This window comes from Microbacterium sp. NPDC055665 (genome assembly GCF_053618035.1).
This window is the reverse complement of record NZ_JBSHGY010000001.1, coordinates 732660-787921: the sequence shown is the minus strand read 5'-3', so window position 1 is coordinate 787921 and position 55262 is coordinate 732660. Positions and strand designations below refer to the sequence as shown.

At 68.1% G+C, this 55262-nt stretch carries 57 protein-coding genes and 2 riboswitches (2 of these 59 cut by a window edge); of the genes, 34 read left to right on the top strand and 23 right to left on the bottom strand.

Annotation, left to right across the window (positions count from 1 at the left end):
* The 3 genes from ACWGO6_RS03785 to ACWGO6_RS03775 all read left to right on the top strand — a co-directional run.
* Nucleotides 1-22, top strand: the 3' portion of a protein-coding gene (locus tag ACWGO6_RS03785) for an isoprenyl transferase (protein ID WP_452326108.1). It extends 758 nt beyond the left edge of the window; 22 of the gene's 780 nt are visible here — the last part of the coding sequence; the start codon falls outside the window, past its left edge; it ends in the stop codon at nt 20-22.
* A 39-nt stretch (nt 23-61) separates the two neighbouring features.
* Nucleotides 62-1192: an aminotransferase class V-fold PLP-dependent enzyme gene (locus ACWGO6_RS03780; RefSeq protein WP_136043519.1), complete on the top strand. Its 1131-nt coding sequence runs from the start codon at nt 62-64 to the stop codon at nt 1190-1192.
* 157 nt (nt 1193-1349) lie between these two features.
* A complete protein-coding gene (locus ACWGO6_RS03775) occupies nt 1350-2732 on the top strand; it encodes a PhoH family protein (protein ID WP_452325870.1) in 1383 nt (460 codons plus the stop codon).
* Between the two features lie 69 nt (nt 2733-2801).
* On the opposite strand, the gene ACWGO6_RS03770 is transcribed toward ACWGO6_RS03775, so the two are convergent.
* From ACWGO6_RS03770 to xseA, 5 genes are read right to left on the bottom strand one after another with little or no spacing between them, the layout of a single operon-like run.
* A complete protein-coding gene (locus ACWGO6_RS03770; RefSeq protein ID WP_452325869.1) occupies nt 2802-4223 on the bottom strand; it encodes a class II fumarate hydratase in 1422 nt (473 codons plus the stop codon).
* Nucleotides 4220-4906 carry a carbonic anhydrase gene (locus tag ACWGO6_RS03765; protein ID WP_136043522.1) on the bottom strand — a complete coding sequence of 229 codons (687 nt, stop codon included), beginning with the start codon at nt 4904-4906 and terminating at the stop codon, nt 4220-4222. The genes ACWGO6_RS03770 and ACWGO6_RS03765 overlap by 4 nt, the downstream gene beginning before the upstream one ends.
* Entirely contained in the window at nt 4903-5547 is a 645-nt protein-coding gene (locus tag ACWGO6_RS03760; RefSeq protein ID WP_136043523.1) for a DUF4245 family protein, read from the bottom strand. Before ACWGO6_RS03760 ends, ACWGO6_RS03765 begins: the two co-directional genes overlap by 4 nt.
* On the bottom strand, nt 5544-5783 hold the full coding sequence (locus ACWGO6_RS03755; RefSeq protein ID WP_205820411.1) for an exodeoxyribonuclease VII small subunit: 240 nt from the start codon (nt 5781-5783) through the stop codon (nt 5544-5546). The genes ACWGO6_RS03760 and ACWGO6_RS03755 overlap by 4 nt, the downstream gene beginning before the upstream one ends.
* Nucleotides 5784-5819: 36 nt before the next feature.
* A complete protein-coding gene (gene xseA, locus ACWGO6_RS03750; RefSeq protein ID WP_136043524.1) occupies nt 5820-7097 on the bottom strand; it encodes an exodeoxyribonuclease VII large subunit in 1278 nt (425 codons plus the stop codon).
* Nucleotides 7098-7161: 64 nt separating this feature from the next.
* On the opposite strand from xseA, the gene ACWGO6_RS03745 reads away from it, so the two are divergent.
* The 4 genes from ACWGO6_RS03745 to ACWGO6_RS03730 all read left to right on the top strand — a co-directional run bounded on the left by ACWGO6_RS03745 (nt 7162) and on the right by ACWGO6_RS03730 (nt 11108).
* Entirely contained in the window at nt 7162-8241 is a 1080-nt protein-coding gene (locus tag ACWGO6_RS03745) for a 4-hydroxy-3-methylbut-2-enyl diphosphate reductase (RefSeq protein ID WP_205820412.1), read from the top strand.
* 2 nt (nt 8242-8243) lie between these two features.
* The gene (locus tag ACWGO6_RS03740; RefSeq protein WP_136043525.1) at nt 8244-9035 is read left to right on the top strand and encodes an IclR family transcriptional regulator; all 792 of its coding nucleotides are present in this window, start codon (nt 8244-8246) and stop codon (nt 9033-9035) included.
* 235 nt (nt 9036-9270) lie between these two features.
* Nucleotides 9271-9804: a DUF6264 family protein gene (locus ACWGO6_RS03735; protein ID WP_452325868.1), complete on the top strand. Its 534-nt coding sequence runs from the start codon at nt 9271-9273 to the stop codon at nt 9802-9804.
* A 29-nt stretch (nt 9805-9833) separates the two neighbouring features.
* Nucleotides 9834-11108, top strand: a complete 1275-nt coding sequence (locus tag ACWGO6_RS03730) for a hypothetical protein (protein WP_452325867.1) — start codon at nt 9834-9836, stop codon at nt 11106-11108.
* Nucleotides 11109-11193: 85 nt separating this feature from the next.
* Here the strand turns inward: ACWGO6_RS03730 and fbaA are convergent, their stop codons facing one another.
* Nucleotides 11194-12222: a class II fructose-bisphosphate aldolase gene (gene fbaA, locus ACWGO6_RS03725; RefSeq protein ID WP_136043528.1), complete on the bottom strand. Its 1029-nt coding sequence runs from the start codon at nt 12220-12222 to the stop codon at nt 11194-11196.
* 184 nt (nt 12223-12406) lie between these two features.
* Between fbaA and glpX the strand changes: the two genes are divergently transcribed.
* Both glpX and ACWGO6_RS03715 read left to right on the top strand, forming a co-directional pair.
* Nucleotides 12407-13393: a class II fructose-bisphosphatase gene (gene glpX / locus ACWGO6_RS03720; protein ID WP_136043529.1), complete on the top strand. Its 987-nt coding sequence runs from the start codon at nt 12407-12409 to the stop codon at nt 13391-13393.
* 198 nt (nt 13394-13591) lie between these two features.
* A complete protein-coding gene (locus ACWGO6_RS03715) occupies nt 13592-13882 on the top strand; it encodes a hypothetical protein (protein ID WP_452325866.1) in 291 nt (96 codons plus the stop codon).
* Nucleotides 13883-13978: 96 nt separating this feature from the next.
* Here the strand turns inward: ACWGO6_RS03715 and ACWGO6_RS03710 are convergent, their stop codons facing one another.
* Both ACWGO6_RS03710 and ACWGO6_RS03705 read right to left on the bottom strand, forming a co-directional pair.
* Nucleotides 13979-15265 (bottom strand): DNA recombination protein RmuC, encoded by a 1287-nt coding sequence (locus tag ACWGO6_RS03710; protein WP_452325865.1) that lies wholly within the window; start codon nt 15263-15265, stop codon nt 13979-13981.
* A 64-nt stretch (nt 15266-15329) separates the two neighbouring features.
* Nucleotides 15330-15932, bottom strand: a complete 603-nt coding sequence (locus ACWGO6_RS03705) for an exonuclease domain-containing protein (RefSeq protein ID WP_452325864.1) — start codon at nt 15930-15932, stop codon at nt 15330-15332.
* 59 nt (nt 15933-15991) lie between these two features.
* Between ACWGO6_RS03705 and ACWGO6_RS03700 the strand changes: the two genes are divergently transcribed.
* Both ACWGO6_RS03700 and ychF read left to right on the top strand, forming a co-directional pair.
* Nucleotides 15992-16732, top strand: coding sequence for a class I SAM-dependent methyltransferase (locus tag ACWGO6_RS03700; RefSeq protein WP_452325863.1), 741 nt, complete (start codon nt 15992-15994; stop codon nt 16730-16732).
* A gap of 150 nt (nt 16733-16882) precedes the next feature.
* A complete protein-coding gene (ychF, locus tag ACWGO6_RS03695; protein ID WP_136043534.1) occupies nt 16883-17956 on the top strand; it encodes a redox-regulated ATPase YchF in 1074 nt (357 codons plus the stop codon).
* Here the strand turns inward: ychF and ACWGO6_RS03690 are convergent.
* Complete coding sequence (locus tag ACWGO6_RS03690; RefSeq protein WP_452325862.1) at nt 17953-18888, bottom strand: NAD-dependent epimerase/dehydratase family protein; 936 nt, start codon at nt 18886-18888, stop codon at nt 17953-17955. The genes ychF and ACWGO6_RS03690 overlap by 4 nt on opposite strands.
* A 110-nt stretch (nt 18889-18998) precedes the next feature.
* Between ACWGO6_RS03690 and ACWGO6_RS03685 the strand changes: the two genes are divergently transcribed.
* The 6 genes from ACWGO6_RS03685 (at nt 18999) to ACWGO6_RS03660 (ending at nt 23278) form a co-directional block, all read left to right on the top strand.
* Entirely contained in the window at nt 18999-19616 is a 618-nt protein-coding gene (locus ACWGO6_RS03685) for a TetR-like C-terminal domain-containing protein (protein WP_205820427.1), read from the top strand.
* Nucleotides 19613-20296 carry a type 1 glutamine amidotransferase domain-containing protein gene (locus ACWGO6_RS03680; protein WP_136043537.1) on the top strand — a complete coding sequence of 228 codons (684 nt, stop codon included), beginning with the start codon at nt 19613-19615 and terminating at the stop codon, nt 20294-20296. Before ACWGO6_RS03685 ends, ACWGO6_RS03680 begins: the two co-directional genes overlap by 4 nt.
* A 40-nt stretch (nt 20297-20336) precedes the next feature.
* A complete protein-coding gene (locus ACWGO6_RS03675; RefSeq protein ID WP_136043538.1) occupies nt 20337-21998 on the top strand; it encodes an ABC-F family ATP-binding cassette domain-containing protein in 1662 nt (553 codons plus the stop codon).
* Nucleotides 21995-22123 (top strand): hypothetical protein, encoded by a 129-nt coding sequence (locus tag ACWGO6_RS03670; RefSeq protein WP_275087544.1) that lies wholly within the window; start codon nt 21995-21997, stop codon nt 22121-22123. The genes ACWGO6_RS03675 and ACWGO6_RS03670 overlap by 4 nt, the downstream gene beginning before the upstream one ends.
* Before the next feature lie 104 nt (nt 22124-22227).
* Entirely contained in the window at nt 22228-22548 is a 321-nt protein-coding gene (locus ACWGO6_RS03665; RefSeq protein ID WP_240745167.1) for a GNAT family N-acetyltransferase, read from the top strand.
* A gap of 154 nt (nt 22549-22702) precedes the next feature.
* Nucleotides 22703-23278, top strand: coding sequence for an alpha/beta fold hydrolase (locus ACWGO6_RS03660; protein WP_136043539.1), 576 nt, complete (start codon nt 22703-22705; stop codon nt 23276-23278).
* A 5-nt stretch (nt 23279-23283) separates the two neighbouring features.
* Here the strand turns inward: ACWGO6_RS03660 and ACWGO6_RS03655 are convergent, their stop codons facing one another.
* The 4 genes from ACWGO6_RS03655 to ACWGO6_RS03640 all read right to left on the bottom strand — a co-directional run bounded on the left by ACWGO6_RS03655 (nt 23284) and on the right by ACWGO6_RS03640 (nt 25381).
* Entirely contained in the window at nt 23284-23628 is a 345-nt protein-coding gene (locus ACWGO6_RS03655) for a LysR family transcriptional regulator (protein ID WP_136043540.1), read from the bottom strand.
* Between the two features lie 65 nt (nt 23629-23693).
* Complete coding sequence (locus tag ACWGO6_RS03650) at nt 23694-24359, bottom strand: hypothetical protein (protein ID WP_452325861.1); 666 nt, start codon at nt 24357-24359, stop codon at nt 23694-23696.
* Between the two features lie 123 nt (nt 24360-24482).
* Complete coding sequence (locus ACWGO6_RS03645) at nt 24483-24782, bottom strand: Fe-S cluster assembly protein HesB (RefSeq protein ID WP_029262936.1); 300 nt, start codon at nt 24780-24782, stop codon at nt 24483-24485.
* Nucleotides 24783-24889: 107 nt separating this feature from the next.
* Nucleotides 24890-25381, bottom strand: a complete 492-nt coding sequence (locus ACWGO6_RS03640) for a GNAT family N-acetyltransferase (protein ID WP_205820415.1) — start codon at nt 25379-25381, stop codon at nt 24890-24892.
* Nucleotides 25382-25510: 129 nt separating this feature from the next.
* Here ACWGO6_RS03640 and ACWGO6_RS03635 point away from each other — a divergent pair, with 129 nt between their 5' ends.
* Nucleotides 25511-26053 carry a Dps family protein gene (locus tag ACWGO6_RS03635; protein WP_136043542.1) on the top strand — a complete coding sequence of 181 codons (543 nt, stop codon included), beginning with the start codon at nt 25511-25513 and terminating at the stop codon, nt 26051-26053.
* Nucleotides 26054-26079: 26 nt separating this feature from the next.
* On the opposite strand, the gene ACWGO6_RS03630 is transcribed toward ACWGO6_RS03635, so the two are convergent.
* Nucleotides 26080-26607 carry a DUF6328 family protein gene (locus ACWGO6_RS03630; protein WP_136043543.1) on the bottom strand — a complete coding sequence of 176 codons (528 nt, stop codon included), beginning with the start codon at nt 26605-26607 and terminating at the stop codon, nt 26080-26082.
* Between the two features lie 69 nt (nt 26608-26676).
* Here ACWGO6_RS03630 and ACWGO6_RS03625 point away from each other — a divergent pair, with 69 nt between their 5' ends.
* On the top strand, nt 26677-26883 hold the full coding sequence (locus ACWGO6_RS03625; protein ID WP_136043544.1) for a hypothetical protein: 207 nt from the start codon (nt 26677-26679) through the stop codon (nt 26881-26883).
* A 45-nt stretch (nt 26884-26928) separates the two neighbouring features.
* Here ACWGO6_RS03625 and ACWGO6_RS03620 read toward each other — a convergent pair whose 3' ends face one another.
* Complete coding sequence (locus ACWGO6_RS03620; protein ID WP_136043545.1) at nt 26929-27522, bottom strand: 1-acyl-sn-glycerol-3-phosphate acyltransferase; 594 nt, start codon at nt 27520-27522, stop codon at nt 26929-26931.
* A 95-nt stretch (nt 27523-27617) separates the two neighbouring features.
* On the opposite strand from ACWGO6_RS03620, the gene ACWGO6_RS03615 reads away from it, so the two are divergent.
* On the top strand, nt 27618-27767 hold the full coding sequence (locus tag ACWGO6_RS03615) for a hypothetical protein (RefSeq protein ID WP_168429550.1): 150 nt from the start codon (nt 27618-27620) through the stop codon (nt 27765-27767).
* 33 nt (nt 27768-27800) lie between these two features.
* Here ACWGO6_RS03615 and ACWGO6_RS03610 read toward each other — a convergent pair whose 3' ends face one another.
* On the bottom strand, nt 27801-29279 hold the full coding sequence (locus tag ACWGO6_RS03610) for an MDR family MFS transporter (protein WP_136043546.1): 1479 nt from the start codon (nt 29277-29279) through the stop codon (nt 27801-27803).
* A gap of 167 nt (nt 29280-29446) precedes the next feature.
* On the opposite strand from ACWGO6_RS03610, the gene ACWGO6_RS03605 reads away from it, so the two are divergent.
* On the top strand, nt 29447-31495 hold the full coding sequence (locus ACWGO6_RS03605; RefSeq protein ID WP_136043656.1) for an ABC transporter ATP-binding protein: 2049 nt from the start codon (nt 29447-29449) through the stop codon (nt 31493-31495).
* Nucleotides 31496-31508: 13 nt separating this feature from the next.
* Here the strand turns inward: ACWGO6_RS03605 and ACWGO6_RS03600 are convergent, their stop codons facing one another.
* The 7 genes from ACWGO6_RS03600 to ACWGO6_RS03570 are packed head-to-tail and all read right to left on the bottom strand — an operon-like array spanning nt 31509 to nt 38870.
* A complete protein-coding gene (locus ACWGO6_RS03600; RefSeq protein ID WP_136043547.1) occupies nt 31509-32282 on the bottom strand; it encodes an SDR family NAD(P)-dependent oxidoreductase in 774 nt (257 codons plus the stop codon).
* A 52-nt stretch (nt 32283-32334) separates the two neighbouring features.
* Nucleotides 32335-33282, bottom strand: coding sequence for a glycosyltransferase family 2 protein (locus ACWGO6_RS03595; protein WP_136043548.1), 948 nt, complete (start codon nt 33280-33282; stop codon nt 32335-32337).
* 21 nt (nt 33283-33303) lie between these two features.
* A complete protein-coding gene (locus ACWGO6_RS03590; RefSeq protein ID WP_136043549.1) occupies nt 33304-34440 on the bottom strand; it encodes a cysteine desulfurase family protein in 1137 nt (378 codons plus the stop codon).
* A 5-nt stretch (nt 34441-34445) separates the two neighbouring features.
* Nucleotides 34446-35297, bottom strand: coding sequence for a carboxylating nicotinate-nucleotide diphosphorylase (gene nadC / locus ACWGO6_RS03585; protein ID WP_136043550.1), 852 nt, complete (start codon nt 35295-35297; stop codon nt 34446-34448).
* A complete protein-coding gene (nadB, locus tag ACWGO6_RS03580; RefSeq protein ID WP_452325860.1) occupies nt 35297-36823 on the bottom strand; it encodes an L-aspartate oxidase in 1527 nt (508 codons plus the stop codon). The genes nadC and nadB overlap by 1 nt, the downstream gene beginning before the upstream one ends.
* Complete coding sequence (gene nadA, locus ACWGO6_RS03575) at nt 36820-38157, bottom strand: quinolinate synthase NadA (RefSeq protein ID WP_136043552.1); 1338 nt, start codon at nt 38155-38157, stop codon at nt 36820-36822. The genes nadB and nadA overlap by 4 nt, the downstream gene beginning before the upstream one ends.
* On the bottom strand, nt 38154-38870 hold the full coding sequence (locus ACWGO6_RS03570; RefSeq protein ID WP_136043553.1) for an NUDIX hydrolase: 717 nt from the start codon (nt 38868-38870) through the stop codon (nt 38154-38156). Before ACWGO6_RS03570 ends, nadA begins: the two co-directional genes overlap by 4 nt.
* A gap of 271 nt (nt 38871-39141) precedes the next feature.
* On the opposite strand from ACWGO6_RS03570, the gene ACWGO6_RS03565 reads away from it, so the two are divergent.
* The 13 genes from ACWGO6_RS03565 to ACWGO6_RS03505 form a co-directional block, all read left to right on the top strand.
* Nucleotides 39142-40830, top strand: coding sequence for an ABC transporter substrate-binding protein (locus ACWGO6_RS03565; RefSeq protein WP_136043554.1), 1689 nt, complete (start codon nt 39142-39144; stop codon nt 40828-40830).
* A gap of 40 nt (nt 40831-40870) precedes the next feature.
* Nucleotides 40871-41866 (top strand): ABC transporter permease, encoded by a 996-nt coding sequence (locus ACWGO6_RS03560; protein WP_136043555.1) that lies wholly within the window; start codon nt 40871-40873, stop codon nt 41864-41866.
* The gene (locus ACWGO6_RS03555) at nt 41859-42845 is read left to right on the top strand and encodes an ABC transporter permease (RefSeq protein WP_105709582.1); all 987 of its coding nucleotides are present in this window, start codon (nt 41859-41861) and stop codon (nt 42843-42845) included. The genes ACWGO6_RS03560 and ACWGO6_RS03555 overlap by 8 nt, the downstream gene beginning before the upstream one ends.
* Complete coding sequence (locus tag ACWGO6_RS03550) at nt 42842-43693, top strand: ABC transporter ATP-binding protein (protein ID WP_452325859.1); 852 nt, start codon at nt 42842-42844, stop codon at nt 43691-43693. Before ACWGO6_RS03555 ends, ACWGO6_RS03550 begins: the two co-directional genes overlap by 4 nt.
* Nucleotides 43690-44568 (top strand): ABC transporter ATP-binding protein, encoded by an 879-nt coding sequence (locus ACWGO6_RS03545; RefSeq protein ID WP_452325858.1) that lies wholly within the window; start codon nt 43690-43692, stop codon nt 44566-44568. The genes ACWGO6_RS03550 and ACWGO6_RS03545 overlap by 4 nt, the downstream gene beginning before the upstream one ends.
* Nucleotides 44569-44705: 137 nt before the next feature.
* Nucleotides 44706-44800, top strand: a riboswitch (glycine riboswitch).
* A 1-nt stretch (nt 44801) separates the two neighbouring features.
* A riboswitch (glycine riboswitch) is annotated at nt 44802-44900 on the top strand.
* A gap of 54 nt (nt 44901-44954) precedes the next feature.
* Nucleotides 44955-46154 carry a glycine cleavage system aminomethyltransferase GcvT gene (locus tag ACWGO6_RS03540; RefSeq protein ID WP_452325857.1) on the top strand — a complete coding sequence of 400 codons (1200 nt, stop codon included), beginning with the start codon at nt 44955-44957 and terminating at the stop codon, nt 46152-46154.
* Nucleotides 46151-46528: a glycine cleavage system protein GcvH gene (gcvH, locus tag ACWGO6_RS03535; RefSeq protein ID WP_452325856.1), complete on the top strand. Its 378-nt coding sequence runs from the start codon at nt 46151-46153 to the stop codon at nt 46526-46528. The genes ACWGO6_RS03540 and gcvH overlap by 4 nt, the downstream gene beginning before the upstream one ends.
* A gap of 61 nt (nt 46529-46589) precedes the next feature.
* Nucleotides 46590-49445: an aminomethyl-transferring glycine dehydrogenase gene (gene gcvP, locus ACWGO6_RS03530; protein ID WP_452326107.1), complete on the top strand. Its 2856-nt coding sequence runs from the start codon at nt 46590-46592 to the stop codon at nt 49443-49445.
* Nucleotides 49446-49664: 219 nt separating this feature from the next.
* Nucleotides 49665-51299: a peptide ABC transporter substrate-binding protein gene (locus tag ACWGO6_RS03525; RefSeq protein ID WP_452325855.1), complete on the top strand. Its 1635-nt coding sequence runs from the start codon at nt 49665-49667 to the stop codon at nt 51297-51299.
* A 99-nt stretch (nt 51300-51398) separates the two neighbouring features.
* Complete coding sequence (locus ACWGO6_RS03520) at nt 51399-52325, top strand: ABC transporter permease (RefSeq protein ID WP_452325854.1); 927 nt, start codon at nt 51399-51401, stop codon at nt 52323-52325.
* Nucleotides 52318-53262: an ABC transporter permease gene (locus ACWGO6_RS03515; RefSeq protein ID WP_452325853.1), complete on the top strand. Its 945-nt coding sequence runs from the start codon at nt 52318-52320 to the stop codon at nt 53260-53262. Before ACWGO6_RS03520 ends, ACWGO6_RS03515 begins: the two co-directional genes overlap by 8 nt.
* Nucleotides 53259-54932, top strand: a complete 1674-nt coding sequence (locus tag ACWGO6_RS03510) for a dipeptide ABC transporter ATP-binding protein (RefSeq protein WP_452325852.1) — start codon at nt 53259-53261, stop codon at nt 54930-54932. The genes ACWGO6_RS03515 and ACWGO6_RS03510 overlap by 4 nt, the downstream gene beginning before the upstream one ends.
* A gap of 2 nt (nt 54933-54934) precedes the next feature.
* Nucleotides 54935-55262: the 5' portion of a PH domain-containing protein gene (locus ACWGO6_RS03505; protein ID WP_452325851.1), read on the top strand. Its footprint extends 239 nt past the window's final position; only the first 328 of its 567 coding nucleotides appear in the window; it begins with the start codon at nt 54935-54937; the stop codon falls past the right edge of the window.

The window sequence follows — 55262 nt, the reverse complement described above, 5'->3', positions numbered from 1 at the left end:
CGAACGTCGGTTCGGCCGCTGACCAGGGGCGGCGCGCGGGGCACCGTGCCACAATGACGCAGTGAGCACTTTCCAGGACTACGTCGACACCTTCGGCAATGAGTCCGGCTACCTGAACTGGGCGGCTTTCGGCCCGTTGTCTCCGTCGGTACGCGAAGAGATCTTCGCCGATGCCGACCTCCTGGGGAGCGGACGCCCGTCCTCCCTGTCCCTGGTCGCCGAGCGCGTCAGACAGGCCCAGGAGCTCGTCGCGGAGCTGCTCGGGGGCGACGCGGACGACGTCACGCTGCAGCCCTCGTCGACGCACGGACTCATGCACGCTCTGTACGGCATCTCCGGGTCGGTGATAGCGAGCACGGCGGAGTTCCCCAGCGTCAGCTTGACGCTCGACCGGGCTGCGACGGCATCGGACCGCGCGGTCACGCCGCGGTGGATCACCCCCGACGACGGGCGGGTGACCCCGGACGCGGTCGCCGAGGCGCTCGACGACGAGGTCGTCGCACTGGCGGTGAGTCACGTCGACTTCCGCACCGGCTACCGTGCCGACCTCGCCGCACTGCGTGAGGTCATCGGCCCCGACCGCCTGCTCGTCGTCGACGCGGTGCAGTCGTTCGGCGTGATCGATACCGACTACACGGCCGCCGACGTCGTGGTCGGGCACGGCTACAAATGGCTGCGCGCGGGACGAGGCAGCGCGTTCGCCTGGTTCGCACCGCGTGCACGAGAGCGGATCGTCCCCGTGCTCTCCGGGATCACCGGGACCACGGCGACCGACCTGGTCGTCGATGAGCTGCCCCCACCGGCCGCATCCGCCAGGGCCTTCACGGTCAGCCAGCCGGACACCCTCGCTGCGGGACGGCTCGCGATCGGCGTGCGCGATGTCCGCGACGCCGGCGTCGCACACATCGAGGAGCAACTCGCCGAGCGCGTCGACACCGTGATCGAGATCGCTGATCGCCACGGCATCGACGTGACCTCGCCACGCGAGCGCTCCCAGCGTGCCGGCATCGTGGCGCTGGCGCCGGAAGAACCCGCCCGGCTCGCGGCGGCGCTGGCGAACGCGGGAATCGTCGTGACGGCACGCGGATCCTCGGTGCGCATCGCCCCGCACGCGGGCACGGACGCGGCGACCCTCGAACGACTGGATGAGACGCTGCACGCATTCGGCAACGAGACGTTCATCAGCGTGTAACGAATCCTGGCGTGTCGAATTCGGGTTAATCCACTCAGCGGTCGTACGTTCTAGGCATCGGGCAAGGCGCCCGCTCGAGTCGGCCTCAGGTTCGCGGCTCGTGACCCCCTGGTCGACTCGTTCGAATAGCCGGGATTCCCCGGGTCGGGAGTGGGTCGTGACCACACGTACAGCGCAGCAGGCCACCAGCACCGCGCAGCAGTCCACCCGTAAGACGTCGAGCCGGGCATCGTCCGCCGATCCGGATCAGGATCTGCGCACGTATGTGCTCGACACCTCCGTTCTGCTGAGCGATCCGCAGGCGTTCTTCCGGTTCGCCGAGCACTCGGTCGTCGTCCCGGTCGGCGTGATCACGGAGCTGGAGGGAAAGCGCCACGACCCCGAGATCGGCTACTTCGCACGCCAGGCGCTGCGGCACCTCGACGACCTGCGCATCGAGCACGGACGCCTGGACTTCCCGGTCGAGGTCGGGGAGGGCGGCACGCTCCGTGTCGAACTCGCGAACACCGACTCCTCGGTGCTCCCGGCCGGAATCCGGCTCAGCGACAACGACACCCGCATCCTCTCCGTCGCGATGCACCTCGCACAGGACGGCCAGGACGTCACGATCGTCTCGAAGGACCTCCCGATGCGTGTGAAGGCCGCATCGCTGGGACTCCGCGCCGAGGAGTACCTCGCTGAGCAGGCGGTGGACTCCGGATGGACCGGCATCTCGACCCTCGACCTCTCCGGCGACGACATCAGCGACCTCTACGAGAGCGAAGTCGGCATCAGCGAGCAGGCCCGAGGCCTTCCGGTGAACACTGGTCTGATCATCCACTCCGAGCGCGGTTCCGCTCTCGGGAGGGTCACGGGTGACGGCGAGTACCGCCTGGTTCGCGGCGACCGCGACATCTTCGGGATGCACGGACGCTCGGCCGAGCAGCGGATCGCGATCGACCTGCTGCTCGACCCGGAGGTCGGTATCGTCTCGCTCGGCGGTCGCGCGGGAACCGGCAAGTCGGCGCTCGCCCTGTGCGCGGGGCTCGAGGCCGTACTGGAGCGCCAGCAGCAGAAGAAGATCATCGTGTTCCGGCCGCTGTTCGCGGTCGGCGGCCAGGAGCTCGGCTACCTCCCCGGCGACCAGGGCGAGAAGATGGGCCCCTGGGGTCAAGCGGTGTTCGACACGCTCGGCTCGGTCGTCTCCGGCAACGTCATCGAAGAGGTCGTCGAGCGCGGACTGCTCGAAGTCCTTCCGCTCACGCACATCCGCGGACGCTCTCTGCACGATGCCTTCGTGATCGTCGACGAGGCGCAATCGCTCGAGCGGAACGTGCTGCTCACGGTGCTGAGCCGCATGGGGCAGAACTCGCGCGTCATCCTCACGCACGACGTCGGTCAGCGGGACAACCTCCGCGTCGGCCGGCACGACGGGATCGCCAGCGTGATCGAGACGCTGAAGGGGCACGACCTGTTCGGTCACGTCACCCTGACGCGCTCCGAGCGCTCGGCCATCGCGGCCCTCGTCACCGAGCTCCTGGAGGGCGGAGAGCTCAGCTGACGGCGGAAACACCGGATGCCGCGAGGAACGAGTCCCCGCGGCATCCGGTCGTCGGTCGGCCCGTGTGGGTCAGCCCGGGTGGGTCATCGACAGCAGGTCGAGCTTCTCGTCCAGCTGCTCCAGCGTGAGGTCACCGCGCTCGACGTAGCCGAGGTCGATGACGGCGTCGCGTACGGTGATGCCCTTGGCGACCGAGTACTTGGCGATCTTCGCCGCCGCCTCGTAGCCGATGAGCTTGTTCAGCGGCGTCACGATCGACGGGCTCATGCCCGCGAACGCGGCAGCGCGCTCGACGTTGGCCTGGAGGCCATCGATCGTCTTGTCGGCGAGCACGCGCGAGGCGTTCGACAGCAGACGGATCGACTCGAGCACGGCAGTGCCCATCACCGGGATGGCGACGTTCAGCTCGAAGGAACCGGATGCTCCGGCCCAGGCGACCGTCGCGTCGTTGCCGATCACGCGTGCGCACACCATCAGCACGGCCTCGGGGACGACCGGGTTGACCTTGCCGGGCATGATCGAGGAGCCGGGCTGGAGGTCGGGGATGTGCAGCTCGCCGAGGCCCGTGTTGGGGCCGGAGCCCATCCACCGCAGATCGTTGTTGATCTTGGTGAGCGAGACCGCGATCGTGCGCAGTGCGCCGGACGCCTCGACGAGGCCGTCGCGGTTGGCCTGTGCCTCGAAGTGATCCTTCGCCTCGGTGATGGGCAGCTCGGTCTCGGCCGCGAGGAGCGCGATGACCTTCTGCGGGAAGCCGAGGGGCGTGTTGATTCCGGTGCCGACGGCGGTGCCGCCCAGCGGAACCTCAGCGACGCGGGGGAGGGCCGACTGCACGCGCTCGATGCCCAGGCGCACCTGACGGGCGTAGCCGCCGAACTCCTGGCCGAGGGTCACGGGCGTGGCATCCATGAGGTGCGTGCGGCCGGACTTGACCGCGTCCTTCCACAGCTCGGCCTTCGCCTCGAGGGCGACGGCGAGGTGGTCGAGCGCCGGGATGAGGGTGTCGATGAGGGCCTGCGTCACGGCGATGTGCACCGACGTCGGGAACACGTCGTTCGACGACTGCGACGCGTTCACGTGGTCGTTGGGGTGAACGGTCGAGCCGAGGATGCCGGTCGCGAGCGTCGCGAGCACCTCGTTCATGTTCATGTTCGACGAGGTGCCGGAGCCGGTCTGGTAGGTGTCGACCGGGAACTCGCCGTCGTGCGCACCCGAGGCAACCTGGTCGGCGGCCTGGGCGATCGCGTCGGCGATGGCGCCGTCGAGGGTGCCGAGCTCCTTGTTGGCGAGTGCTGCCGCCTTCTTGATCCGCGCGAGGGCGGCGATCTGCGTCGACTCCAGCCCCTTGCCCGAGATCGGGAAGTTCTCCACGGCGCGCTGCGTCTGCGCTCCGTAGAGCGCGTTCACGGGCACCCGCACCTCACCCATGGTGTCGTGCTCGATCCGGTAGCCCTGCGCATTTTCGCCGCTGCGCTGGTCGGTGTCGGTCATTCAGAACCCTCCTTGGTTTCGGGGTCGATCCCCTTGGTGACGTCCTCGGTGTCGATTCCGACCGTGATGACGGGCACCGCCACGCCCTCGGCCAGACGGTAGTTGGCGCCGACGATGCCGAGACGGCCCTCGGCGACGGCGTTGCTGATGATCTCGGACGACTGCAGCAGGTCGCGCACCGTGTTGCGCAGGTGCTCGATGCCGACCAGCTCGGAGTCGATGTCGGCGACCGTGCCGCCGCCGTTCTCTGCCAGCACCTTCCGGGCGGCGGGGACGATCGGGGCGATCAGCTTCCAGATGTGCGGCGGCAGAGGAGCGGCGTCGATCGCTGTGCCGTCGATCGCCGCGCGGACCGCGCCGCAGGAGTCGTGGGCGAGGACCACGATCAGAGGAACCTCGAGCACCGCCACCGCATACTCGAGGCTCGCGACGATCGACTCGCCCATCACCTGACCGGCGTTGCGGACGACGAACAGGTCACCGAGCCCGAGGTCGAAGATGATCTCCGCGGCGAGGCGCGAGTCCGAGCAGCCGAACAGCGTCGCGACGGGATGCTGCGCCGCGGCCAGGTCCTTGCGTCGGGCCACGTCCTGGTTCGGATGCAGTGGCTCGTCGGCGACGAAACGGCGGTTCCCCTCCTGCATCTGCTGCCAGGCTGCGGAGGGGGACAGGGGGTGCGTCATGAGGCCTCCGAGATGTCGCGGATCTGCGGGATGAGGGATTCGGCGAGCTCCGCGGTGGAGTCCGCCGAGCGTGCGCCGTAGAGCAGGATGTAGTCGTCGCCCGCCTGAGTGCCGATGGCGTAGGTGACGTTCGCGTTCGACTCGGCGCTGGCGGGCTTGTAGACGTCCCACTCGAGTCCGCCGATGCGCACCGTGTCCGTGGGAGCGATGCCGTTCAGGCGCTGCGGAGCCCAGGACGCGTCGGCGTCGAAGGCCTGCGCGACCTTGACGAACCCGCGTTCGGTGTCGGATTTCGGGGCGAGTGTCACTTCCCAGACCACCGTGGCGCCGCCCTGCATCTCTGCGTCGTTCGCGCGCCAGAAGGTGCCGAGCTCGGGGATCAGGACGGGGCGTTCCATCGAGGACTCCACGCCTTCGGCCACGGCCGCGACGTCGAGCGGCTTGCGCTCCACCGGCTCGCCCCGCGGCACGGCGAAGATGATGACGGCGACGACGGCCACCGTGACCAGCAGGGCTGCGATGAGATTGCGGAAGGTCTGACTGGATCGATAGGCCTTGCTGGAGGCCGCCTTGCGGGCGGCGGTCTCTTCGGGCGTCTCCGGGCGACCGAGCTCGGCGATGATCGGAGGCTGCTTGCTCATGCGTCTCCGCCAGGCGTCTCGTCGGATGCGGCGGCACGTGCGGCGTCCAGTCGGCGCTTCGCACCGAGCAGCCACTCCTCGCAGCGGGCGGCCAGCGCCTCGCCACGCTCCCAGAGGGCGAGCGAGTGCTCGAGCGTCGGAGAGCCCTGCTCGAGCTCGGCGACGACCTTCACCAGCTCGTCACGGGCTGCCTCGAACGACAGCGTTTCCACGGGGATGTCGTTCAGCGCGCTCACTCCTCCATCCTACGTCGTGCGTCGCGCCGGCCCGGCTCAGTCGCTCTCAGGGATCTCGCCCTCCGAGCGGGCAGCCACCGAACCGCGATCGACCGTGATCGTGAGGCTGCTGCCGGCCGGGGCATCCGCCGCATCGCGAAGGATCACTCCGCCGTCGAGGTGCGCGATCGCGTAACCGCGAGCCAGGGTCGCCGCGGGGGATAGCGCTCGCAGGGAGGCACGCAGCTCGCTGGTGCGACGGCCTGCGGTGTCGAGCTGTCGAGTGAGGCTGTCGCGGCCACGCGACAGCAGGAGCCACAGCTCCTGGGCGCGCGCGTCGATGATCGGGGCGGGGGAGCGCAGGACCGGGCGGGAGCGGAGCTGGTCGAGCTGGGCGATGTCGTGCGAGAGCCGTTGGGTGAGGCGTGTCGTCGCGCGTGAGCGCAACTGAGCGATGAGCGCCCGCTGCTCCCCGACATCCGGCACGACGCGCTTCGCTGCATCGGTAGGGGTGGAGGCCCGGAGGTCGGCGACGTCGTCGAGCAGGGGATGATCGTTCTCGTGTCCGATCGCGCTGACGACGGGGGTGGACGCCGCGGCCACCGCGCGCACCAGACGCTCGTCGCTGAAGCCGAGGAGCGTCTGCGGGTCGCCGCCGCCGCGGGCGATGATGATGACGTCGACTTCGGGGTCGGCATCCAGCCTCGCGAGAGCGGCCAGGGTGTCCGGCACGCAGCGATCTCCCTGCACGGCGGCGTACTCGGTGCGGAAGCGGACCTGCGGCCAGCGCAGCTCGGCGTTGCGGTGCACGTCCTTCTCGGCGTCGGAGCGCTCGCCGGTGATCAGACCGATCACGTGCGGGAGGAACGGCAGGCGCTTCTTGCGGGCCGGATCGAACAGCCCCTCCTGCCGTAGCTGCACCCGGAGCTTCTCGAGGCGTTCGAGCTGATCGCCCAGCCCCACGTGCTTCATCGCGGAGACGGCGAAGCTGAAATCGCCGGCCTTGACGAAGTAGTCGGCCTTGACCGCGACGACCACGTGATCGCCGATGCCGATGTCGGAGGGGATGCGGCCGCGCACGCTCGACCACACGCGGATCGAGATCTGCGCGTCCGAGCGGGTGTCCTTCAGGCGCGCGAAGACGTTGCCGGCACGCACGTTCCACGAGGTGATCTCGCCCTCGACCCACACGGTGTTCCAGCGGGCGATGAAGTCGCGGATCGTCGCGTTGAGCCGCGTGACCGAGGTCGGGGCATCGGCTGTGGAATCGCGAGGGGCGACCGAATCGGCGGGCGGCGTTTCGCCCTGGCCCGTCGTCGCTTCGAAGACTGTCATCCGCTCCCGTTCCTGCCCCTGCGCTCTCCGGCCTCGCACAGCCGCGCGGCGGTAGAATCCAAGGGTGACTTCGACTGCCGTGCATCTCCCCGTCCCCCGTCTCCCGCGTGTGCGTGCGGCGGCCGGACGGCTTCAGGATAACCCGGTGGCCGGACACAAGCGGGTGCTGCTCGCCGCGCCGCGCGGATACTGCGCCGGCGTCGACCGTGCCGTCGTCGCCGTCGAGAAGGCGCTCGAACGCTACGGCGCCCCGGTCTATGTGCGCAAGCAGATCGTGCACAACATCCATGTCGTGACCGAGCTCGAGGAGAAGGGCGCGATCTTCGTCGAAGAGGTCGACGAGGTTCCCGAGGGCGCACACGTCGTCTTCAGCGCGCACGGCGTCTCGCCCGCGGTCGTGAACGCCGCATCCGATCGCGGACTGCATGCGATCGACGCGACCTGCCCGCTCGTCACCAAGGTGCACCGCGAGGCCGTGCGATTCGCCCGAGACGACTTCGAGATCCTGCTCATCGGTCACGAAGGCCATGAAGAGGTCGAAGGCACTGCGGGCGAGGCCCCGGAGCACGTCACGGTCGTGAACTCGCCGGAAGAGGCCGACACCGTCGTCGTCAAAGACCCGAACAAGGTGGTCTGGCTCTCGCAGACGACGCTCTCGGTCGACGAGACGATGGAGACGGTGAACCGCTTGCGCACGCGCTTCCCCGAACTGCACAATCCGCCGTCCGACGACATCTGCTACGCCACGCAGAACCGTCAGGTCGCGATCAAGAAGGTCGCGGCCGGGGCCGACCTCGTGATCGTCGTGGGCTCCTCCAACTCCTCGAACAGCGTGCGTCTGGTCGAGGTCGCACTCGAGTACGGGGCGAAGGCGGCGTACCGCGTCGACTATGCCGAGGAGATCCAGCAGGAGTGGCTTGACGGCGTCGAGACCGTCGGCGTGACCAGTGGGGCCTCCGTGCCGGAGGTGCTGGTGCGCGAGGTGCTCGAGGCGATCGGCGATGCCGGGTATCGCGATGTCGAAGAGGTCAAGACTGCGGAGGAAGACCTGATGTTCTCCCTGCCCAAGGAGCTTCGACACGATGCCTCCGGTCAGCGCGACGATCGGGCGCTCGGCGGTCGTGCCACTGGAGGAGGCGCGTAGCCTTGAGCGCCGCGGACGCGGAGCCGACCCTCATCGGGTCGGTGCAGCGTGCTCTGCGGCTGGTCGACATCGTCGCCAATTCTCCTCGTCCGCTTCCGGCGAAGATGCTGGCGGCGATCACCGGATTGACTCCGGGCACGACCTATAACCTCGTCCGCACCCTCGTCCATGAGGGGTATCTGAGTTCCGAACCCGACGGGCTGGTGCTCGGCTCGCGATTTCCCTCCTTCCAGCAGCAGATCGACTCACGCGGGGTCTTCCTCGCCCGGGTTCGGGCCTCGCTCCGGGATGTGACGGAGGACCTGGGTGCGACCGCATACCTCTCCCGCTTCGCAGACGGAGAGATGCATCTGGTCGATATCGTCGACGCGGTCCGCAACCCCCGTGTCGAACTCTGGGTGGGGTTGCAGTCGAGCGCCCACGCGACCGCACTGGGGAAGCAGATCCTCGCGGATCTGCCCGATGACGACCGGCTGGACTACCTCTCCCGGCATCGCCTGGAGGAGCTCACGCCGCGCACGATCAGCGATCGTCGCACACTCCTGACGCAGCTGGAGCAGTCGCCGGGATGGGCCGTGGACCACGAGGAGTACGTGATCGGCGCGACCTGCGTCGCGGTACCCGTCATCGCCCCCGGCGTCACCGCGTCGCTGGCGATCTCGCTGCCGGCTGACCGGGCCGTCGTGGACAACGAGCTCGTCGCGACGCTGCAGCGAGCGGCGAGGCGGCTCTCGCTGCAACTCGGCGCCGACACCCTCGACAGTGGCTCGGAAGGCGCGGAGTTCACTATCTGAAGTCTGACCCCTGGTGCTCGGGCACACGTTTTCCTATGATCGGGGGAGTAGCGGCATGCAACAGCGCTACAGATCACCACAGGCGTCCCCAGCGCCGGTGATCAAAACTGGATGAGAAGCGTCCCCAGCGCTTCACATCCGCGGCCCCGCGAAGTCCCCACTTCTCCGGGGCCGCTATCGTTTTCGCGGTCTCTCGCTGTGAGGCGCGCAGAGCCGGGGCGGTTAGCATGGCGGGATGACCGATCAGCGCCCGCAGTACGGCGAACTCGCCACCCCCGAGGAGCAACGGCGAGCCGCCGGCCTGCCGCCCCTCGACGAGGTCGTCGTCGCGTCGCCGATGCCGGCAACCCCGGGGCCGGCGGCGCCCGGTCCGAGCGCGAGCGCTCCCGCCGCCCGTCCGCACCCGGTCGACCGCTTCGTGACCATCGGGTTGCTGGCCTACGGCCTGGTGAACATCATCATCACCGGTCTCTCGTATCTCGACCTGCCGACCGTGATGAACGAGACGATGAAGATCCTGGGCATCGAGGGGGAGTTCACCAACTTCGCCCAGGGGCGCACCTGGGGAGTGATCGCCGCCATCACCCTCGCCGTCGGATGGTCGATCACGGCCGCGCTGTCGATCCGGCGGCTGCGGCGTCGACGGATCACCTGGTGGGTGCCGATCGTGGGTGCGCTGGCGACCATGATCGTCGTGACCATCTGCATCTCGGTGCCGATGATGAACGACCCGGCATTCGTGGCCTATATGTCGACCGTCGGGCAGTAGCAGCCGAATCGCACGGCTACTGTCGAAGGATGTCCCAGAACAGCTTCGGCGTCCATCTCTCCTACGCTTCGGTCGATCGCGCTGACGGGACCGACCCGCGGCCCTCGGCCCGCGAAATCCTCTCTCTGCTGCGCGTTCCCGCCGGCGTGCGCGATGCGACTGCCGAGTGGGATGGCCGTGAGGAGGCCGTGCTCGCCATCCCGGTGACGGACGATGGCCACGTGCTGACGCTCAGCGAAGAGGACACGATCGAATCGACCCTGTCGGCGAGCGAGCTCAAAGCGGCCTTCGAGGAGAAGGGCCTCACGCTCTGGCTCGACGTGGACGTGGATGCGGACGAGGAGGGGGACGACGCGTTCGGCTTCGGTTCGGTGGAGGAATTGGTCGACGAGCTCATCGACGATTCCGTCGAGGCGGGCGCCGACGATTCGGAGGATGCCGTGAGCGATTCCGCGCTGTTCGCGGCTCCGGCGGTGCAGGTCTCGGCGTTCTCCCACCGCGGACCCGCGATAGCCCGCATCCTGGCCGCCGTCCACGCGACCGCGGTCGACCACCGCGAGTCCGGTGACTGGTCGCTCCAGCGGTTCGAGGCCTCAGAGCCGAGCGGTGCCTGGGTGAGCTCGAAGGGCGAGTTGCCCGTGATCGAGCTGAACCGCGCCGACGCCGCCGTGTGGTTCGAGGTGGCCGTGGGCAGCGGAGGCCCGATCCCCTTCTGGACCGAGGCGGAACGCGACACCCGGCCGGTCCTCGATATCGACGCCATCCGCGTTCCGGAGACGGCGGAGATCTACCGGCGGCTCCTCACCGAGGGCGACGGAAGCCGCGATGAGCTCCTCGAGATCGCCGCAGCCGTGGACCTCGACGTCGATGCGGCACACCGCGCGCTGATCCCCGAGGCGCTGGGGGGTGTGGTCGGCGCGGAGGATCGCCAGCGCGTCTTCCTCGCTGCCTTCGGAATCTCGTCCGACCTGATCGACGCCGCATTCGGAAGCGCGACCGCGGGGACGGATCGACGGTTCCTCCCCGTGGGATGGTGGCCCACGCTCAGGGAGACGGCGATCGCCGGACTCGGGGAACTCACGCCGCTCACCCGCCGGGAACGGCCGCTCGCGCGGCTCGGTGATGCTCTCCGCCGCCGCCCCGCCGCGGGTCTCCTGCTCTCGCTCGGGGAACTCGGGGCCGGCCTGTGGGCCGCATCTCGATCGCGGGGAGCGGGCAGGGCACTCGGAGTGCTTCTCGTCGTCGATGCCGTGGTCGACGGGGCGATCTGGGTCACCCGCATTCGCCGCAGTCGCGGCGAATGACGGCGCCGCGCCCGGGCGCCGCGGCCGAAAATGAGGGATGCCCCAGCCGATCGGCTGGGGCATCTCTCGACGAAGTTCCGACGGATCAGCTCTTCGACTGGCCGTAGGAGCCGAGCTGACGGGTCGACTCGACCACGCGGGCGGCCATCGCCGACTCGGCGATCTTGCCCCAGGCGCGCGGGTCGTACTGCTTCTTGTTGCCGACCTCGCCGTCGACCTTCAGCACGCCGTCGTAGTTCTTGAACATGTAGTCGGCGATCGCACGCGTGTAGGCGTACTGCGTGTCGGTGTCGATGTTCATCTTGATGACACCGTTCGCGACCGCGAGGGCGATCTCCTCGTCGGTCGAGCCGGAGCCGCCGTGGAAGACCAGGTCGAGCGGCTTGGCGCCCGTGTTGTACTTCGCCGCGACCTCGGCCTGGATCTCACCGAGGAGCTCCGGGCGCAGCTTGACGCCACCGGGCTTGTAGACGCCGTGCACGTTGCCGAACGTGAGGGCGGCGATGTAGCGACCCTGCTCTCCGAGACCCAGCGCCTGCACGGCCTGGTCGACGTCGGCGAAGGTCGTGTAGAGAGCCTCGTTCGAGCCTTCGTGCTGCACGCCGTCCTCTTCGCCGCCGACGACGCCGATCTCGACCTCGAGGATGGCGTTGATGTTCTTCATGCGGGGGAGCAGGTCCTTCGCGATCTCGATGTTCTCCGCGAGGGGAACGGCCGAGCCGTCCCACATGTGGGACTGGAAGATCGGGTTGCGACCGGCCTTGACCTCTTCCTCGGAAGCGGCGATCAGCGGCTCGACGAAGCCGGCGAGGGCGTCCTTCGGGCAGTGGTCCGTGTGCAGCGCGACGGTGATGGGGTAGTTCTTGGCGACTTCGGTGGCGAAGCGTGCGAAGGCGAGTGCGCCCGTGGCGCGTGCCTTCACCGTGTGGCCGGCGAAGTAGTCGGCTCCACCCGTGGTGACCTGGATGATGCCGTCGGAGCCGGCCTCGGTCAGTCCCTGGAGGACGGAGTTGATCGTCTGCGAGCTCGAGACGTTGAATGCGGGGTACGCGAAGCCACCGGCCTTCGCGCGGTCGAGCATTTCGGCGTACTGATCCGGGGTGGCGACGGGCATGAGAACTCCTGCGATAGGTGAAGCCGGGACAGGTGCCACTCTATCGGGGCGGTCGGAGTGGTACTGCAGGTGGGGGTTCCGCCTGCATCGCGTCTTGTGCACAGGCGTTAAGAATCGCGATTCCTTCGTCGGATGGAGGGCGAAAATCGAGCTGTTCGCTCACGTCGATAGCTAGGCTGACCGCATGGTGAGTCTGACAGCGGATCTGAGCCCTCTTCGTCCCGACCGTAACCTTGCGATGGAGCTGGTGCGAGCGACGGAGGCTGCGGCCATCCGTGCGGTCCCCTTCATCGGGCGCGGCGCGAAGGAGGCGGCGGACGGGGCCGCCGTCGACGCGATGCGCGCATTCCTCGGGACGGTCGATTTCCAGGGCCGCGTCGTGATCGGTGAGGGCGAGAAGGACAACGCGCCGATGCTGTTCAACGGCGAGGTCGTCGGCACCGGGCGCGGACCGCTGTGCGACATCGCGGTCGACCCCATCGACGGAACGTCCCTCACCGCAGCGGGTCGGCAGAACGCGCTGTCCGTGATCGCCGTGTCCGACCGTGGCACGATGCTGGATGCGTCCACCGTCTTCTACATGGACAAGCTCGTCACGGGGCCGGCGGGCGTCGGCGTCGTCGACATCCGGCTCCCCATCGGCGAGAACATCCGCAAGCTCGCTGGAGCGCTCGACAAGCCTGTCGACGAGATCGTCGTGTCCGTGCTGAATCGGCCGCGCCACGAGCAGCTCATCCAGGAGATCCGCGACGCCGGCGCCGGCACCCGGCTGATGAGCGACGGCGACGTCGCGGGCGGGATCAACGCCGCTCGGCACGACGCCCGCACCGACATGTGCGTCGGCGTCGGCGGCAGCCCCGAGGGCATCGTCACGGCATGCGCCATCAAGGCGCTTGGCGGGCACATCCAGGGGCGTCTGTGGCCGCGTGACGACGATGAGCGCCAGCGCGGCATCGACGCCGGCCTCGAGATGGACAGGGTCTACGAGGCCGACGACCTCGTGCAGGGCAACAACACGATCTTCGTGGCGACCGGCGTCACCGATGGCCAGCTCGTTGCGGGCGTCCGCCGCGAGCGGGGCTACGTGTACACGGAGAGCGTGGTGCTCCGAGGTGCCTCCGGGACCCTCCGTCGCATCGCCTCGGAGCACCTCGTCTCGAAGTGGCTCTGATCTCGGGGCCTTTCTGACGGCTTGTTCCTGCGTCTCTGACCGTTTGTTCCTGCGTCGATGATGACGGCATCGTTATCGAGCCGGTATGGGCTCAGAGCGGGGTGAGCCACGCTTTCCGGAGCGCCGTGTCACAATTGTCACTGGGTTTGTCGCCGTGGACGGAGCCGTCAGGCATCGCAGGCACAGGAGGGCGAACGGATGACAACGCAGCACACGAGTGGCTCGAAGGCCGCCGCGACGAAGATCATCACGACGAACACCGGACGGATTCTCCGGGTGAGCGCCGACGCCGAGTCGGGCGTCGCAGCCAGCCCGACCGTGACCACTCCGCCAGCGGCCATCGCCGATCCTGCTCGCCGCGCTGACGTGCTGTTCCGCGTCCGCCGCGACGAGGGCCATGAGGTCAGCGCCTGGTGGATGATCGGAGCGTTCCTCGCCACCAGCGGCCTGGTCATCCTGCTGCTCAGCGGCGTACCCGGCATCGCCTGAGGCGCTGCACGCCGCTTCGGCTCATCGCCACGCGGCTCGGCACGATGGTCGGACGCCCGGCAGTGCGCGACGGTGGTGGCGCGACCGTGGCGGTGCCTAGATCTCGTCGAGGCGCGTCCGCACCTCGCCCACATCCGCACGCACCGATGCGGAGTCGATGCCGTCTGTGGCATCGTCGGCCTCGAACGGCGGCTCACTCGCAGCGCCGTCGAGGGTGATCAGCTCAGGAGCAGTGAAACGTCGCCCCGTGGTCGCGGTCGCCGACGGAACGGACGCGAGAGCCGCGGCATCGACGCCGGGGAACTGCCGGGCCGTGACGAGTACGCGCGTTTCGAGCGATCCGGCGAAGCGGTTGTAGCTGTCGACCGTGCGCTCCAAGGCGCGGCGCAGATCGTCGGCATGCCCGGCGAGAGTACCGAGCCGGTCATAGAGCTGCGTGCCGAGGGCCAGCAGTGTGCGTGCCTCGGTCGACACCTCCTGCTGGGTCCATGTGAACGCCACGGTCTTCAGGACGGCCCAGAGGTTCACAGGAGACGCGAGCGCCACTCGACGGCTGAACGCGTAGTCGAGCAACGTGGGGTCTTCGTCGATCGCCGCGGCGAGGAGCGACTCGCTCGGCAGGAAGCAGATCACGAACTCCGGACTCGCGTCGAGTCCCGCCCAGTACGCCTTCTTGGCCAGGGCGTCGATGTGCGCGCGGACGGCTTTGACGTGCTTCTGCATGAGAGCGCGCCGCTGCGGTTCCTGGGCATCTCCCGTCGACAGCGCCGAAGCCTCGAGATACGCGTCGAGGGGCACCTTGGCGTCGACCGCGATGGAGCTGCCGCCGGCGAGGCGGATGACCATGTCGGGCCGGCCCTGGCCGCGGTCGGAAGAGATCGTCGCCTGCAGGTCGAAGTCGATATGACGTGTGAGCCCCGCCGCTTCCACCACGCGTCGCAGCTGCGTCTCGCCCCACACCCCGCGCGTGGCCGTCGAGCGCAGAGCGCCGGCCAGAGACTCCGTGGTCGCGCGGAGCGCTTCGTCGGATTCCTGAGCGCGTCGCAGCTGCTCCTCCAGCGTGCCGAACTGGGCGTGGCGCTCGCGTTCGATTGCCGTCACCTTCGTCTGCATCTGCTGCAGGCTCTCTCGGACGGGTGCGAGCGCCGTCAGCACCGCGTTCTGCTGCTGCACTCGCTGGGCCTCGGCGCGCTGCTCGTTCCGCGAGTGCTCGACGGCATCGCGGTAGAGGTCGTACTGGCGGTCGCGGTCGTCGCGCGCGGCGGCCAGCTCGGCCTGAGCGCGCGCGAGGTCAGCAGCACCGCGCCCTGCGCGCAGGAACCAGCCGACAGCGACGCCCGCCGCGAGGGCGAGGAAGAGGAGAACCACAGCCAGAGCATCCATGTGTTCATGATGCGGCCGGCATCGGACATTCCGAGGTCGCCGCGCACGGGCGCGCTGTGTCGGCTCAGGCGACCGCACGCTCCAGAGCAGGCGCGACGGGTGCGACCGGGGCGGTGACGCGCAGGCTCAGCGCATCGGCGAGGGCGAACACGTCGGCGGCACCCGCCCTGGCGGCCGCATCGATCACGATCTGCGCGCAGGCGCGGGCGTCGGCGAGGGCGTCGTGGTGCGCGAACGCCTCGAATCCGGCGGCGGCCGCAGCGACGGGCAGGCGATAGGAGTCGAGAACGTAGGTCTTCCGTGCGACCTGCAGGCTGCAGAGGGAGCGGTACGGCGGGCAGAGCTGGCCCGTCGCCTCCGAGGCGCGGCGCAGCACGTTGAGATCGAATCCGGCGTTGTGGGCGACGAGCACGTCGGCTCCGGCGAAGGCGCACAGGCGGTCGAACTGGTCGACCCACGTGGCCGCGGACAGCACGTCCTCCGGCTGGATCCCGTGGATGCGCACGTTCCACTCCTGGAACTCGTCGTGGCCGGGCGGCGGCTGGATCAACCATCCGGTGGTCGCGACGACCTCGCCGCCGCGCACACGGACCAGTCCGACGGAACAGGCGGAGGCGGGGCTGGAGTTCGCGGTCTCGAAGTCGATCGCAGTGAAGTCCAGTGGCACGTCTCCACTCTCACCCCGAGGTCGGCGACCATGCGGGAGACTCGCCGTAGGCTGGCCGCATGGCTGAGGACATGGCGACGTCGTTCGGTGCGCAGGCCGCGGACTACGAGGTCGGACGACCCGAATACCCCTTCGACGCGGTGGCGTGGATGCTGGAGCGGATGCCGCACGGCACCCGCCGTATCGCCGATGTCGGCGCCGGAACGGGCAAGCTCACGCGGGTGTTGGCGGAAGCGCCGGATGCCGAGGTCGTCGCGATCGATCCTGATCCCGAGATGCTCGTGACTCTCCGTGGGGCGGTGCCGGGCGTGCCGACCTTCGTCGGGTCGGCGGAGCGGCTGCCCCTCCCAGATGTGAGCGTCGACGCGGTCGTCCTGGGGCAGGCATGGCACTGGGTGGATCCCGCTGCCGGATCCGCCGAGATCGGTCGGGTCGTGCGCAGCGGGGGAGTGCTCGGTCTCATCTGGAACATCCGCGACGATCGCGTCGACTGGGTGCGCCGGTTGACCGAGATCATGCACGGCAGCCACGCCGAGAACATGCTCGCCGAGGGAGATCCGGTGGTCGCTGCGCCGTTCGGCCCGCTCGAGCAGGAGCGCTGGGAATGGGTCCGCCCCATCACACGAGACCGGCTGCACCGCATGGCCGCGTCCCGCAGCTACATCATCACCGCGTCCGACGATGAGAAAACTCGGATCCGGCGTGACCTCGACGAGTTGTTCGACGAGCTCGATCTGCACGGTGAGACCACCATCGACCTTCCGTACGTGACACGGGCCTACCGCGCCGTCCGCGACTGATCCCCGAATCAGGCGATCAGCCTGTATCAGGCAGAACTCCGCTGCATCCGCCTGATCTCACGCGTTCGCCTGATCTCGCGCTCTGAGTGCGCGACGGAGGAGCAGCCTTCCGCAGGGTGGTGGGGGTGGGGCCAGGTAGACTCGTGCCCCGTGGCTCTCACTATCGGCATCGTCGGCCTGCCCAACGTCGGCAAGTCCACCCTCTTCAACGCACTCACCAAGAACGACGTGCTCGCAGCGAACTACCCGTTCGCGACGATCGAGCCCAACGTCGGCGTGGTGAACCTGCCCGACCCGCGCCTCGACAAGCTCGCGGAGATCTTCGGCAGCGAGCGGATCCTCCCCGCGGCCGTGTCGTTCGTCGACATCGCCGGCATCGTGCGCGGTGCGAGCGAGGGTGAGGGGCTCGGCAACAAGTTCCTCGCGAACATCCGCGAGGCCGACGCCATCGCGCAGGTCGTCCGCGGCTTCGCCGACGATGACGTCGTGCACGTCGACGGCACCGTCAACCCGGCATCCGACATGGAGACGATCAACGCCGAGCTCATGCTCGCCGACCTCGAGACCGTCGACAAGGCGATCGCCCGGTACGAGAAGGAAGTCCGCGGCAAGAAGATCGAGCCCGTCGTTCTCGAGACAGCGAACGCGGCGAAGGATGCCCTGGAGCGCGGCGTCCTGCTGTCGGTCGCCGGCATCGACCTGGCGCCGATCCGCGAACTGGGTCTGCTCACCGCGAAGCCCGTCATCTTCGTCTTCAACGTCGATGAGGCCGTGCTGACGGACGACGCCCGCAAGGCGGAGCTCGCCGCCCTCGTCGCGCCCGCCAAGGCCATCTTCCTCGACGCGAAGATCGAGTCCGAGCTCATCGACCTCGACCCGGAGGACGCCGCCGAGCTTCTCGCGTCGACCGGCCAGGACGAGTCGGGCCTCGATCAGCTCGCCCGCATCGGCTTCGACACCCTCGGCCTGCAGACCTACCTCACGGCCGGTCCGAAGGAGGCTCGCGCCTGGACGATCCCCAAGGGCTCGAAGGCGCCTCAGGCAGCCGGTGTCATCCACACCGACTTCGAGAAGGGCTTCATCAAGGCAGAGATCGTCTCGTTCGAGGATCTGGTCGAGACCGGCTCCGTCGTCGAGGCCCGCGCCAAGGGCAAGGCACGCCTGGAGGGCAAGGACTACGTCATGCAGGACGGCGACGTGGTGGAGTTCCGCTTCAACAACTAGGCCCGTCGGTCGGCTTCCGCGCGGATGACGTCGAGGCCCTCCCGGTACCGTGTCACGGCGAAGTCGGGGAAGCGCTCGTTGAACTTCGTGGAGTCGAAGCGATTGTCGTGCGCGTAACGGGGGAGCAGCTCTCGAAGCTCTCGCACCTGCGGTGAGAAGATGCCGACGGTTTCGAGTATCCATCGGGGGACGACGGAGTACCCGGAGTGGCGGTCGAGTACGTCCTCCGCCATCGCGACGAACTCGCGATAGGTCGGTCGATCATCGTCGACGGGAAGGTGCCACGTCGTGCCGAAGGCATCGGGAGCGTTGCCGAGTGCGGCAAGGGCGCGGCTCGCATCCGGTGTCCAGATGAGGGTGCGCAGTCTGTCGTCTCGGACGGGAACACGCGCTTTCTTCCCGGCCATGAGGTTGTCGATGACCAGGGTGTTGGTGAAGCTCTGTGTCCGGCCGGGGCCGTAGAACTCGGGTGCGCGGCCGATCAGCACGGGGATGTCGCCGCGACGCATCTCCTCCAGCACCATCGTGGCCATCTCCGCACGGAGGGCCCCCTTGCGTCCGACCGGTGCGAACGGCGTCTCCTCGGTCTGCAGTCGGTCGTCCTGCGGATACATGTAGGTGTTGTCGAAGTAGGCGAACTTCGCCCCCGCTGCTCGTGCGGCATCCAGCGCGTTTCTCAGCATCGAGGGGAACTGCTTTTCCCAGAGCGTGGTGTCCGCGGGCAGGCCAGCGGTGAAGTAGACGACCTCGCTGCCCTCGACAGCCCGCTTCGTCTGGAGTGCGTCAAGAAGGTCTGCAGCCACCGTCACGTCGGTGTCGTTGACGGGGCGAGGGTTGCGACTCACGAGTCTGAGATCCGTCGTATGCGCGCGATTCAACTCACGCGCGAGTTCGACGGCGATCTCACCGTTGGCGCCGAGGATCGTCTGCATGTGTGTGCTTTCTCTCTGTGTCGCGCTGTCGAGCCTCCGGCAGCGTTGGTTGAACTGCAATCATCCGTAAGCTATGTTAGCAGTGTTCACATAGGAGACGGAGAGTGCAGATGTCGACGGAGCGCGGCTACCATCACGGCGACCTGCGTGCGGCGCTCATCGCGGCAGCCATCGCAGGGCTCGAAGCCGGGGAGCCGTTCTCGCTACGAGGCGTCGCTCGGCGCGCCGGAGTATCGACGGCTGCGCCGTACCGTCATTTTCCGGACAGGACGGCGCTGGAGTCTGCGATAGCGGTCGAAGGGTTCAGATCGCTCAGCCAGGAGCTGGCGGAAGCTTTGGCGAGAGTGACGGACTCGGACTCGGCGGCGGACACGATCGCGAGCCTGGGCGTCGCCTATGTCGCCTTCGCTCTGCGGAATCGCGCGGTGTTCCGGCTGATGTTCGGCAACGAGTGCGACGACGAGGACAGTGAGCGGGTGCAGGCATCGTCCGAAGTTCGCGTTGCGCTCACGCAGACGATCGCGAGGCTGTTCCCGGATGCCGACGCCGGTGCCCTGGCGATGGCGATGTGGAGCATGGCACACGGTCTGGCAGTCCTGCATCTCGACGGCAAGTTCCGTCCCGAGCCCACCGAGGCGGTCGCTGAGCGCGTCCGGACCTCGGTGGCCGCCGTCTTCGCCATGAACTCCACCGCGCTCCGCGCTGTAGAAAGGACGGAATTCGCATGACCCGCCGCATCCTCCACGTCGTCACCAACGTCGGCCACTATCAGGACCCGTCTCATCGCACCGGACTCTGGTTGTCCGAGCTCGCACATGCCTGGGAGGTGTTCGAAGCGCAGGGGTATCAGCAGGAGATCGTCAGCCCCGCTGGCGGGTCCACTCCGCTGGAGCCCCGATCGCTGAAGTTCCCGAACTACGACAGGACCGCCAAAGCATGGCGGAGCGATCCTCAGCGTATGGCGCTGCTGGAGAACACTGCACGCCCGGATCAGATCGATCCGACCGATCTCGACGCCATCTACTTCACCGGCGGGCACGCCGTCATGTACGACTTCCCCGACAGCGCGGGGCTGCAGGGGATCACGCGGCAGATCTGGGAGCAGGGCGGGATCGTGTCTTCGGTATGCCACGGTTACTGCGGCCTGCTGAACACCCGGCTCTCCGATGGCTCGCTCCTGGTCGCCGGTCGGCGCGTCACTGGCTTCGCCTGGCAGGAGGAAGTGTTCGCACGAGTCGACACGCTCGTCCCGTACAACGCCGAGGAGGAGATGAAGAAGCGGGGTGCTCTTTACGAGAAGGCGAAGCTGCCTTTCGTCTCCTACGCGATCTCCGACGGGAGGCTCGTCACCGGGCAGAACCCGGGCTCGGCCAAGGAGACGGCCCAGAAGGTCGTCGCCCTGCTCTGACACGTCCGCACACCGCCCGCACGGGTGACAGGATTGACGGATGACCGCAACACTCGTGGCCCAAGGGCTGGCCGGCGGGTACGGCCACCGCACCCTGTTCGACTCGCTCGACCTCACTGTCACGGCGGGCGATGTGGTGGGCCTGGTCGGAGCCAACGGGGCGGGGAAGTCCACCCTCCTGAAGCTGCTGGCCGGCGTCGATGAACCCCATGCAGGCACGATCAGGCTCGCCCCGGCGGATGCGTTCGTGGGCTGGCTTCCGCAGGAGCACGAGCGCGTCGCGGGGGAGAGCGTGATCGACTACATCGGTCGGCGCACCGGGTGCGCGGCTGCGACCAGGGACATGGATGCCGCGGCGGCAGCTCTCGGAGATCCCTCCCTCGCGGCCCCGGGTACAGGCCCCGCCGACACGTACTCGACGGCGCTGGATCGCTGGCTGGCCAGCGGCGCCGCTGACCTCGACGAGCGACTTCCGGCCGTGCTCGCCGACCTCGGCCTCGACCTGGGCGACGAGCCCGCCGACACCATGATGACCTCGCTGTCGGGAGGTCAGGCCGCCCGCGTCGGGCTCGCTGCGCTGCTGCTTTCGCGCTTCGACATCGCCCTGCTCGATGAGCCGACCAACGATCTCGACCTCGACGGCATCGAGCGGCTCGAGGCCTTTGTGCGCGGCCTCCGCGGCGGTGTCGTGGTGGTCAGCCATGACCGCGAGTTCCTCGCCCGCTGCGTGACCAGAGTCCTGGAGCTCGATCTCGCTCAGAACAGCAACCGGGTGTTCGGCGGCGGTTACGACTCGTACCTGGAGGAGCGGGCGACGGTTCGTCGGCACCAGCGCGAGAAGTACGACGAGTTCGCCGACAAGAAGGCCGACCTCGTCGCCCGCGCCCGCACGCAGCGCGAGTGGTCCAGCCAGGGTGTGCGCAACGCGATGAAGAAGTCGCCCGACAACGACAAGATCAAGCGCAAGGCCTCGGCCGAGTCCAGCGAGAAGCAAGCGCAGAAGGTACGCCAGATGGAGAGCAGGATCGCCCGGCTCGAAGAGGTCGAAGAGCCGCGCAAGGAGTGGCAGCTCGAGTTCACGATCGGCTCGGCCCCGCGTTCCAGCTCGGTCGTCTCGACGCTCAGCTCCGCGGTGTTCCGGCAGGGTACGTTCCAGCTCGGGCCCGTGTCACTGCAGGTGAACGCGGGGGAGCGCATCGGCATCACCGGGCCCAACGGCGCGGGGAAGTCGACCCTGCTGCGCGGACTGCTGGGGCGGCAGCTTCCCGACGAGGGAACGGCGAGCCTGGGTGCGAGCGTGCAGATCGGCGAGATCGACCAGGCCCGCGCACTGCTGGTCGGTACGCAGCCGCTCGCGGTCGCCTTCGAGGAACTCGTGCCCGAGATGGCATCGGGTGAGGTGCGCACGCTCCTGGCGAAGTTCGGGCTCAAGGCCGATCACGTGACGCGCGCCGTCGACGAGCTCTCGCCGGGCGAGCGCACACGTGCCGGTCTGGCGCTGCTGCAGGCGCGCGGCATCAATCTGCTCGTGCTCGACGAGCCGACCAACCACCTCGACCTGCCCGCGATCGAGCAGCTGGAGCAGGCGCTCGAGTCCTACGAAGGGACGCTGCTGCTCGTCACCCACGATCGACGGATGCTCGCGACCGTGCAGACCGACCGACACTGGCGGGTGGAAGCCGGGCAGGTCGTCGAGGTATGACGAGCCTCGTCATCGACAGCGTCCCGCACGACAGCCTGACCTCGAACGACGTGGCGAGCCTGCGAGAGCTGTTCGACGCCGAGTACTTCGCCGAGTTCGGAGCGTGGGATCCCGATCAGCCGTAGGGCTACGCGCCCCATGACGTCCATCTCATCACCCGCGCCGGCGACGCGGTGGTGGCCACGTCGGCTGGGCGCGGCGGACCATCGGCGTCGGTACGGCGGAGGTCGTGGTCGCGGGAGTCGGCGGGGTGCTGGTCTCTCCGCGCGCACGAGGGGAGCGGGCGGGTGTCCGGCTCCTGGCACACGCGGCCGCAGCCATGAGGGACGCCGGTGGGATCGAGTTCGGCTACCTCGGGTGCCGCGAAGCTGTCGTCGCGTTCTACGAGTCCTGCGGATGGCGCCGCATCTCGGCGGTCGAGCGCTCGATCGCCCGCACCGGTCAGCCCGCCATGCAGCCTCCTGGGCCGCCCATCTTGACACTCGCGCTCGACTCTCCACCGCGCCGGTGGCCCGCCGGGGCGATCGATCTTCGGGGGCGGGCCTGGTAGCCGTGTGGTGCTGATCCGGGCGTCTCCGTCTCGCCGACGGCCTGCTCGGGATACGCTGGGACACGGCGGCTCGCGCCGCGGCCCGGTCGCTGGCGTCCGCTGTGGACGTTCCGCCTGAGTTCCTGACACCGACGGCACGAGGAGATTGACGCCGATGACCGACACCCAGATCTTCGAGCCAGACGGCCGCGCGATCCCCTTCGTCGACGAGGGCGACGGCCCCGTCAAGCTCGTCTTGATCCAGGAACGCGACCTTCCGGCCGACATCCTCGGAGTCGTTGCGCACTACCTCGCCGAAGAGGCGGGCTTCCACGTGGTCCGGATCGGCCACCGCGCCGACGTCGAGGGCGAAGCGGTGTCGCTGGACGAGCGCGTCGAGGATGCGCTGGCGGTGATCGACCACGTCGGCCTCGGCGACACCTGGATCGGCGGGCATGGGTTCGGTGGCACCGTCGCGCGAGCTTTCGCCATCGCGCACGCCGACCGCGTGAACGGCCTGGCGCTGCTCGGGGTCGAAGAGCACGACATCCCGCTCGCGCCCGTGATGCCCGTCCTGATCATCCAGGGCACCGAAGACACCACCACCCCGTTCGCGAACGGTGAGCAGCTGCAGTCGACCGCTCCGGAGCGTGCGAGCGTGAAGAGCATCGACGGGGGAGACCACCACTTCCCGATGACGCACCCGATCGAGACAGCGGTCGTGATCGAGGAGTACCTCGACTGGGACTGAACCCCCTAGCGACCCTGCCGCTTCTTGTAGGGCTTGGGCTGACCCTTCACTGCAGGGGTTCGGCCCTTGCCCTTCGAGGCCTTCGCCTTGCCGCCGGCGGGTGCGGGCGGGTTCTTCACCGGCGCAGGAGCTGCGGCGACCGCTTCTTTCGCCTCGACCAGCAAGAGCTCTCCGACGTGCGTCAGTCGTGTCTGCCCTTCGCGGTGGACGATGGGATGGCCGACCTCGGCTTCGAGCTTGTCGATCGACGTGTACAGCGAGGCCAGCGGGATGCCGAGCTTCTCGGCCGCGCGCGGGAAATGAAGCTCCTCCGCGAGGACGACGAAACGGCGGAGCAGAGAGATCTTCACGGTGGCCCTTCGACTGTTCGCACGGGATTGCGAGCCACTCCAGGTTACGCGGTGGAAGCCGCCGGTCAGATGTCGCTGAAGTCGTTCGCAGGAACGTTGATCTGCGTCACTGTGTCACCGTCGAGCCGGAACAGGGTGTAGAGGATGCCAACGGATCCCGGATGGGTCAGCGACTCGGTTCCAGGTACCTCACGCTCGCCCAGCCCGACGTATTCGGCAGTCGCGGGGTCTTCGGTGTCGACGATCCCCCATGCGCCCGCGTCGAGAAGTTCTGCGCGTGTGGACCCGACGGTGAGGCCTTCCTCGGTCTGGATCGGAACTCCGGAAAGCGAAGGGCCTGTGATCGCGACCGATGCCGGGCCCTCGAGAGCGCTGTCGGTGAACACTCGGAGCCCGTCCCACGTGTAGTTCACGAACGCGGAGTCATAGCCGGGGAAGTTCTCGACCTTCTCCGGTTCCGGCAGCTCGCCGGTCGTGTCCTCCAGCAAGTCCAGCAACCCGGTGGGATCCTCGAAGGCGGCGCTCCGAGTGCCGGATTCGTCGGTGATGACGATGCCGTCGAGGGAGACGACGACCTGGGGATCGATCTCGACCGTCGGACTGGGCGTCGGCGATGACGGGGCAGGCGTGGCGCTCGTGCGGGGCTCCGCCGAGGTGGGCGAAGCGCACCCGATGAGAACGAGAGCAGACACGGCGAGAGCGGCCAGTGCGGGGGCGAGGGAACGGCGCATGATCACAGGCTATTGAAGTCCCGGAGCCTGTCTTACGCACGGTAGCTCGAAAGATCCGAAACGTGATGTTCGATACAGACGGATGCCGCGACCGAAGCGGCCGCGGCATCCGGAATCCTTCGGTCAGGCGACCTGAGGGAGCACCGCGAACGACACGGAGCCCTCGTCGTCCACGCCCGCGTCGAGGATCTTGTCATCGAGTGCAGCGACGGCGGACTCATCGAGGAAGAGCCGGGTGCCGGAGACTTCGACCACCTGATCCTGCGGCTCCGGATCCGCGGCGACGAGCACGGCGAGACGCGCGCCGCCCTCCGCATTCTGAGGTTCGGACGAGTGGATGCGCAGTCCGGCATCCGGGGCGTCGGTCTGACGACTCACCAGAGTCGTCACGATGGCGGAGGCGTTGTCGGTGAGGGTGAGCACGAGACTCTCCTTCCGTTCGGGGCATGCCACGGTCGCGACATGTCCGGGCTACGATGCCGAACCCGCACGACGACCTCAACCCCCTTGTGCCGATTCGGAGGAGGCTCTTATCCTCCTCGCAGGTTCTTACGAAGGAAGACCTGTTCCGTGCCGTCGCCGTCCGGTACCCGCTCGTGCTCCACGTATCCGCACCGCTCGTACAGGCGGATGTTCGCCTCGCTGAGGCTGCCGGTGAAGAGCTCGGCGACCTGCGCCGTGGATGCGCTCTCCGCGTGCTCGAGCAGCATCCGCCCGACTCCCTCACCCTGCATGTCGGGGGCGATCGCGATGCGTCCGATCAGAAGCATCCCGTCCTTCTCCACGAATCGGATCGCGCCCACGAGGCGTCCGTCGATACGTGCCGTCAAGCCGGACTCCGAGCGAAGCTCCGCTTCGAGCTCGGCGAGCGTCTGCGTCAGGGGAGGCATGTCGACGCTGCCGTAGATCGCCGCCTCCGACACGAAGGCTGCGCGCTGCACGGTCAGCACCTCGCCGGCGTCCGCCTCGGTGATGGGGGAGATGACGATCTCCCGATCCTTCTCGCCGTTCTGTTCTGTCACGATGCGGGGTCTCTCCTTGAGTCGGGTGTTCAGGTCCGGTCGCCACACTCGGGCTCCGGGCTTCCGGTGTCAACCCCCTCGGACCCGGGCGCAGACCTTCGTTATCCTCGCCGGCAGGAGGTCAACGAAATGGCTGAAAGCAAGACGAAGAAGACCGGCACCTCGACGAAGGGGGCCGTGAAGACCACTCGCCAGCAGAACGCGGAGAAGGGCTTCACCGCCTCGCCCACGCTCGCAGGCAATCTGCAGCGCGTGCTCGTCGACCTGCTCGAACTCGCCATCCAGGGAAAGCAGGCGCACTGGAACGTCGTGGGGCGCAACTTCCGCGACACGCACCGACAGCTCGATGAGATCATCGACGATGCACGGGCGTTCAGCGACACGATCGCGGAGCGGATGCGCGCACTGCATGCCGTGCCCGACGGGCGCAGCGCGACCATCGCCAAGGCGACGTCGTTGCCCGAGTTCCCCGCGGGCGAGGTGTCGACGACCGAGACCATCGATCTGGTGACGGAACGTCTGGAAGCAGCGGTCGGCACAGTGCGAGACGTCCACGACGCCGTCGACGAGGAGGATCCGACCTCGGCGGACCTTCTGCACGCGATCATCGAACGCCTCGAGCAGTTCGCCTGGATGGTCAGCGCCGAGAACCGCAGCCCGGCCGGTCGCTGACGTTCGCCCCTCCTCCGTGAGCCCGGTCAGTTCGGCCCGGCTCCGGGGGTGCGGGGTCGGCCGCGCATGATGCGCGGCAACGCGATCCACAGCGCCACGACCAGCAGGAGCGCCGACACCAGCGCGACGAGGCCGGCCGTGCGATTCACCGTGAAGTCGACGATCAGCATCGTGACCCCGATCGTCAGCGCCCCGATCACGATCAGGTCGAGCCGGACGATACGGGCGGCCATCCGCACGAGGTCGGGCTTGCGACGGTGGCCGAACAGAGCTCGGTGCATCCCCACGGGAGCCAGCGCGAGGATCGTCGCGACCGCGGCCAGAGCGACGAGCACGACGTAGAGATCGCGCTGGAACTCGTCCATGTCCGTGAATCGCGGCTGGAAGGCCACCGCGAGCAGGAAGCCGGTGAGGATCTGGGTCCCGGTCTGCATCACGCGGAGTTCCTGCAGGAGCTCTTCCCAGTTGCGATCCGCGCGTTCGTTCGCCGTCTCGTCTCGTCCGTCCCTGCGGTCATCGAGTTCGTGGTCGCCGCGCGGAGGATCCGATGTCATGATCTCAGTGTCGTGCCGACTCTCGCACGAAGTCCAGACTCTTCTCCCGATGGATCGAAAGAAGGCATCATGACGCTCCCTCCGATCAGCGACTGGTGGTCCGGACTCTCGGAGGAATCACGTCGCTCCGTGCTCGATGGCGACTCGCCCCACCTGGACGAGGACGTCCGGGAGGAGATCCGGGTGATCACCGGAGCGGTCGTGGGGATGGTGGAGAGCCTGACCGATGAAGATCTCGATTACGCCCGCGCGCACGCCGAGAAGACGGCGGACTGACGACACTCCCCGGAGCCTGTGCCGCGGAGCCTATGCCGCGGAGGCTCACTCGGAGGCGTCGGGATTCCGAGGGGCCTGTTCCTCGCGAAGCCGCGGCTCGGTGCGACGCTCGGGTCGCGCCCCCGCCTTGTCGGCATAGAACGCGCGGATCCGGTCCATGTCGGCGGCGATGTCCCCGGTCAGGTCGATGGTGGGACCGAGACCCGTCGTCATCGTCGTGCGATCGACGAAGCCGAGCGTGACCGGCATCCCCGTCTCCCGGGCGATGCGGTAGAAACCCGACTTCCAGTACTCGTTGCCGCCACGAGTCCCGTCCGGGGTGACCACCAGACCGAAAACGGTTCCGGCGTGCACCTGGCCGACGACGTCCTTGACCACGCGGGCCGGATCCGCCCGGTCCACAGGGATCCCGCCGAGTCCGCGCATGAGCGGACCACGCCACCCGCGGAAGAGGCTCTTCTTCCCGAGCCAGTGCACGTCGATGCCGAGGCGCCAGGCGATCGCGAGCATCAGGACGAAGTCCCAGTTGCTGGTGTGCGGGGCGCCGACGAGCACGGTCGGGCGCGTGGGCGCTGCCTCGCTCACGAGCGTCCATCTGCTGAACGCCCAGAACATGCGGGCGAGGAGTCGTTTGAGCATGGATCAACCGTAGGGGAGAAAGGCTGTCGTCCCGCTGTCGGCATCCTGCGCGCGGGTCCGGCGCCACTACCTCGGAGCAGGCGTACGATCGAGGGATGAAGAAATCGCCGGAGGACACCGTGCAGCAGGAGGAGGCCCCCATCGGGCTGCAGCCGCTTCCCGGTGCCCTGGACCTGCTCGAAGGCGACGCCGCCGGCTACTGCAGCAACGGCGTCTGCCACTTCCCCGCCCCGAAGGCCGAGTAAGCAGCAGACGCCGTCGCGCGCGAACGCTGAGGTTCAGTGGCCGCCGTGGAATCCCTCGCCGGCATCGTCGGCGGGCTTGCGGACGAACGGGCTGAGCGCCACCGCTGCGAGCGAGATGATCGCGGCGATCAGGAAGGCCATGCGCGCACCCGGGGCGCCGGCCACTGCCCGTGACAGGCCCTCATCCTCGCCTGCATGCAGGATCGCCGAGTAGGTGACCGTGAGCAGAGCGACACCCGCCGCGCCGCCGACCTGCTGGAGCGTGTTCAGCACAGCGGAACCGTGCGAGTACAGCGACCGCTGCAGCGAGCCGAGCGAGGCGGAGAACAGCGGCGTGAACGACATCGCGAGCCCGACGGACATGGCCGCCTGCACGATGATGAGCACCCACCACACGGTGTGCTCTCCGACCGTCGAGTAGAAGAACAGCGCCGCCGACACGAGGATCGTGCCCGGGATCAGCAGCGGCCGCGTGCCGCGTGCGTCGTACACGCGACCCATGACCGGACCCAGCAGACCCATCAGCACCGAGCCGGGGAGCAGGATCAGACCGGACTCGAGGGCGTTCAGGCCCGCGACGTTCTGCAGGTACTGCGGCAGCAGCGTCAGCGTTCCGAACATCGACAGCGCCAGGATCGTCATGATGATCACGGAGAACGTGAAGTTGCTCGAGCGGAAGACGCGCAGGTCGAGCAGTGCGTCGTCGACACGCTGCAGGATGAGCTGACGCCACACGAACAGCGCCAGCGACACGGCGCCGACGACCAGGGCGATGATGCCGGTCGTCTCGCCCGAGCCGCCTTCGCCGCCGAACTGGCTGAGGCCGAACACGATGCCGCCGAAGCCGAGCGCCGCGAGCGGGATGGAGAGCACATCGAGCGGGACGATGCGGGTCTCACCGAGGTTGGTCATCCACTTCACGCCCATGAAGAGTGCGATGAGCGCGATCGGAAGGATGATCGCGAACAGCGCCCGCCAGTTCAGCGTCTCGAGGACGGCGCCGGCGATGGTGGGGCCGATCGCCGGGGCGAGGGAGATGACCAGGCCGACGCGGCCCATCATGCGACCGCGGGACTGCGGCGGGACGACGTTCATGATCGTCGTCATCAGCAGCGGCATCATGATGCCGGTACCGGCGGCCTGGATGACGCGCCCGACAAGCAGCACCGAGAAGCCGGGGGCGACCAGCGCGACGAGCGTGCCGAGCGAGAAGGCGATCATCGCGGCGATGAAGACCTGACGCGTGGTGAACCGCTGCAGGATGAACCCGGTGGTCGGGATGACCACGGCCATGGTCAGCATGAAGGCACTGGTGAGCCACTGGCCGAGTTCGGGCGGGATGCCGAGATCGGCGTTCAGATGCGGGATCGCGATCCCCATCGTGGTCTCGTTGAGGATGGCGACGAACGCGGCGACGAGCAGCAGCCAGATCACGCGCATGTCCTTGCGCGAGATCTCACCCGCTGCCGGTGCGGGGGTCGTCGAGATGGAGCCGGTATCGACGGCAGACATGGGCGGCCTCCTGGGCGAAGAAGAAACGGAGATATCGCGAGAGTTCGCAAGAGTCCTTCAGCGTAACGGCGGGCGCGGACATTTCATTCCGAACTCACAGAAATCCGCTGTGGGCGGATGCGCCGGCCCTCGACGTCGCCGGGCCTGAGTACGCTGGCGCCATGAGCATGGGCGGTGGACGAGGGGGAGGCGCGAGCTTCCGCGGGGTGGATGAAGACGCTCAGCGGCGCATGAACGCCGAAGCGCCGCGGATCAGCGGCCTCGGAGCGCGGGTGGTCTCCCTGTTCCGCGCCTACCGCGCGCGCATCTTCCTCACCGGGATCCTCGTGATCGTCGGTGCGGCCATCGCCGTCATCCCGCCGCTGATCGTGCAGCGCATCTTCGACGACGCCCTGTTCCCGGTCGCCGGCGGCGGACCGCACCTCGAGCTGCTGGCCTGGCTCGTCGCCGCGATGGTGGGGCTCTTCCTGCTCTCCGCCGTCCTCGGGGTCGCGCAGACGTGGCTCACCTCTACCGTCGGCAACAGTGTCACCGGCGACCTGCGCGTCAAGCTCTTCGAGCACCTCCAGGCCATGGAACTCGGATTCTTCACGCGCACGAAGACGGGAGTGATCCAGTCACGACTGCAGAACGACGTGGGTGGCGTCTCCGGTGTGCTGACCAACACCGTCACCAGCATTTTGGGCAACGTCGTGACGGTGATCGCCTCGCTCGTCGCGATGATCCTCATCGATTGGCGTCTCACCCTCATCGCCGTGATCATGATGCCGTTCCTCATCTTCGTCCAGCGCAAGGTGGGCCAGGTGCGAGCGCGGATCGCGGGGGAGACGCAGGAATCGCTGTCGGAGTTGACCTCGATCACGCAGGAGACGCTGAGCGTCTCGGGCATGCTGCTCTCCAAGGCGTTCAACCGCCAGCGCACGGAGTCGGAGCGCTATCAGGCCGAGAACCGCAATCAGGTCGTCCTGCAGGTGCGCCGAGCTATGAGCGGCCAGGGCTTCTTCGCGGTCGTGCAGGTGCTCATGGCCAGCGTGCCGGCGGTCATCTACCTCGTCTCGGGCTATCTGATCGCCGGCGGCACCGGGGCGATCACGGCGGGGACGGTCGTCGCGTTCACCACGGTGCAGGCACGGCTCCTCATGCCGCTGATGGGCCTCATGCGGGTGTCGCTCGATCTGCAGACGTCGTCGGCGCTGTTCGCGCGCATCTTCGAGTACCTCGACCTCGTGCCCGAGATCGAGGATGCTCCGGATGCGATCGCCGTCGACGAGGCGCCGGGGCCCAAGGGGAGGCTCGAGTTCACCGATGTGGTCTTCCGCTACCCGGACGCCTCCGCTGATGCCCGACCGACGCTGGACGGTGTCTCGTTCGTCGCCGAGCCCGGGCAGCACGTGGCGTTCGTCGGTCCCTCCGGTGCGGGCAAGACGACGATCCTGTACCTCGCACCGCGGCTGTACGAGGCGAAGGGCGGCGCAGTGCTCTTCGCGGGCGCCGACGTGCGCACGCTCACGCAGGAGTCGATCATCGACCACGTGGGCATCGTTTCGCAGGAGACCTACCTGTTCCACGCGACGATCCGCGAGAACCTCCGCTATGCCAAGCCGGATGCGACGGAGCAGGAGCTGATCGCCGCGTGCACCGCGGCCAACATCCACCACATCATCGCCGGGTTCGAGCAGGGGTACGACACCGTCGTCGGCGAGCGCGGGTACCGGCTCTCGGGAGGGGAGAAGCAGCGCATCGCGATCGCGCGCGTGCTGCTGAAGGATCCGCCGGTGCTGCTCCTCGACGAGGCGACCTCTGCGCTCGACACCGTGTCGGAGCGAGTCGTGCAGGAGGCGCTCGACGAGGCGGCGAAGGGGCGCACCACACTGTCGATCGCGCACCGCCTGTCCACGGTGATGGGTGCGGACATGATTCACGTGCTCGAGGCCGGACGCATCGTCGAATCGGGAACCCACTCCGAGCTGCTCGCGCGGGGAGGTCTGTATGCGGAGCTCGCCGCTCAGCAGGTCGCCGCATCGCGCGTGCTCGACACCGAGGCTGCGGTCGAGGAGGCGGTGACCGGGGGAGTAGGTGCTGCGCTCACAGAACGCCGTGCGGACCGGGCACCCGCGGACTCCGCCGGTGCCGATGCCGTCGCGGCGATCACCGCTGCCGTTCCTCTGCTCGCCGAGCCGCGCCCCGATGAACGGGTCTACCCGCCCGAACCCTGAACCGCTCAGGGAGTCAGTGCACGGACAGCCCGCCGTCGACGAACAGGGAATGGCCGGTGACATACCCCGACCCGGCTCCGGCGAGGAAGACGGCCGCGCCCGCGAAGTCGCTCGGGAGTCCGTTGCGGCCGATCATCGTGCGGGCGGCCAGCTCGGCGATCTTCGCCGGGTCCTGCTGCAGACGGGCGTTCAACGGTGTCAGTACGAACCCCGGGACCAGCGTGTTGCTGGTCACGCCCGTTCCTCCCCACGCTTCGGCTTCCGAGCGCATCAGCGACTCCACCGCGCCCTTCGAGGCGCCGTAGACGCCACTGCCGACGAAGGCACGGTGAGCCTGCTGGGAGCTGATGTGGATCAACCTGCCGTAGCCGCGTTCCGCCATGCCCCGCGCATACCGTTGACCGAGGAGGAACGGCGCGAGGGCGTTGACCGTCATCGTCGCGTCCCAGTCGTCCTCGGTGATCTCCGCGAACGGCGGACGGATGTTGATGCCCGCGGAGTTGACGAGGATGTCGGGCTCACCGAACGGCTCGACGGCGGTCTCCGCGAGGGCACGGATGCCCGACCGAGTGCTGAGGTCGCCGACCACTCCGGCGACGCGGCACCCGTGCGCGCGGAGCTCCTTGACGGTCTCCTCGATGCGAGCCTCGCCGCGCGCGACCACGACGGTCGCGGCACCGGCCCGGGCGAGTGCCGTGGCGATGCCGCGGCCGATTCCGGAGCTGCCGCCGGTGACGACCGCGGTGCGGCCTTCGAGCGAGAAGAGGGAGGAGAGGTAGTCGTTCATGCGGTCATCCGTGTCGTTCGTTCAGCGGGGCGGTTGGTCCAGATGTGTGGTGTCACCACGCGAGTGCGGCGGCGAGGGTGGGATCGGGGGTGGCGTCGGCGAACTCGGGCAGTGCCCGCAGCTCTGCGATGAAGGTGTCGACCTCTGCGGCGTACGCGGTGTCGGGGTGATTGCTCGCGATCTCGAGCAGGGACGGCATGTCCATGGCGAGTATGAGTTCGAGTCGGGCGATGACCGAGTCTCGGGCGCCCGCCTCGTGCAGCACCCGGATGCCGCCGCGCAGCGCCGCGAGGTAGTCCCTCAGCACGGGCAGCTGCGCCTTGCCCTGCGTGATCGAGGTGCCGTCGGCGCGGAGCCGCCACTGCACGACGACATCGGGGATCACGTCGAAGGCCCGTGCCCGGGTGTACATGATCTGGGCGACCACCTGGTCCTCGTACGCGACCCCTTCGGGGAAGCGGAGGTCCTGCCAGAACTCGGTGCGACTCACCTTGGACCAGGCGACGATGTTCGACACCGCCCGAGGGTGCGCCGCAAGGGTGGTGCCGAGGCGCTCCGGCGAGGTCGCCGCCGCCACCCAGGGCTGCACGCGCCCGGCGACGTATGCCGCTCCCTGCGCACGGGAGCGCACGTAGGCACCGGCGACGAAGTCGCTTCCGGTCTCCGCGAGAGTGCCCGTCATCCGGGCGAGCGCGTGGGGGAGAAGCTCGTCGTCACCGTCGAGGAAACCCAGGTAAGGGGTGTCGACGAGGTCGAGGCCGATGTTGCGCGCCGCCCCGAGCCCGCGGGATGCCGGGTGACGGATGGTCGTGAACCGGTCGTCGTCGGCGGCCGCCGCGGTGAAGATCGCGCCGGTGTCGTCGGTCGAACCGTCGTCGACGAGGATGGCGCGCCATCGCGACTCGGTCTGTGCGCGCAGCGAGTCGAGTGCGGCGGGAGCGAAGGCAGCGATGTCGCGTCCGGGGACGATCACGGTCACGATCGGGGCGGCGGCGGTCACCTGCCGAGTCTATGGCGGGCATCAGCTCCGCGCCGCGCGCACGGACTCCGCGACGACGGGAGCCAGGCGCTCGGGTGCGTCCTCAGGCAGCTCCCCCCGACCGAAGGTGAACCGGACGGATGTCTGGGCCACCTCGGCAGGAACGCCGCACGCGAGGAGCACATGCGAGGGCTCGTCGCTGCCGGCGGCGCACGCCGAGCCGCTCGACGAGATGACACCTCGACGCTCCAGCTCCAGCAGCACCGCCTCTCCGCTGGTGCCGGCGAACGTGAAGCTCGCCGTCCCCGGCAGACGGCGCTCGGGGTCGCCGGTGAGCGCGGCCTCCGGGACGCTGTTCAGCACGCGGGAGATGAACCGTGCAGTGGCAGAACCGACCCGCGCCGCCACGGTCGCCCGCTCCCGTTCCGCGAGTTCCAGTGCGGTCGCGAGGCCCACGGCCCCGGCGACGTTCTCGGTGCCCGAGCGTCGACCGCGTTCCTGGCCGCCGCCGTGCAGGAGCGGCTCGATGGGAACGCGTCCCCGCACGGCCAGTGCGCCGATCCCCTTGGGTGCGCCGAGTTTGTGCCCGGCGATCGACACGGCGTCGGCGCCGAGCTCGTGCAGGGGAAGCCACCCGGCCGACTGCACGGCGTCGAGGTGCAGAGGCACGCGGGCGGCGCGGGTGACCGCCGACAGCGCCGCCGCATCCTGCACGGTCCCGATCTCATTGTTCGCGTGCCCCACCGAGACCAGCGCGGTGTCGGGGCGGATCGCCGCGGCGACGGCATTCGGCGCGATCCGCCCACCGGCATCCACCGGCAGCAGGGTCACGTCGACGGAGTGGAAGCGCCGGAGGTACTCGGCGGACTCCAGGATCGACTCGTGCTCGATGGGGGAGACCACCAGGTGTCGTCGCCCGGCCTCGAGAGCCGCGAGCACGATGCCCTTGACTGCGAGGTTGTTCGCCTCGGTGCCGCCCGCGGTGAACACGACGTCACCGGCACGCATCCCCAGGAAGCGGGCGACCCGGGCGCGGGCGTCGTCGAGAGCGCTCGCCGCAGCCTCTCCCGCGGTGTGGTGGCTGGACGGGTTGCCGAACACGCCCGTCAGGTACGGGTGCATGGCCTCGAGCACCTCCGGTCGTACCGGGGATGTCGCGGCATGGTCGAGGTAGAGCACGCTGCTCAGTCGATCCGCAGGTCCAGGCCGAGATCGAGCGCGCGTGCCGAGTGGGTCAGCGCGCCGACCGAGATCACGTCCACACCTGTGCGCGCGATGTCGCTGACGGTGTCCAGGTTCACGCCTCCCGAGGCTTCGACCGTGGCCCGGTCGCCGATGAGGGCGACGCCTTCGCGCAGGTCGTCGAGCGAGAAGTTGTCGAGCAGCACGGTGTGCGCGCCACCGTCGAGGACGGCGGCGATCTGGTCGAGACGGTCTACCTCGACGACGACGTGAGTGGTGTGGGGCAGGCGGGACAGCGCCTCTCGCAGCGCCGACGCGAGGTCGAGGCCGGATCGGGTGAGCACGGCGAGATGGTTGTCCTTGGCCATCACGGCATCGGACAGCGAGTATCGGTGGTTGCTGCCCCCGCCGGAGAGGACGGCGTGCCGCTCGAACGCACGCAGGCCCGGCGTCGTCTTGCGGGTGTCGGCGATGCGTGCGCGTGTGCCGTCGACAGCCGCGACATAGGCTGCCGTGAGCGTCGCGATGCCGCTCATCCGCTGGGTGAAGTTGAGCGCGACGCGCTCCGCCGTGAGGATGCTGCGCGCCGACCCGGAGACCGAGGCGAGCACGTCGCCCGCGGTGAACTCATCGCCGTCGCCGACGTGCAGGTCGACGGTCAGAGTCGGATCGGTGAGCGCGAACGCGGCGGTGAAGACTTCGCCGCCGCTGAAGACTCCCGCCTCGCGGGCGACGAGGTCGGCGGTGGCCGTCGCTTCGGCGGGGAGCAGCGTCGTGCTGGTGAGGTCCCCCCACGGGGCGTCCTCCTCGAGGGCTGCTCCGACGACGCGGGTGAGGGTGGAACGGGTGAGCATCAGACGGTCTCCAGAATCGACGAGCGGGTTCGGACCGGGGCGGCATCTGCCGAAGCTCCGGCATCGACCCTGTGGTGGGCGCCGACCGAGACGGTGCGGTCAAGGGCTGCTGCGGCAGTGGCCTCGGCCAGGAGAAGCAGGTTCGCGTCTTCGTGCTCGGCGGTCGTGGTCGGCTTCGATGCGGACGCGGCCCATTTGCGCACGGTGGCCAGTGCGTGTGCGAGGCCGCCGTCGGTACGGAGCAGCCCCACCTGGTCCCACATCAGCTGCTGCAGTGCCGCGCGGCTGAAAGCGGGTGCATCGGATCCACGGTCCTCCGCCCGACGCCGCTCGGTGGCAGCGCGCATGGGGGCGGGCACGAGGTGCCAGGGCATCGTCAGGGCTGCTGCGGCTCTCGCGCCGAAGACGGCTCCTTCGAGCAGCGAGTTGGAAGCCAGTCGGTTCGCCCCGTGCACGCCGGTGCGGGCCACCTCGCCGACCGCGAAGAGACCCGGAATCGTGGTGCGTCCGTCGAGGTCGGTGACGATGCCGCCCATGAGGTAGTGCGCCGCGGGTGTCACCGGGATCGGCTCGCGCGACCAGTCGAATCCACGCTCCCGCGTCACCCGATCGATGGTCGGGAAGCGCTCGGCGAGGGTGTCGGCGCCGAGCATCCTGGCGTCCAATCGCACCGGCCGTCCCTGCGCGGACGCCTGCCGGGCGATGGCCCGGGAGACGACATCCCGAGGGGCGAGTTCGCCGTCGGGATGGCTGTCGAACGTGAAGCGTCGACCGGCGTCATCGACCAGCGTCGCACCCTCACCGCGCACGGCTTCCGAGATAAGGAAGGCCGGACCCGACGCCAGGATCGTCGGATGGAACTGCACGAATTCCAAGTCGGCGACGGCCGCTCCCGCGCGCAGCGCCACGGCGATGCCGTCGCCGGTGGCGCCGGCCGGATTGGTCGTGTGCGCGTAGAGGTGGCCCGCGCCGCCCGTCGCGAGGATCACCGCGTCGGCGTGGAGCTCGTCGTTCTCCGCGCCTCGCAGCAGGCGGATGCCGCGCACCGCGCCCTCGGCCACGACCAGTTCGGTGAGCAGAGCATGCTCGACCACGGTGATCGACGTGCGCCGCACCGCAGCGATCAACGCCGTCGAGATCGCGGCACCGGTGGCGTCCCCGCCCGCGTGCACGATGCGTGCGTGGCGGTGAGCCGCCTCGTGTCCGAGCTGCAGCGCCCCCTCGGTCGTCCGATCGAACCCGACGCCGCGGGCGATCAGCTCCGCGATCCGCTCCGCCCCCTCGGCCACCAGCACGTCCACCGCCGCGGGATCCGAGAGCCCGGCACCGGCGTCCATCGTGTCGGCGGCGTGCTGCTGGGCCGAGTCATCCGGTCCGTAGACACCCGCGACGCCGCCTTGGGCGAGCCCGGTGGACCCGTCGCCGAGCACTCCCTTGGTGACGAGCGTCACCGCTTGCCCGGCCTCGTCCGCATGGAGCGCCGCCGTGAGACCGGCGATGCCCGAACCGACGACCAGGATGTTCATCGTGTGGCCGCACTCACCGGGGGCTTCGCGGCGAGCATCCGCTCCAGTGCCACGCGGGCGGGATCGGCGACATCGCCGGCGACCGTGATCCGGTTCGGCGTACGGCCGGCGACGAGCTCCTCCAGCACCCAGGCCAGGTAGCCCGGGTGGATGCGGTACATCGTGGAGCAGGGGCAGACGACCGGGTCCAGGCAGAAGATCTCGTGCTGCGGGTACTGGGCCGCCAGTCGGCGCACGAGGTTGATCTCGGTGCCGATGGCGAACGTCGTGGGTTCGGTCGCGGAGTCGATCGCGCGACGGATGTATTCGGTCGAGCCGGCTTCGTCCGCCGCGTCGACGACCTCCATAGGGCACTCCGGGTGCACGATGACCCGCACGCCGGGGTGGTCGGCACGGGCCTGGTCGATCTGCCCCACGGTGAAGCGGCGGTGCACGGAGCAGAAGCCGTGCCACAGGATCACCCGGGAATCGACCAGCTCGGCCGCCGAGGAGCCGCCGAGCGCTCGCCGCGGGTTCCACATCGGCATCTGCTCGAGCGGCACGCCCATCGCCTTGGCGGTGTTGCGCCCCAGGTGCTGATCGGGGAAGAACAGCACCCGCCGCCCCCGCTCGAACGCCCACTCGAGCACGGTCTGGGCGTTGGACGAGGTGCACACGATCCCGCCGTGCCGTCCGACGAAGCCCTTGATCGCCGCCGAGGAGTTCATGTACGTGACGGGGATCACGGGCACGCGGCCGTCCGCGTCGGGGGTGTCGAGGTCGCCGAGGACGTCTGCGAGCTGCTCCCAGCACTCCTCGACCTGGTCGATGTCGGCCATGTCCGCCATCGAGCACCCGGCAGCGAGGTTGGGAAGTATCACCGCTTGGTCAGGATGTGAGAGCAGATCGGCGGTCTCGGCCATGAAGTGCACGCCGCAGAACACGATCGCCTCGGCGTCGGCTCGCCCCTTGGCCGCTGTGGCGAGCTGGAAGGAGTCGCCGACGTAGTCCGCATGCCGGACGACCTCTTCGCGCTGATAGAAGTGGCCCAGGATCACGACCCGGTCGCCGAGTGTGGTCTTCGCCGCGCGGATGCGGGCATCGAGCTCGTCCTCCGAAGCCTCCCGATACTTGACAGGGAGCTCGCCCTGTCGAGGGGATCCCGTGGGGATCACATCACCCATCGATGAGCCTGGGCCGTATCCGGGGCGGGAGTCGAAGTCCCACGGTCCCGCGGCCAGGTCGGTCGCGCAGGTGGCGTCGGTGGATGCGCCGCCGACGATGGCTTGGATCGCGTGGTCCACCGAGGCGTCCAGCGGCGGGACGGCGGGAGCGGGGACGAAGGTGATGCTCATCGGGTGCTCGTTTCTTCGGGTCCGAGGGGGCCGCGGTCGGCCAGCTCGACATCGGTGTTGTCGCGGTACAGACGTGCAGGACGGTGGTTCCCCGTGCGGAAGCGGTCGGTGGGGAGCAGATTTCCGGCGGATTCCACCTGGCGGCGGAAGTTGGCGGGGTCGAGGCTCTTGCCGAGGATCGACTCATACGCCTCACGCAGTTCGGCCAGGGTGAACTCGGCGGGCAGGAAGCCTCGCGCGACACGGCTGTAGCCGACCTTGTTGCGCAGGCGCCACAGGGCGTACTCGACGATCTTGGCGTGGTCGAAGGCCAGCTGCGGCAGCTGATCGATGTCGAACCAGCGCACGTTCTCGGGGGCGCGGCCGGATGCGCGATGGGCGGCTATCTGTGCGGTCACGTCATCCTGACGCAGCAGCGCCCAGTAGACGATCGAGACGACCCGGGTGGGGGAGCGGTCGACCGCTCCGAACGCGTAGAGCTGTTCCAGGTAGCTGGGGGCGAGTCCGGTCGTCTCCGCGAGGGTGCGCGCAGCGGCGTCGACGGGGGATTCGGTCGCCGTGAGCCAGCCCCCGGGAAGCGCCCATTGGTCGGCGAAGGGCTCACGGGTGCGCAGGACGAGGGGCAGCGCGAGGACCGCGCGTGCGTCGTCGGTGCGACGCAGCGTGAGGATGACCGTCGAGACGGCCACCCGGATCTCCTCGCTTCGAGTCATAGACACCTTAACCTCCGTGATCGATCTTAGTGTCATGGAGACCCTTAGTGTGCGCATATGACGGATTCCGACGTCGAGGCCGAAACGTTATCTCGCGCGCTCCGGGAGGGTTGTCTACCCGCATGCGGGTTTGTTAGGTTACTGTCCTAACAAACCCCCTCCGGGGAGAGGCCGATCGGTCTCCTCCTGGGCCCACGAACCCCACAGTCGGGGTTCCGCTCCACCTGGAGCGATCCCTCCTGCAGTGCAGCACCGAGAGGAAACAAGAGAAATGATCCGAAACGGAAAGCGCAGAATCGCGCTCACCGCGATCGCCGGAGCATCCGTCCTCGCCATGGGCCTCACCGCCTGCGGCTCCGGCGGCGGCGACGACGGCAACGCCGACAGCGACCGTGCCCTTCGCGTCTGGGCCGGCAGCCAGACCCCGATCACCGCGAACTACAACCCGTTCGCGCCGACCGTGCTCCACGGTGCGCTCGGCCCCATCTACGAGCCGCTGTTCTTCTACAACAAGACGGCCGACACCGAGCCCGTCGGCCTGATCGGCGACACCTTCGAATACAACGAGGACGGCACGGTGATCACGATCGCCATCAAGCCCGACCTCAAGTGGAGTGACGGGGAGCCGCTCACCGCGAAGGACGTCGCGTTCTCGTTCAAGTACGAGGCGAACAACCCTGAGGGCAACGGTCTCGTCTCGGCTGAGGCCACCGACGACACCACCGTCGTGCTGACGTACTCGTCCGCGCAGTACACGACCGAGTTCCAGCGTCTCGGCTCGACCTACATCCTCCCCGAGCACATCTGGGCCGACGTCACCGACTTCGCGAACTTCGCCAACGAGGAACCCGTCGGCTCGGGCGCATACGTCGTCGAGAAGACGACCAGCGAGTCATACACCATCGTCGCGAACGAGAACTTCCGCGACGCCGACAAGCTCGGGGTCAAGAAGGTCCAGTACATCGCTGTCGACAACAACCAGACCGCGCAGGACCTGCTCGCCGCCGGCGAGCTCGACTGGACCGGCATGTTCATCCCGAACCCCGACGATGTGACGGGCAACGGGAAGATCGACTGGATCAACACGCCACAGGACCCGACCGTGCTGTACACCTGCTCGAACGCAGAGCTCGGCTGCACCGGTCCGCAGACAGACGTCGCCGTGCGTCAGGCGCTCAACCTGGCGATCGACCGCGCCACCATCAAGGACAAGGCGTTCGTCGGGCTCACCGGTGACATCTCGCCGACGTACGCTCTGCTGCCGCGCGACGAGAAGTGGGTCGCGGACCCCGCCAACGAGGTCAGCCCGCAGGAGGCGAACGTCGCCGAAGCCGACGCGATCCTCGAGGCCGCGGGTTACACGAAGGACGGCGACTTCTACGCGAAGGGCGGCGTGCCGCTCGAGCTCACGCTGACCTCGGTCGACGGCTGGACGGACTACAACGACGCCGCGAAGCTGATCGCCGAGCAGGCGGCCGCAGCCGGCATCAAGATCAACGTCTCGACCGTGCAGTGGCAGGAGTTCTCCGACTCCCGCCAGGGTGGCGACTTCCAGCTCATCGTCGGCGGCATGATCGGCACGTCGGTGGCAGACCCCTTCCAGATCTACCGTGACTGGTTCGGCGGCACCGAGGTGCAGTCGACGAGCCCCGTGGGCACCGAGGTCCCGGCCGGACGCTGGAACTTCAGCCGCTACAACAACCCGACGGTCGATGCTGCCGTGCAGGCCGCGATCAGCACCGATGACGAGGCGGAGAAGAAGGAGCTCTACGGCACGATCCAGACCGAGATCGTCCGTGACCTGCCCTACATCCCGCTCGTGATCAACGCGACCCAGACCTTCTACAACACGAAGGACTTCACGGGTTGGCCGACGGAGGAGGACCTCTACGCCTTCCCGCCGTCCTGGGGTGCGATCGCGGCAGGCTACGTCCTGACGCAGCTGCAGCCGGCCAAGTAGTCGAGAGGAGACGGGAAGCAGGAAGTCAGGAAAGAGTGACATGAAGTTCTATGCACGAAGAATCGGGTTCTACGCGTTCACGCTGTGGGCCGCGATCTCTCTCAACTTCCTGCTTCCCCGTCTCATGCCGGGGAACCCCGCCGACATCATGATCGCCAAGATGCAGCGGGCGGGCGGCGAGATCTCCGAGACGACGATCCGCAACATCAAGCTCCTGCTGGGTGGCGACGACTCCTCGCTCTGGGATCAGTACCTCGCGTACTGGGGCCGCATGTTCCGCGGTGACCTCGGGATCTCGGTCACGAAGTACCCGACGCCGGTGACCGAGCTCATCGCCGGAGCGCTGCCCTGGACACTCGTCCTGGTCGGCACGGCGACGGTCATCTCGTTCGTCCTCGGCGTCGCCCTCGGTGCCTGGGCCGGATGGAAACGGGGCACCTGGGTCGACCACGTCATCCCCGCGACCACCGTGCTGCAGTCCATCCCGTACTTCTGGTTGGCGCTGATCCTGGTCTCGGTCTTCGCGGTCGGCCTCGGCTGGTTCCCGATCTTCGGGGGCTACGACGTGTTCGACTTCCCCGACGGGCCGGAGCCCACGTGGGCCTTCTTCTCCGACGCGCTGGCGCACTCGCTCCTCCCGGCGATCACGATCGTGATCAGCTCCGTGGGCGGCTGGCTGTTCGGCATGCGCAACATGATGGTGGCCACACTCGCCGAGGACTACGTCCTCACCGCCGAGGCCAAGGGGCTTCGCCACCGTCGCATCATGACGACCTACGCCGCACGGAACGCGGCCATCCCGTCGATCGCGGGATTCTCGATCACGCTCGGCTTCGTCGTCTCGGGCTCCATCGTCATGGAGCAGGTGTTCACGTATCCCGGCATCGGCAAGCTGATGTTCCAGGCCGTCACGAACAACGACTACGCACTCATGCAGGGCCTGTTCCTGGTGATCACCATCACGGTGCTCGCCGCCAACTTCTTCATGGACCTCGTCTATGGCTTCATCGACCCGAGGGCGCGCCAGAATGTCTGATCCGCAGAACACCGCCGGTCTCCTGACCGTGGAAGACGCGCCCATGACGGCGCCGGCCAGCACCGTCTCACTCGCCACTCAGAGCCGAGGCCGCAAACGGCGCATCCTGCCGAGCACATCGCCGAAGTTCATCGTCGGCTCGCTCCTCGTGCTCGCGATCGTGCTGTTCGCGATCATCGCGCCGTTCTTCACGCAGAACCCGCGCAGCACGGCCAACCCCGCACTCCAGCCGCCGTCGGCGGAGCACTGGTTGGGCACCACCAAGCTCGGCAACGACATGTTCGCCCAGCTCGCGATCGGTGCTCAGGGGTCGCTCATGGTCGGGTTGATCGCCAGCGTGATCGCGATCGTGCTGTCGCTCGTCTTCGGTGTCCTCGCCGGATACCTCGGCGGCTGGCGCGAAGACGGACTCGCCCTCATCACCAACGTGATGATCGTCATCCCCGCCCTGCCGCTGGTCATGGTGATCGCCTCCTTCGTGCCGCAGCGCACCTGGCAGCTGGTCGCGATCTTCCTCGGCATCACCTCCTGGGCCGGCGCCGCCTACGTCCTGCGCCTGCAGACCCGTTCCCTCCGCACCCGCGACTACGTCTACGCCTCGAAGGTGGCAGGCGAGCGATCGCTGCGTGTGATCCTCGTCGAGATCATGCCCAACCTCCTGCCGCTGCTCACGGCGCAGTTCCTCTTCGCCCTGATCTTCGCGATCCTCGGCGAGGCCGGGCTGTCGTACCTCGGACTCGGGCCGACGGACTCGATCACCTGGGGGACCATCCTCAACGATGCGCAGTCCGGCCAGGCTCTCGGACGCGGAGCGTGGTGGTGGTTCGTCCCGCCGGGAATCATGATCGCCATCCTCGGCGCCGGTCTCGCACTCATCAACTTCGCGATCGACGAGGTCATCAACCCGAAGCTGCGCAACGCGCCCGATGCCGCGCGCCGGGTGCGCAAGGCCGCGAAGACCAAGGGGGTCACCGCATGAGCGAGCCGGTGCTGACGGCGCGGAACGTGTCGATCGAGTACGAGGTCGACCCGCCGGTGAAGGCCGTGCGCGACGTGTCGCTGACGCTGAACCGGGGCGAGATCCTGGGGTTGGCGGGGGAGTCCGGCTGCGGCAAGACGACTCTTGCGTACGGGATGAACCGTCTCCTGAAGGCGCCTGCGCTGATGACGGCGGGGGAGATCGTGTTCCATGACCGCGATGGTCATGACATCGACATCGTCGGTCTCGACGGCGAGGGCCTTCGGGCATTCCGGTGGGACAAGATCTCGATGGTGTTCCAGGGCGCGATGAACTCGCTGAACCCGGTGATCAGTGTCAAGGCGCAGATCTTCGACATCTTCGACACGCACCGTCCCGGCATGAGCAAGAAGGCGAAGACCGCGCGGGCGGAGGAGCTGCTCACCCTGGTCGGTGTCGACCCCAACCGTCTGACGAGCTTCCCGCATGAGCTGTCGGGTGGGATGCGGCAGCGGATGATGATCGCGATGGCACTCGCCCTGGATCCGCAGGTGATGATCATGGACGAGCCCACGACCGCGCTCGACGTGGTCGTGCAGCGAGGGATCATCCGCGAGATCATGCGGCTGCGCGAGAAGCTCGGGTTCGCGGTGATCTTCATCACCCACGACCTGCCCATGCTGATCGAGATCAGTGATCGGATCGCGATCATGCTGCAGGGGCAGATCGTCGAAGAGGGCACGGCGGAGGAGATCTACCGGGCGCCGCAGCACGAATACACGAAGCGACTGCTGTCGAGCTTCCCCTCGCTGAAGGGCGAACGGGGCGACTTCGTCCGTACCGGTGTCAGCCAGGAGGGCGTCCGATGAGCACGAACACCACCACCACCACCGGGACGGGCGTGTCGGAGCCGGCGCGGTTGGAGGCACGGAACCTGGTGAAGGACTTCCACCTGCGCTCCGGCTTCAAGTCGAGCGTCCTGCACGCGGTGAAAGACGTGTCCTTCACGATCGAGGCGGGCAAGACGGTCGCCCTGGTCGGCGAATCGGGATCCGGGAAGTCGACCATCGCGCGCATGCTCATGAAGCTGGAGACCCCGACATCCGGGGAGATCCTGCTGGACGGGAAGCCGTCCGGGACCCGCGGTCGCGCCCTGGAGCGCTACCGGGCGGATGTGCAGATGGTGTTCCAGGACCCGTTCGCGTCGCTGAACCCCTTCCACACGATCGTGCATCACCTGGAGCGGCCGATCCGTCTGCACCACCCGGAGCTGTCTCGTGGCGAGGTGCGCGAGCGCGCAGTCGAGCTGCTGGAGCGCGTCCGTCTCATCCCGGGGGAGAGCTACGCGGATCGTCGCCCGCATGAGTTGTCCGGTGGGCAGCGTCAGCGGGTCGCGATCGCGCGGGCACTGGCTCCGGGGGCCCGGTTCATCGTCGCGGACGAGCCGGTATCGATGTTGGATGTGTCGATCCGTCTCGGGGTGTTGAACCTGCTCGCGGATCTGCAGCGCGAAGAGAACCTCGGTGTGCTCTACATCACGCACGACCTGGCGACGGCCCGACACTTCTCGGACGAGATCATGGTGCTCTACAAGGGCGATGTCGTGGAGCGCGGTCCTGCGGACGAGGTCATCCTCAACCCGCAGCACGAGTACACCAAGACGCTCCTCGGAGCCGCACCCGAACCCGACAACCTCGGCCGCCTCCGCGACGAGGTGCGGGCCGAGCTCGGCATCGCGCACTGACGGACCGATCCACCTCGCTCTCGTCGCACTTGCTGTCGCTCTGTTCTCCGCAGAGCGACAGCAAGTGCGACGGGAGCGTCGTCTCGGTGCGCAGGAGGGGACCGGCTAGACTTGCAGCACAACTGAAGACAGGCCGAATGAACCACGCGGGAGAGCCCCGGCGAACGCAGCCGGGCACCGAAGGAGCAAGCCTCCCCGCCAATCTCTCAGGTACGCGTACCGCGCGGTTCCGGCCACTCTGAAAAGCGATCCCGCGAGACTGCGGATCCGCCGACGGTGAAAACCCCGCCTCCGTGCACGGGTGAAGCTCTCAGGCCTATGACAGAGGGGGAGTTCCGAGGAGCGGCGATGCCGCCGTTCCGCCCGTCACCGCCCGGGAGAACTCCATGTCCGACCCCCGCTACACTCCGCTGCGTGAGCGCCATGAGGCGCTCGGCGCGTCGTTCACAGACTTCGGCGGCTGGCAGATGCCGGTGCGCTACACCTCCGACCTCGCCGAGCACCACGCCGTACGGCAGGCCGCCGGCCTCTTCGACATCTCGCACATGGCGGAATTCCTCGTCACGGGCGAGAAGGCCGCCGAATTCCTCGATTTCGCACTCGCCGGCCGCATCTCCGTGATGCCGGTGGGTAAAGCGAAGTACTCGCTGATGCTGGCCGCGAACGGCGGCATCGTCGACGACGTGATCGCGTACCGGCTGGCGGACGACCGCTACCTCGTGATCGCGAACGCCGGCAACCGGGGCTTCGTGGATTCCGCGTTCGCGAAGCGCGTGCGCGACTTCCCTTCGCTCGTCGAGCGCGAGCAGCCGCCGCTCACGCCGGGGGAGGACCGCACCTTCGCCGGTTTCCTCGGTGATCGCGGCGTCGATGTGGAGGATGTATCGGACTCGTACGCGCTGCTCGCCGTGCAGGGACCCGCTGCGGAGGCCATCCTCGAAGCGACCTCCGGCATCACCGAGCTGAGCGCGCCCTGGCCCGATCAGAAGTATTACGCCTGGGCCGACGGACGCTTCCTCGGTGAGCCCCTGCTCATCGCCCGCACGGGATACACGGGCGAAGACGGCTTCGAACTGCTCGTCTCGGCGGCTGACGCGCCCGCCCTGTGGGATGCGCTGCTCGCGGCCGGCGAACCGCACGGCCTCGTGCCCGCCGGCCTCGCGGCGCGCGACACCCTCCGCCTCGAGGCGGGCATGCCGCTGTACGGGCACGAGCTGAGCCTCGACACGCTGCCGGCACAGGCCGGACTCGGACGCGTGGTCGTCACCGCGAAGGACGAGTTCGTCGGCAAGGACGCGCTCGTCGCCGGCGAGCAGGCCGGAGCCTCTGCTGCCCCGGTGCTGGTCGGCCTCGTCGCCGAGGGCAAGCGCGCCGGGCGCGCCGGCTACGCCGTCGTCGACGGCGAGGGGGAGAAGCTCGGCGAGATCACCAGCGGAGCCCTCAGCCCGACTCTCGGCCATCCGATCGCGATGGCCTACGTGCATCCTTCTTCCGCTGAAGAGGGAACCGCAGTATTCCTTGATGTGCGGGGGACGAAGATCCCCGCGACCGTGACCGCCCTGCCTTTCTATCGGAGGACCAAATGACCGACCTCGCCGCCCTCAGCTACACCGAAGAGCACGAGTGGATCGCCGCCGACGGCGACACCGTGACCATCGGCATCACCGACTACGCCGCCGAGAAGCTGGGTGACGTCGTGTTCGTCGAGCTCCCCGCCGTCGGCACCGAGGTCACCGCCGGCTCGGTTGTGGGAGAGATCGAGTCCACGAAGTCGGTGGGCGAGCTCTACGCGCCGGTCACCGGCACGGTCGTCGAGATCAACGACGCGGCCGTCGACGACCCGTCGCTCGTCAACGCGGCACCGTTCGAGGGCGGCTGGCTGCTGAAGGTCTCCGTCGACCCCGGTGCACTCGACGGGCTGCTCGACCGCGACGCCTACGTCGCGCTGACGGAGGGCTGATCCACCAGTGGTCACTTTCGCCGATCGTCACATCGGACCCACGGATGCCTCGCAGCGCACGATGCTCGACGCCCTCGGTCTCGACACCGCCGGAGCGGACGACGCGCTGAGCCCGGTCGAGGCGCTGATGCGTCAGGCCGTACCGGCGTCGATCTACACCGGCCCGTCTTCCGAGGCCGGTGAAGGGACGCCGTCGCGCATCCCCGCGGCAGCGAGCGAGACCGAGGCGCTCGCGGAGCTGCGGACCCTCGCGTCGCGCAACGCCGTGAACCGCCCGATGATCGGCCTCGGCTACTACGGGACCATCACGCCGCAGGTGATCCAGCGCAACGTGCTGGAGAACCCGTCCTGGTACACGGCCTACACGCCGTACCAGCCGGAGATCTCGCAGGGTCGTCTCGAGGCGCTCATCAACTTCCAGACCATGGTCGCCGAGCTCACCGGACTCACCACGGCCAATGCGTCGATGCTCGACGAGTCCACCGCGGTCGTCGAGGGCATGCTGCTCGCACGCCGCGCCTCGAAGTCGTCCTCGAACGTGTTCGCCGTCGACGCCGACGCCCTGCCGCAGACGAGGGCGATGCTCGCGACCCGCGCGGAAGCCCTCGGGATCGAGCTCGTGTCCGTCGACTTCGCCGCGGGAGAGGAGCTGCCCGGGGATCTCTTCGGTGTCTTCGTCCAGTACCCGGGCGCATCGGGTCGGGTCTGGGACCCGTCGGCCGTCTTCGACGCCGTGCACCTCGCTGGCGGACTGGCCGTCGCGGCGGCCGACCTGCTCGCGCTCACACTGATCTCCTCGCCCGGCTCGCTCGGCGCCGATGTGGCGGTCGGCACGACGCAGCGCTTCGGTGTGCCGATGGGCTTCGGAGGACCGCACGCCGGCTACATGGCCGTCCGCTCGGGCCTCGAGCGGCAGCTGCCCGGGCGTCTCGTCGGGGTGTCGGTGGATGCCGACGGCAAGCCCGCGTACCGCCTCTCGCTGCAGACGCGCGAACAGCACATCCGCCGTGAGAAGGCGACGTCGAACATCTGCACCGCCCAGGTGCTGCTGGCGGTGATGGCATCGATGTACGCGGTCTATCACGGCCCCGACGGGCTCCGCGAGATCGCGACCCAGACGACCGCGAAGGCCGCGCTGCTGCGCGACTGGCTGACCGAGGCCGGCGTCGAGATCGTGCACGCGAACTTCTTCGACACCCTGCAGGTGCGCGTGCCCGGCCGTGCCGTCGAGTACGCCGCGCAGGCACACGACGGCTACGGCATCCTGCTGCACGTCGCGGACGCCGACACGGTCGGCATCGCGGTGGACGAGACCACCACGCTCGGCGAACTGCACCAGGTCGCCATGGTCTTCGGCGGCAAGAACGAGCGGGCGTTCGGCCTCTTCGGCAACGAGAAGCTGCGGGCGCTCCCTGAAGACCTGCGGCGCCAGGACGAGTACCTCACACACCCCGTGTTCCACGCGCACCGGTCGGAGACCGCCATGATGCGGTACCTGAAGAGCCTCGCCGACCGCGACTACGCGCTCGACCGCGGCATGATCCCGCTGGGTTCCTGCACGATGAAGCTCAACGCGGCCACCGAGATGGCGGCGATCACGTGGCCCGAGTTCGCGGGCATCCATCCGTTCGCTCCGGCGGCCGATGTGCAGGGTTACCTCGAGCTCATCGATCAGCTCGAGGGCTGGCTCGCCGAGGTCACCGGGTACGACGCGGTGTCGCTGCAGCCGAACGCCGGCTCGCAGGGTGAGCTCGCGGGTCTGCTCGCGATCCGCGGCTACCACCACGCGAACGGCGATCAGCACCGCACGGTCTGCCTGATCCCGTCTTCGGCCCACGGCACGAACGCCGCATCAGCCGTCCTCGCCGGCATGAAGGTCGTGGTCGTCGCGACCGATGAACTCGGCAACGTCGACCTCGACGATCTGCGCGCGAAGATCGACCAGCATGCCGACGATCTGTCCGCTTTGATGATCACGTACCCCTCCACGCACGGCGTGTACGAGGAGCAGGTGGTCGAGATCACCGCGGCCGTGCACGACGCGGGCGGGCAGGTCTACGTCGACGGCGCGAACCTCAACGCTCTGCTCGGCTACGCGCGCTTCGGCGACCTGGGCGGCGACGTCTCGCACCTCAACCTGCACAAGACGTTCGCGATCCCGCACGGCGGCGGCGGCCCCGGCATCGGTCCGGTGGCGGCGAAGTCGCACCTCGCACCGTTCCTGCCCTCGCACCCGCTCGCCCAGAGCACGGAGCACTTCGGCGGGTACACGTTCGAGGGCGGTGTGATCTCCGCTGCTCCCTACGGCTCTGCCGGGATCCTGCCGATCTCATGGGCGTACGTGCGGATGATGGGCGCCGACGGACTCCGCCGCGCCACCGCGGCAGCTGTCCTCTCCGCGAACTACATGGCAGAGCGGCTCGGCTCCCACTTCCCGGTGCTCTACACGGGCGAGAACGGGCGGGTGGCGCACGAGTGCATCCTCGACCTGCGTCCACTCAAGGAGGCGACCGGCATCACGGTCGACGACGTGGCCAAGCGCCTCATCGACTACGGCTTCCATGCCCCGACCATGTCGTTCCCGGTCGCGGGCACGCTCATGGTCGAGCCGACCGAGTCGGAGGACCTCGACGAGATCGAGCGCTTCATCGAAGCCATGGTGATGATCAAGGCCGAGGCGGAAGCCGTCGCCGCCGGTCGCTGGCCGGCCGACGACAACCCGCTCGTGCACGCGCCCCACACGGCGGTCTCGCTGATCGCGGGGGAGTGGAACCACGCGTACTCGCGAGAAGAGGCCGCGTACCCGGTGCGCGCCCTCGTCGCGGGCAAGTACTGGCCGCCGGTGCGTCGCATCGACCAGGCGTACGGAGACCGCAACCTGGTCTGTGCGTGCCCTCCGGTGGAGGCATTCGCCTGAGCCTCGTGCTCATGTGAGCAGACGGTGCTGCGCCCCTGTTGAGGGGCGCAGCACCGTCTCGTATTTCCCGGTGTTTCAGCCTTGTTACGTATGGTCACCACTCAGTAACAGTTCGTTAGCTGAGGGCGGGCGCGACGCGGGTGCGGGTTACTCTCGACTATCCCTACGCGTTCAACGATGAGCGCGCAGTCTGAGTAATAGTCCACAGGAGGACACAAAGTGAAGCGCAACAAGATCGCCCTTGCGGGCTCCGCGTTGTTCGTGATCGGCGCCCTGACGCTCGCGGGCTGCGCGAGTGGTGGCGGCAACGAGGGCACGGAGGAAACCCCTTCCGGTGACCCGACGGCAGTGATCTCGGTCAACAACACCGAGCCCCAGAACCCGCTGATCCCGACGAACACCAACGAGGTCGGTGGCGGCCTCGTCCTCCAGAGCATCTTCGCCGGTCTCGTCTACTACGACGCCGAGGGCGCCGTGCACAACGACCTCGCAGAGTCGATCGAGACCGACGACGCGCAGACCTACACGATCAAGATCAAGGCGGACCAGAAGTTCGCGAACGGCGACCCGGTCGACGCCGAGTCGTTCGTCAAGGCCTGGAACTACGGTTCGGCGCTCGACAACAAGCAGCTCTCGAGCTACTTCTTCGAGTCCATCGAGGGCTTCTCCTATGACGAGAACGTCCCGGAGCTCTCCGGCCTCGAGGTCGTCGACGACCTGACCTTCACGGTCAAGCTGAAGCAGCCGGAGTCCGACTTCCCGCTGCGTCTCGGCTACACCGCGTTCTTCCCGCTGCCGGCTTCGGCTTGGGAAGACCTTGCGGCCTTCGGCGAGAACCCGGTCGGCAACGGACCGTACGTCTTCGCGGAAGAGGGCGCGTGGAAGCACAACGAGAGCATCGAGCTCGTCAAGAACGAGGACTACACCGGCCCGCGTGAGGCGCAGAACGGTGGCGTCGACATGAAGCTCTACGCCAGCACCGAGGCGGCGTACGCCGACCTCTCGGGTGGCGACCTCGACATCATCCAGGAGATCCCGGACACGGCGCTCCAGACCTTCGAGACCGACTTCCCGGACCGCACGGTGAACCAGCCGGCCGCCGCGAACGCCACCATCACCATCCCGGAGCGCCTCGAGCACTTCAGTGGTGAAGAGGGCCAGCTGCGCCGTGCGGCGATCTCGCACGCGATCGACCGCGAAGAGATCACGGACGTCGTCTTCAGCGGCACGCGCACGCCGATGAAGGACTTCACCTCGCCGGTGATCGACGGCTACTCCGAGGACATCCCCGGATCCGAGGTGCTCGACTTCGACGCCGACAAGGCGAAGGAGCTGTGGGCCGAGGCCGACGCCATCGCCCCGTGGACCGGTTCCTTCCAGATCCAGTACAACGCCGACGGCCCCAACCAGGGCTGGGTCGACGCGATCGCCAACCAGCTGAAGAACAACCTCGGCATCGAGGCATCGGGCAACCCGATCCCGACGTTCGCCGAGCACCGGACGCTGATCACCGAGGACCAGACGCAGACCGCCTTCCGCACCGGATGGCAGTTCGACTACCCGTCGATGTTCAACGGCCTCGGCCCGATCTTCGGCACCGGCGCGGGTTCGAACGACGGCGACTACTCGAACCCCGAGTTCGACGCACTCCTCGATGAGGGCGCGGCAGCGGCGGATGTCGAAGAGGGCATCACGAAGTTCCAGGAGGCGCAGGAGATCCTCTTCCAGGACCTCCCCGCCATCCCGCTCTGGTACACCAACGCCATGGGCGCCTGGGGCGAGTCGGTCGAGAACGTCCAGTTCGGATGGGACACCTGGCCGATCCTCTACCAGGTCACGAAGGACGGCGAGTAAGCCTGACGGCACTCACCTGTGAGGCGGTGACGATTCTTCGTCACCGCCTCACAGGCTGTGTTCGTCACGCTCTACCGCCCTCTCGTTACAGGACTACCGATGTTCGGCTATATCGTCAGACGTCTCCTGCAGGTCATCCCGGTCTTCTTCGGGGCTACCCTGCTCATCTACTTCCTCGTCTTCGCCATGCCAGGCGACCCGATCCTCGCCCTGTTCGGCGACCGCACCCCGAACCCTGCGGTCGTGGAGCAGCTCCGTGAGCAATACCACCTGAACGACCCGTTCCTGGTGCAGTACTGGTACTACATCACGGGCGTGTTCCAGGGCGACCTCGGAAACACCTTCTCCGGCCGACCGGTCTCGGAGGTGCTCGCAGAGACCCTTCCCGTCACGGGCCGTCTCGCGGTCATGGCGATCGCCATCGAGTTCGTGCTCGCGATCATCATCGGCACGATCTCGGCGCTGCGCAAGGGCAAGATCTTCGACCACACGATGCTCATGATCGCGCTCATCGCGATCGCGATCCCGATCTTCGTCGTGGCATTCCTCGCGCAGTACTTCCTCGCGATCAAGCTCGGCTGGTTCAAGCCGACCGTGGGTGCCGACAACGACTGGGGCGGATTGTGGCTGCCCGCCCTGGTCCTCGGTTTCAGTCTCTACGCCGTGAGCATGCGACTCATGCGCAGCTCCGTGATCGACACGCTCAATCAGGACTGGGTGCGCACCGCCTACAGCAAGGGCCTCTCGCGCGGCCGGGTGATCCCGGTGCACGTGCTGCGCAACTCGCTGATCCCGGTCATCACGAACTCGGCCACCAACTTCGGTGTGCTGCTCGTGGGCGCGACGGTGACCGAGGGTATCTTCAACGTCCCCGGCGTCGGCAACACCCTCTATCAGGCCGCGATCCGCAACGAGGGCCCCACCGTGGTCTCCTTCGTCACCGTGTTCGTGATCCTGTACGTCCTGGTCAACCTCGTCATCGACCTGCTCTACGGTCTGCTCGACCCAAGGATCCGTTATGCCTGACCCCACTACGCACAATCACTTCGTCGCGCCGGTCGAGACGGAGACCATCGCCGTCGACGCCGTGCGCATCGCCGAGAAGCCGCGCAACCTCTGGCGCGACGCGTGGGCCGACCTGCGGCGTCGTCCGCTGTTCTGGTTCTCCGTCGTGCTCGCACTGGTCTTCATCCTGATGGCCGTTTGGCCCTCGCTGTTCACCTCGACTCCTCCGGACAGCAACTGCCAGCTGTCGAACAGCAACGGTGGTCCCACGGAGGGACACCCGCTGGGGTTCACGTTCCAGGGCTGCGACATCTACTCGCGGATCGTGTGGGGCGCCCAGACCTCGCTCTCCGTCGGTCTGCTGGCCACGGCGATCGGCTCGATCCTGGGGCTCATCATGGGGGCGCTCGCCGGGTTCTACGGCGGCTGGCTCGACTCGCTGCTGTCGCGCATCGGTGACATCTTCTTCGCCATTCCCTACATCCTCGCGGCCGTGGTCGTGATGACGGTCTTCTCGCAGTACCGGTCCGTCCCGGTGCTCGCACTGGCGATCGGAGGGTTCGCGTGGGCATCGACAGCGCGCGTCGTGCGTGCGGAGGTGTTGAGAGTCCGGCAGTCGGACTTCGTCGTCGCCGCGCAGGCGGTCGGGCTTTCGAAGTTCCGTATTCTGATGGCCCACGTGATCCCGAACTCGCTCGCGCCGCTGCTCGTGGTGTCGACGTTGGCCCTCGCCGCCTCGATCGTCGCCGAGGCGACTCTGTCGTTCCTCGGCGTCGGGCTGGGTGGCACGGTGATGTCCTGGGGCAACGACATCAGTGCGGCGCAGTCGTCGCTCCGGGTGGCGCCCATGGCGCTCATCTATCCGTCGATCGCGCTCACGCTCGCCGTGCTCGCGTTCGTGACCCTCGGCGAGCTCATCCGAGACGCCATCGATCCGAGAGCGAGGGCACGGCGATGAACGAACGTGAAACCGCACGAGTTCCACTCCTGAGCGTGCGCGACCTGAAGGTCGCGTTCCGTACGCAGGAGGGGGACCGCGAAGTCCTCCACGGGGCGAACTTCGATATCTTCCCCGGGGAGACCGTCGCGATCGTGGGCGAGTCGGGGTCCGGTAAGTCCACGACGGCGAGCGCCATCGTGAACCTGCTGCCGGGCACGGGAACCATCACGGGCGGATCGATCACGCTCGACGGACGCGAGCTGACGACGCTCGGACGTCGGGAGATCGAGGCCATCCGTGGCCGCGAGATCGGCTTCGTCCCCCAGGACCCGATGTCGAACCTCAACCCGGTGTGGAGCATCGGATTCCAGGTGAAGGAGGCGATCCGCGCCAACGGGATCGCGCGCGGCCGGGAAGCTGTCAAGAAGCGGACCGTCGAGGTACTGCAGCAGGCGGGTCTGGCCGACGCCGACCGACGTCTGCATCAGTTCCCGCATCAGTTCTCGGGCGGAATGCGTCAGCGCGCACTGATCGGGATCGGCCTCGCGGCCGACCCGAAGCTCCTCATCGCGGACGAGCCGACCTCGGCACTCGATGTCACGGTGCAGCGCGTCATCCTCGACCACATGGCCACTCTCACGCGGGACAAGGGCACCTCGGTCCTCCTGATCACGCACGACCTCGGTCTCGCGGCCGAACGTGCGGAGAAGATCATCGTGATGAGCAACGGCAACATCGTCGAAGCCGGCCCGAGCAGGCAGATCCTCGAGAACCCGCAGCATCCGTACACCAAGCGCCTGGTAGGGGTGGCTCCCAGCGTGGCGTCGCAGCGCATTCAGGCGGTGGTCGAGGATCGCGGCATCGAGACACTCGAGGACCTGGCCGACATCCCGCCCACCGTGCGGGTCGCGGGGCTGACGAAGGACTACAAGATCCGCCAGGGGAACTTCCGCAGTGAAGCCTTCCGTGCGGTGGATCACGTGTCCTTCGAGATCCCTCGCGGCAAGACGCTGGCCCTGGTCGGCGAGTCGGGATCGGGCAAGTCCACGGTCGCGAAGATGCTGCTGAAGCTCGAAGAGCCCACCAGCGGCACGATCGAGATCGATGGTCAGGATGTGTCGAAGCTGTCCAACGCCCAGGCGTTCGGACTGCGTCGCCGCATGCAGCCCGTGTTCCAGGATCCGTACGGGTCGCTCGATCCGCTCCGCAACATCGGGAACACCATCTCGCAGCCCCTGCAGATCCACAGTGTGGGAGATCGCGCCTCGCAGCGCGCCCGCGTCGAGGAGCTGCTCGATCAGGTGGCTCTGCCGAGGGCGCTCGCCACCCGGTATCCGAACGAGCTCTCGGGTGGTCAGCGGCAGCGGGTCGCGATCGCGCGTGCGCTCGCGCTCAAGCCCGACATCGTGGTCCTCGACGAGGCCGTGTCGGCGCTCGACGTGCTGGTGCAGGACCAGATCCTGCAGCTGCTCGCCGACCTGCAGTCGGAGCTGAACCTCACGTATCTGTTCATCACCCACGACCTCGCGGTCGTTCGGGTGTCGAGCGACCTCGTGTGCGTCATGGAGCGCGGAAGGGTCGTCGAGCAGGGCACTGTCGACGAGATCTTCGCCAATCCGCAGCAGGAGTACACCGATCGCCTCCTCAAGGCGATCCCGGGAGCATCGATCCCGCTCGGCGGACGCTGACAGTGTCGAACGACTCAGGGCCGGGAGCCGCACGGACGTTCCGTGCGGCTTCCGGTCCCGTGTTCCTGATCGGCTGCGGGCTGCTGGCGCTGTTCCTGCTCGGCGATGCCGTGCTGCGCGCCGGCTGGGGGCAGACGCTGCTGCTCGCCCCCTGGATCCTTCTCGCGCTCTGGGTCGTCTACGAGGTCGCTTTCGTCTCCTTCGTCCGCATCGACGACGCGGGTGGCACCGTGCAGAACATGCTGCGGCGCACGACCTTCGGGTGGAGCCGCGTGCGCGATGTCGACCTGAAGTGGCAGCTCGTGTTCTCGCTCGATGACGGCTCCGACA

What these genes read in the sequence shown, in the direction of transcription:
- ACWGO6_RS03680 (WP_136043537.1), top strand. Translation starts at nt 19,613, where the DNA reads ATGACCCGCCGCATCCTCCACGTCGTCACCAACGTCGGCCACTATCAG.
- ACWGO6_RS03685 (WP_205820427.1), top strand. Translation starts at nt 18,999, where the DNA reads ATGTCGACGGAGCGCGGCTACCATCACGGCGACCTGCGTGCGGCGCTC.
- ACWGO6_RS03635 (WP_136043542.1), top strand. Translation starts at nt 25,511, where the DNA reads ATGGCTGAAAGCAAGACGAAGAAGACCGGCACCTCGACGAAGGGGGCC.
- nadC (WP_136043550.1), bottom strand. Translation starts at nt 35,297, where the DNA reads ATGCTCACCCGTTCCACCCTCACCCGCGTCGTCGGAGCAGCCCTCGAG.
- ACWGO6_RS03660 (WP_136043539.1), top strand. Translation starts at nt 22,703, where the DNA reads ATGACCGACACCCAGATCTTCGAGCCAGACGGCCGCGCGATCCCCTTC.
- ACWGO6_RS03610 (WP_136043546.1), bottom strand. Translation starts at nt 29,279, where the DNA reads ATGTCTGCCGTCGATACCGGCTCCATCTCGACGACCCCCGCACCGGCA.
- ACWGO6_RS03570 (WP_136043553.1), bottom strand. Translation starts at nt 38,870, where the DNA reads ATGACTCGAAGCGAGGAGATCCGGGTGGCCGTCTCGACGGTCATCCTC.
- ACWGO6_RS03650 (WP_452325861.1), bottom strand. Translation starts at nt 24,359, where the DNA reads ATGCGCCGTTCCCTCGCCCCCGCACTGGCCGCTCTCGCCGTGTCTGCT.
- fbaA (WP_136043528.1), bottom strand. Translation starts at nt 12,222, where the DNA reads ATGCCCGTCGCCACCCCGGATCAGTACGCCGAAATGCTCGACCGCGCG.
- ACWGO6_RS03670 (WP_275087544.1), top strand. Translation starts at nt 21,995, where the DNA reads ATGACGAGCCTCGTCATCGACAGCGTCCCGCACGACAGCCTGACCTCG.
- ACWGO6_RS03555 (WP_105709582.1), top strand. Translation starts at nt 41,859, where the DNA reads ATGTCTGATCCGCAGAACACCGCCGGTCTCCTGACCGTGGAAGACGCG.
- ACWGO6_RS03675 (WP_136043538.1), top strand. Translation starts at nt 20,337, where the DNA reads ATGACCGCAACACTCGTGGCCCAAGGGCTGGCCGGCGGGTACGGCCAC.
- nadB (WP_452325860.1), bottom strand. Translation starts at nt 36,823, where the DNA reads ATGAACATCCTGGTCGTCGGTTCGGGCATCGCCGGTCTCACGGCGGCG.
- ACWGO6_RS03545 (WP_452325858.1), top strand. Translation starts at nt 43,690, where the DNA reads ATGAGCACGAACACCACCACCACCACCGGGACGGGCGTGTCGGAGCCG.
- ACWGO6_RS03760 (WP_136043523.1), bottom strand. Translation starts at nt 5,547, where the DNA reads ATGAGCAAGCAGCCTCCGATCATCGCCGAGCTCGGTCGCCCGGAGACG.
- gcvP (WP_452326107.1), top strand. Translation starts at nt 46,590, where the DNA reads ATGCTCGACGCCCTCGGTCTCGACACCGCCGGAGCGGACGACGCGCTG.
- ACWGO6_RS03510 (WP_452325852.1), top strand. Translation starts at nt 53,259, where the DNA reads ATGAACGAACGTGAAACCGCACGAGTTCCACTCCTGAGCGTGCGCGAC.
- ACWGO6_RS03770 (WP_452325869.1), bottom strand. Translation starts at nt 4,223, where the DNA reads ATGACCGACACCGACCAGCGCAGCGGCGAAAATGCGCAGGGCTACCGG.
- ACWGO6_RS03600 (WP_136043547.1), bottom strand. Translation starts at nt 32,282, where the DNA reads ATGAACGACTACCTCTCCTCCCTCTTCTCGCTCGAAGGCCGCACCGCG.
- ACWGO6_RS03700 (WP_452325863.1), top strand. Translation starts at nt 15,992, where the DNA reads ATGGCTGAGGACATGGCGACGTCGTTCGGTGCGCAGGCCGCGGACTAC.
- ACWGO6_RS03625 (WP_136043544.1), top strand. Translation starts at nt 26,677, where the DNA reads ATGACGCTCCCTCCGATCAGCGACTGGTGGTCCGGACTCTCGGAGGAA.
- ACWGO6_RS03715 (WP_452325866.1), top strand. Translation starts at nt 13,592, where the DNA reads ATGACAACGCAGCACACGAGTGGCTCGAAGGCCGCCGCGACGAAGATC.
- ACWGO6_RS03630 (WP_136043543.1), bottom strand. Translation starts at nt 26,607, where the DNA reads ATGACATCGGATCCTCCGCGCGGCGACCACGAACTCGATGACCGCAGG.
- xseA (WP_136043524.1), bottom strand. Translation starts at nt 7,097, where the DNA reads ATGACAGTCTTCGAAGCGACGACGGGCCAGGGCGAAACGCCGCCCGCC.
- ACWGO6_RS03735 (WP_452325868.1), top strand. Translation starts at nt 9,271, where the DNA reads ATGACCGATCAGCGCCCGCAGTACGGCGAACTCGCCACCCCCGAGGAG.
- ACWGO6_RS03515 (WP_452325853.1), top strand. Translation starts at nt 52,318, where the DNA reads ATGCCTGACCCCACTACGCACAATCACTTCGTCGCGCCGGTCGAGACG.
- ACWGO6_RS03615 (WP_168429550.1), top strand. Translation starts at nt 27,618, where the DNA reads ATGAAGAAATCGCCGGAGGACACCGTGCAGCAGGAGGAGGCCCCCATC.
- nadA (WP_136043552.1), bottom strand. Translation starts at nt 38,157, where the DNA reads ATGAGCATCACCTTCGTCCCCGCTCCCGCCGTCCCGCCGCTGGACGCC.
- ACWGO6_RS03730 (WP_452325867.1), top strand. Translation starts at nt 9,834, where the DNA reads ATGTCCCAGAACAGCTTCGGCGTCCATCTCTCCTACGCTTCGGTCGAT.
- glpX (WP_136043529.1), top strand. Translation starts at nt 12,407, where the DNA reads ATGGTGAGTCTGACAGCGGATCTGAGCCCTCTTCGTCCCGACCGTAAC.
- ACWGO6_RS03710 (WP_452325865.1), bottom strand. Translation starts at nt 15,265, where the DNA reads ATGGATGCTCTGGCTGTGGTTCTCCTCTTCCTCGCCCTCGCGGCGGGC.
- ACWGO6_RS03690 (WP_452325862.1), bottom strand. Translation starts at nt 18,888, where the DNA reads ATGCAGACGATCCTCGGCGCCAACGGTGAGATCGCCGTCGAACTCGCG.
- ACWGO6_RS03550 (WP_452325859.1), top strand. Translation starts at nt 42,842, where the DNA reads ATGAGCGAGCCGGTGCTGACGGCGCGGAACGTGTCGATCGAGTACGAG.
- ACWGO6_RS03540 (WP_452325857.1), top strand. Translation starts at nt 44,955, where the DNA reads ATGTCCGACCCCCGCTACACTCCGCTGCGTGAGCGCCATGAGGCGCTC.
- ACWGO6_RS03605 (WP_136043656.1), top strand. Translation starts at nt 29,447, where the DNA reads ATGGGCGGTGGACGAGGGGGAGGCGCGAGCTTCCGCGGGGTGGATGAA.
- ACWGO6_RS03620 (WP_136043545.1), bottom strand. Translation starts at nt 27,522, where the DNA reads ATGCTCAAACGACTCCTCGCCCGCATGTTCTGGGCGTTCAGCAGATGG.
- ACWGO6_RS03560 (WP_136043555.1), top strand. Translation starts at nt 40,871, where the DNA reads ATGAAGTTCTATGCACGAAGAATCGGGTTCTACGCGTTCACGCTGTGG.
- ACWGO6_RS03565 (WP_136043554.1), top strand. Translation starts at nt 39,142, where the DNA reads ATGATCCGAAACGGAAAGCGCAGAATCGCGCTCACCGCGATCGCCGGA.
- ACWGO6_RS03520 (WP_452325854.1), top strand. Translation starts at nt 51,399, where the DNA reads ATGTTCGGCTATATCGTCAGACGTCTCCTGCAGGTCATCCCGGTCTTC.
- gcvH (WP_452325856.1), top strand. Translation starts at nt 46,151, where the DNA reads ATGACCGACCTCGCCGCCCTCAGCTACACCGAAGAGCACGAGTGGATC.
- ACWGO6_RS03765 (WP_136043522.1), bottom strand. Translation starts at nt 4,906, where the DNA reads ATGACGCACCCCCTGTCCCCCTCCGCAGCCTGGCAGCAGATGCAGGAG.